51 protein-coding genes and 2 pseudogenes (1 of these 53 only partly in view) are annotated in these 57,671 nt (G+C 59.6%); 24 read left to right on the top strand and 29 right to left on the bottom strand.

The genetic code is table 11. The features are described from left to right. Positions 1–246: 246 nt before the first annotated feature. The gene (locus VCA57_RS01785; RefSeq protein WP_411183247.1) at positions 247–1,581 is read left to right on the top strand and encodes an imelysin family protein; all 1,335 of its coding nucleotides are present in this window, start codon (positions 247–249) and stop codon (positions 1,579–1,581) included. Positions 1,582–1,654: 73 nt separating this feature from the next. On the opposite strand, the gene VCA57_RS01790 is transcribed toward VCA57_RS01785, so the two are convergent. Genes VCA57_RS01790 through VCA57_RS01800 form a run of 3 tightly spaced genes read right to left on the bottom strand, consistent with a single transcriptional unit; the run spans position 1,655 to position 4,265 of the window. Next, positions 1,655–2,494, bottom strand: coding sequence for a PAS domain-containing protein (locus tag VCA57_RS01790; protein ID WP_411183248.1), 840 nt, complete (start codon positions 2,492–2,494; stop codon positions 1,655–1,657). Continuing rightward, positions 2,491–3,156, bottom strand: coding sequence for a two-component system response regulator NarL (gene narL, locus VCA57_RS01795; RefSeq protein ID WP_411183249.1), 666 nt, complete (start codon positions 3,154–3,156; stop codon positions 2,491–2,493). The genes VCA57_RS01790 and narL overlap by 4 nt, the downstream gene beginning before the upstream one ends. Next, entirely contained in the window at positions 3,153–4,265 is a 1,113-nt protein-coding gene (locus tag VCA57_RS01800; RefSeq protein WP_411183250.1) for a sensor histidine kinase, read from the bottom strand. The genes narL and VCA57_RS01800 overlap by 4 nt, the downstream gene beginning before the upstream one ends. A 287-nt stretch (positions 4,266–4,552) precedes the next feature. On the opposite strand from VCA57_RS01800, the gene VCA57_RS01805 reads away from it, so the two are divergent. The 11 genes and pseudogenes from VCA57_RS01805 to VCA57_RS01855 all read left to right on the top strand — a co-directional run bounded on the left by VCA57_RS01805 (position 4,553) and on the right by VCA57_RS01855 (position 18,174). Then, positions 4,553–5,920: an NAD(P)-binding domain-containing protein gene (locus VCA57_RS01805; RefSeq protein WP_411183251.1), complete on the top strand. Its 1,368-nt coding sequence runs from the start codon at positions 4,553–4,555 to the stop codon at positions 5,918–5,920. 27 nt (positions 5,921–5,947) lie between these two features. Beyond that, positions 5,948–8,293 carry a DUF1989 domain-containing protein gene (locus VCA57_RS01810; protein ID WP_411183252.1) on the top strand — a complete coding sequence of 782 codons (2,346 nt, stop codon included), beginning with the start codon at positions 5,948–5,950 and terminating at the stop codon, positions 8,291–8,293. A gap of 469 nt (positions 8,294–8,762) precedes the next feature. Continuing rightward, positions 8,763–9,095 (top strand): annotated as a pseudogene (locus VCA57_RS01815) (PAS domain-containing protein); the annotation flags it as partial. Then, a pseudogene (locus tag VCA57_RS01820) lies at positions 9,075–9,338 on the top strand (methyl-accepting chemotaxis protein); the annotation flags it as partial. The pseudogenes VCA57_RS01815 and VCA57_RS01820, both read left to right, overlap by 21 nt. A 246-nt stretch (positions 9,339–9,584) precedes the next feature. Next, the gene (locus tag VCA57_RS01825) at positions 9,585–10,952 is read left to right on the top strand and encodes an ammonium transporter (RefSeq protein ID WP_411183253.1); all 1,368 of its coding nucleotides are present in this window, start codon (positions 9,585–9,587) and stop codon (positions 10,950–10,952) included. A 57-nt stretch (positions 10,953–11,009) separates the two neighbouring features. Then, on the top strand, positions 11,010–11,180 hold the full coding sequence (locus VCA57_RS01830; protein WP_411183255.1) for a hypothetical protein: 171 nt from the start codon (positions 11,010–11,012) through the stop codon (positions 11,178–11,180). 63 nt (positions 11,181–11,243) lie between these two features. Beyond that, the gene (locus VCA57_RS01835; protein ID WP_411183256.1) at positions 11,244–11,903 is read left to right on the top strand and encodes a B3/4 domain-containing protein; all 660 of its coding nucleotides are present in this window, start codon (positions 11,244–11,246) and stop codon (positions 11,901–11,903) included. A gap of 32 nt (positions 11,904–11,935) precedes the next feature. Continuing rightward, positions 11,936–12,136 (top strand): hypothetical protein, encoded by a 201-nt coding sequence (locus tag VCA57_RS01840; protein WP_411183257.1) that lies wholly within the window; start codon positions 11,936–11,938, stop codon positions 12,134–12,136. Then, on the top strand, positions 12,133–13,572 hold the full coding sequence (locus tag VCA57_RS01845) for an ethanolamine ammonia-lyase reactivating factor EutA (protein ID WP_411183258.1): 1,440 nt from the start codon (positions 12,133–12,135) through the stop codon (positions 13,570–13,572). The genes VCA57_RS01840 and VCA57_RS01845 overlap by 4 nt, the downstream gene beginning before the upstream one ends. 12 nt (positions 13,573–13,584) lie before the next feature. Further along, complete coding sequence (gene eutB, locus VCA57_RS01850; protein ID WP_411183259.1) at positions 13,585–15,795, top strand: ethanolamine ammonia-lyase subunit EutB; 2,211 nt, start codon at positions 13,585–13,587, stop codon at positions 15,793–15,795. Positions 15,796–16,518: 723 nt separating this feature from the next. After that, entirely contained in the window at positions 16,519–18,174 is a 1,656-nt protein-coding gene (locus tag VCA57_RS01855; RefSeq protein WP_411183260.1) for a methyl-accepting chemotaxis protein, read from the top strand. 46 nt (positions 18,175–18,220) lie between these two features. Here the strand turns inward: VCA57_RS01855 and VCA57_RS01860 are convergent, their stop codons facing one another. From VCA57_RS01860 to VCA57_RS01885, 6 genes are all read right to left on the bottom strand, one after another. Continuing rightward, entirely contained in the window at positions 18,221–18,907 is a 687-nt protein-coding gene (locus tag VCA57_RS01860) for a type 1 glutamine amidotransferase (protein WP_411183262.1), read from the bottom strand. 10 nt (positions 18,908–18,917) lie between these two features. Then, positions 18,918–19,259, bottom strand: coding sequence for a DMT family transporter (locus VCA57_RS01865; protein WP_411183263.1), 342 nt, complete (start codon positions 19,257–19,259; stop codon positions 18,918–18,920). 88 nt (positions 19,260–19,347) lie between these two features. Further along, positions 19,348–20,478 (bottom strand): aminomethyltransferase family protein, encoded by a 1,131-nt coding sequence (locus VCA57_RS01870; protein ID WP_411183264.1) that lies wholly within the window; start codon positions 20,476–20,478, stop codon positions 19,348–19,350. Between the two features lie 56 nt (positions 20,479–20,534). Further along, complete coding sequence (locus VCA57_RS01875) at positions 20,535–21,563, bottom strand: heme-dependent oxidative N-demethylase family protein (RefSeq protein ID WP_411183266.1); 1,029 nt, start codon at positions 21,561–21,563, stop codon at positions 20,535–20,537. 88 nt (positions 21,564–21,651) lie between these two features. Continuing rightward, positions 21,652–22,611: a PDR/VanB family oxidoreductase gene (locus tag VCA57_RS01880; protein ID WP_411183267.1), complete on the bottom strand. Its 960-nt coding sequence runs from the start codon at positions 22,609–22,611 to the stop codon at positions 21,652–21,654. Beyond that, entirely contained in the window at positions 22,608–23,150 is a 543-nt protein-coding gene (locus VCA57_RS01885) for a dimethylamine monooxygenase subunit DmmA family protein (protein WP_411183268.1), read from the bottom strand. Before VCA57_RS01885 ends, VCA57_RS01880 begins: the two co-directional genes overlap by 4 nt. Before the next feature lie 435 nt (positions 23,151–23,585). Here VCA57_RS01885 and VCA57_RS01890 point away from each other — a divergent pair, with 435 nt between their 5' ends. Next, a complete protein-coding gene (locus VCA57_RS01890) occupies positions 23,586–24,782 on the top strand; it encodes a GGDEF domain-containing protein (protein WP_411183269.1) in 1,197 nt (398 codons plus the stop codon). Here the strand turns inward: VCA57_RS01890 and VCA57_RS01895 are convergent. The 11 genes from VCA57_RS01895 to VCA57_RS01945 form a co-directional block, all read right to left on the bottom strand. Further along, on the bottom strand, positions 24,775–26,262 hold the full coding sequence (locus VCA57_RS01895) for an aldehyde dehydrogenase family protein (RefSeq protein ID WP_411183270.1): 1,488 nt from the start codon (positions 26,260–26,262) through the stop codon (positions 24,775–24,777). The two genes, VCA57_RS01890 and VCA57_RS01895, sit on opposite strands and share 8 nt — an antisense overlap. A gap of 48 nt (positions 26,263–26,310) precedes the next feature. Then, complete coding sequence (locus VCA57_RS01900) at positions 26,311–27,258, bottom strand: NTP transferase domain-containing protein (protein ID WP_411183271.1); 948 nt, start codon at positions 27,256–27,258, stop codon at positions 26,311–26,313. 11 nt (positions 27,259–27,269) lie between these two features. Next, positions 27,270–28,772, bottom strand: coding sequence for an aldehyde dehydrogenase family protein (locus VCA57_RS01905; protein ID WP_411183272.1), 1,503 nt, complete (start codon positions 28,770–28,772; stop codon positions 27,270–27,272). 18 nt (positions 28,773–28,790) lie between these two features. Next, entirely contained in the window at positions 28,791–29,843 is a 1,053-nt protein-coding gene (locus VCA57_RS01910; RefSeq protein ID WP_411183273.1) for an aminoglycoside phosphotransferase family protein, read from the bottom strand. Positions 29,844–29,847: 4 nt separating this feature from the next. Then, entirely contained in the window at positions 29,848–30,192 is a 345-nt protein-coding gene (locus tag VCA57_RS01915; protein WP_411183274.1) for a cupin domain-containing protein, read from the bottom strand. Between the two features lie 63 nt (positions 30,193–30,255). Beyond that, on the bottom strand, positions 30,256–30,621 hold the full coding sequence (locus tag VCA57_RS01920) for a cupin domain-containing protein (RefSeq protein ID WP_411183275.1): 366 nt from the start codon (positions 30,619–30,621) through the stop codon (positions 30,256–30,258). Then, a complete protein-coding gene (locus tag VCA57_RS01925; RefSeq protein WP_411183276.1) occupies positions 30,614–31,900 on the bottom strand; it encodes a nucleotide disphospho-sugar-binding domain-containing protein in 1,287 nt (428 codons plus the stop codon). Before VCA57_RS01925 ends, VCA57_RS01920 begins: the two co-directional genes overlap by 8 nt. 31 nt (positions 31,901–31,931) lie before the next feature. Next, positions 31,932–33,014 (bottom strand): ABC transporter ATP-binding protein, encoded by a 1,083-nt coding sequence (locus VCA57_RS01930; protein ID WP_411183277.1) that lies wholly within the window; start codon positions 33,012–33,014, stop codon positions 31,932–31,934. Then, positions 33,004–33,813 (bottom strand): ABC transporter permease, encoded by an 810-nt coding sequence (locus tag VCA57_RS01935; RefSeq protein WP_411183278.1) that lies wholly within the window; start codon positions 33,811–33,813, stop codon positions 33,004–33,006. The genes VCA57_RS01930 and VCA57_RS01935 overlap by 11 nt, the downstream gene beginning before the upstream one ends. Beyond that, the gene (locus VCA57_RS01940) at positions 33,806–34,669 is read right to left on the bottom strand and encodes an ABC transporter permease (protein WP_411183279.1); all 864 of its coding nucleotides are present in this window, start codon (positions 34,667–34,669) and stop codon (positions 33,806–33,808) included. The genes VCA57_RS01935 and VCA57_RS01940 overlap by 8 nt, the downstream gene beginning before the upstream one ends. Before the next feature lie 91 nt (positions 34,670–34,760). Beyond that, the gene (locus tag VCA57_RS01945; RefSeq protein WP_411183280.1) at positions 34,761–35,813 is read right to left on the bottom strand and encodes a spermidine/putrescine ABC transporter substrate-binding protein; all 1,053 of its coding nucleotides are present in this window, start codon (positions 35,811–35,813) and stop codon (positions 34,761–34,763) included. A 182-nt stretch (positions 35,814–35,995) separates the two neighbouring features. On the opposite strand from VCA57_RS01945, the gene VCA57_RS01950 reads away from it, so the two are divergent. The 4 genes from VCA57_RS01950 (at position 35,996) to VCA57_RS01965 (ending at position 40,224) form a co-directional block, all read left to right on the top strand. Further along, positions 35,996–36,925, top strand: coding sequence for an FCD domain-containing protein (locus VCA57_RS01950; RefSeq protein ID WP_411183281.1), 930 nt, complete (start codon positions 35,996–35,998; stop codon positions 36,923–36,925). 220 nt (positions 36,926–37,145) lie between these two features. Then, entirely contained in the window at positions 37,146–38,429 is a 1,284-nt protein-coding gene (locus tag VCA57_RS01955; protein ID WP_411183282.1) for a nucleotide disphospho-sugar-binding domain-containing protein, read from the top strand. Between the two features lie 26 nt (positions 38,430–38,455). Next, positions 38,456–39,850, top strand: coding sequence for an NAD(P)/FAD-dependent oxidoreductase (locus tag VCA57_RS01960; protein WP_411183283.1), 1,395 nt, complete (start codon positions 38,456–38,458; stop codon positions 39,848–39,850). Positions 39,851–39,870: 20 nt separating this feature from the next. Beyond that, positions 39,871–40,224 carry a cupin domain-containing protein gene (locus VCA57_RS01965; protein ID WP_411183284.1) on the top strand — a complete coding sequence of 118 codons (354 nt, stop codon included), beginning with the start codon at positions 39,871–39,873 and terminating at the stop codon, positions 40,222–40,224. 211 nt (positions 40,225–40,435) lie between these two features. On the opposite strand, the gene VCA57_RS01970 is transcribed toward VCA57_RS01965, so the two are convergent. The 7 genes from VCA57_RS01970 to glnT all read right to left on the bottom strand — a co-directional run bounded on the left by VCA57_RS01970 (position 40,436) and on the right by glnT (position 48,989). After that, a complete protein-coding gene (locus tag VCA57_RS01970; protein WP_411183285.1) occupies positions 40,436–42,199 on the bottom strand; it encodes an EAL domain-containing protein in 1,764 nt (587 codons plus the stop codon). Further along, a complete protein-coding gene (locus tag VCA57_RS01975; RefSeq protein ID WP_411183286.1) occupies positions 42,177–42,611 on the bottom strand; it encodes a response regulator in 435 nt (144 codons plus the stop codon). Before VCA57_RS01975 ends, VCA57_RS01970 begins: the two co-directional genes overlap by 23 nt. Positions 42,612–42,613: 2 nt before the next feature. Then, the gene (locus tag VCA57_RS01980; RefSeq protein WP_411183287.1) at positions 42,614–44,083 is read right to left on the bottom strand and encodes a sensor histidine kinase; all 1,470 of its coding nucleotides are present in this window, start codon (positions 44,081–44,083) and stop codon (positions 42,614–42,616) included. Positions 44,084–44,524: 441 nt separating this feature from the next. Next, a complete protein-coding gene (locus VCA57_RS01985; protein WP_411183288.1) occupies positions 44,525–45,847 on the bottom strand; it encodes an FMN-binding glutamate synthase family protein in 1,323 nt (440 codons plus the stop codon). Between the two features lie 78 nt (positions 45,848–45,925). Next, positions 45,926–46,609 carry a protein glxC gene (locus tag VCA57_RS01990; RefSeq protein WP_411183289.1) on the bottom strand — a complete coding sequence of 228 codons (684 nt, stop codon included), beginning with the start codon at positions 46,607–46,609 and terminating at the stop codon, positions 45,926–45,928. Between the two features lie 67 nt (positions 46,610–46,676). Next, entirely contained in the window at positions 46,677–47,579 is a 903-nt protein-coding gene (locus tag VCA57_RS01995) for a class II glutamine amidotransferase (RefSeq protein WP_411183290.1), read from the bottom strand. A gap of 75 nt (positions 47,580–47,654) precedes the next feature. Continuing rightward, the gene (gene glnT / locus VCA57_RS02000) at positions 47,655–48,989 is read right to left on the bottom strand and encodes a type III glutamate--ammonia ligase (RefSeq protein ID WP_411183291.1); all 1,335 of its coding nucleotides are present in this window, start codon (positions 48,987–48,989) and stop codon (positions 47,655–47,657) included. Between the two features lie 232 nt (positions 48,990–49,221). Here glnT and VCA57_RS02005 point away from each other — a divergent pair, with 232 nt between their 5' ends. The 3 genes from VCA57_RS02005 (at position 49,222) to VCA57_RS02015 (ending at position 51,418) form a co-directional block, all read left to right on the top strand. Beyond that, complete coding sequence (locus VCA57_RS02005; protein WP_411183292.1) at positions 49,222–49,821, top strand: helix-turn-helix domain-containing protein; 600 nt, start codon at positions 49,222–49,224, stop codon at positions 49,819–49,821. A gap of 347 nt (positions 49,822–50,168) precedes the next feature. Continuing rightward, positions 50,169–50,918, top strand: a complete 750-nt coding sequence (locus VCA57_RS02010; RefSeq protein WP_411183293.1) for a substrate-binding periplasmic protein — start codon at positions 50,169–50,171, stop codon at positions 50,916–50,918. Positions 50,919–51,091: 173 nt separating this feature from the next. Then, a complete protein-coding gene (locus tag VCA57_RS02015) occupies positions 51,092–51,418 on the top strand; it encodes a hypothetical protein (protein ID WP_411183294.1) in 327 nt (108 codons plus the stop codon). Between the two features lie 189 nt (positions 51,419–51,607). Here the strand turns inward: VCA57_RS02015 and VCA57_RS02020 are convergent, their stop codons facing one another. After that, on the bottom strand, positions 51,608–52,831 hold the full coding sequence (locus VCA57_RS02020) for an MFS transporter (RefSeq protein ID WP_411183295.1): 1,224 nt from the start codon (positions 52,829–52,831) through the stop codon (positions 51,608–51,610). Between the two features lie 153 nt (positions 52,832–52,984). On the opposite strand from VCA57_RS02020, the gene VCA57_RS02025 reads away from it, so the two are divergent. Next, positions 52,985–53,752, top strand: a complete 768-nt coding sequence (locus VCA57_RS02025; RefSeq protein ID WP_411183296.1) for an AraC family transcriptional regulator — start codon at positions 52,985–52,987, stop codon at positions 53,750–53,752. A 28-nt stretch (positions 53,753–53,780) separates the two neighbouring features. On the opposite strand, the gene VCA57_RS02030 is transcribed toward VCA57_RS02025, so the two are convergent. After that, entirely contained in the window at positions 53,781–54,554 is a 774-nt protein-coding gene (locus tag VCA57_RS02030; RefSeq protein WP_411183297.1) for an IclR family transcriptional regulator, read from the bottom strand. Between the two features lie 96 nt (positions 54,555–54,650). Between VCA57_RS02030 and VCA57_RS02035 the strand changes: the two genes are divergently transcribed. The 3 genes from VCA57_RS02035 to folD all read left to right on the top strand — a co-directional run. Further along, the gene (locus tag VCA57_RS02035; RefSeq protein WP_411183298.1) at positions 54,651–55,946 is read left to right on the top strand and encodes an NAD(P)/FAD-dependent oxidoreductase; all 1,296 of its coding nucleotides are present in this window, start codon (positions 54,651–54,653) and stop codon (positions 55,944–55,946) included. 391 nt (positions 55,947–56,337) lie between these two features. Next, positions 56,338–57,204 carry a formyltetrahydrofolate deformylase gene (purU, locus tag VCA57_RS02040; protein WP_411183299.1) on the top strand — a complete coding sequence of 289 codons (867 nt, stop codon included), beginning with the start codon at positions 56,338–56,340 and terminating at the stop codon, positions 57,202–57,204. After that, a protein-coding gene (gene folD / locus VCA57_RS02045) for a bifunctional methylenetetrahydrofolate dehydrogenase/methenyltetrahydrofolate cyclohydrolase FolD (RefSeq protein WP_411183300.1) crosses the window boundary here: on the top strand, positions 57,201–57,671 show its 5' portion. The gene runs 414 nt beyond the window's last position; 471 of the gene's 885 nt are visible here — the first part of the coding sequence; it begins with the start codon at positions 57,201–57,203; its stop codon lies off the right edge, out of view. The genes purU and folD overlap by 4 nt, the downstream gene beginning before the upstream one ends.

Below are 57,671 nucleotides of genomic sequence, written 5' to 3' on the forward strand. Positions count from 1 at the left end.
ATCCGCTGCCAGGTCTCTGCCATCGGATTCTTATGCCCTTCCAAACAGTGCTCGAATAGTGTTGCGCGCACGCAGCATTCCGGCCTCTAACCGCCTATTAATTACCCCTAGAGCGGCGCGCTGAGTGCAGCTTTTATGAAAAAAATGCAACGACCCTTTGCGCAAAATGCAAATCTTTCGCATTATGCTTTGGTTTTTGCATCCACTTGCGCGGATGCCTACTCTCCACTTGCAAAGGATCTCGTCATGCTCCGTATGCCCCTGGCCTCAGCCAGCTTGCTCGCCATCGCCATTTCTCTCGCCGGTTGTGGCGAAGACAAAGCACCTGCCAACCAAGCCGCAGCACCAGCCGCTAGCAGCACCAGCGCTCCAGCAGCCACCAGCCAAGTCGATGAGTCTGCTAGCAAGGCCGTAGTCAGCCACTACGCCGATATGGCCCTGGCGGTATTCAGCGACGCTGCAAGCACCGGCAAAGACCTGCAAAAAGCTGTCGACGCCTTGCTCGCCAAGCCGAATGCCGACACCCTGCAAGCCGCCCGTGAAGCCTGGCTGGCTGCCCGTGTGCCCTACATGCAAAGTGAAGTGTTCCGTTTCGGCAACGCCGTGGTCGATGATTGGGAAGGCCAGCTTAACGCCTGGCCGCTGGATGAAGGCCTGATCGATTACGTTGCCAAGGACTACCAGCACGCGCTGGGCAACCCAGGCGCTAGCGCCAACATCATCGCCAACACTGAAATCCAGGTCGGCGAAGATAAGCTCGACGTAACTGAAATCACTCCGGATCTGCTCGCCAGTCTGAATGAACTGGGCGGTTCCGAAGCCAACGTTGCCACTGGCTACCACGCCATCGAATTCCTGCTCTGGGGCCAAGACCTCAACGGCACCAACCCAGGTGCAGGCGAGCGCCCGGCTACCGACTACGTAGTTGGTGATGGCGCCACAGGCGGCCACAACGAGCGTCGCCGCGCCTTCCTCAAGGCCGCTACCGACCTACTGGTCCGCGACCTCGACGCAATGGTCGTAGAGTGGCAAGCCGGAAAAGCCGACAACTACCGCGCCAAGCTGGAAGCCGACTCGGCTGAAAACGGCCTGCGCAAAATGCTCTTCGGCATGGGCAGCCTGTCCCTAGGCGAATTGGCTGGCGAGCGCATGAAGGTCGCGCTGGAAGCCAACTCCACCGAAGACGAGCACGACTGCTTCAGCGACAACACACACAACTCGCACTTCTACAACGGCAAAGGTATTCGTAACGTTTACTTGGGCGAATACAAGCGAGTCGACGGCACCACCATGACTGGCCCAAGCCTGTCGTCGCTGGTGGCCAAGGCTGACCCAGCCGCCGACAACACCCTGAAAGCCGACCTGCAAGACACCGAAGCCAAGCTGCAGGCACTGGTCGACAGTGCCGAGAAGGACAACGTGCACTTCGACCAACTGATCGCAGCGGATAACACCGAAGGTCAGCAAATCGTGCGTAATGCCATCGCTGCACTGGTCAAGCAGACCGGCGCAATCGAGCAGGCTGCCGGCAAGCTGGGCATCAGCGATCTGAATCCAGATACCGCTGATCACGAGTTCTAAGTCGCAATAGCAGCATCCAGCGGTGTGCCTGCCGGCACACCGCTTCCCCTCCAGCAAACCACGCCTACACGCCTTAACGCCCTACCTGGCGCGAAAACGGCAGCAACTCCTCCAGCACGCTGTCTACGCTCGGCTCGCTGCGATCAATCACCACCCCCTCTAAGCCCAATACGCCACCCTGGTCGGAGTAGATTCCCCGCCCACGCTCGGTGACCTGTTTCTCGCTGCCATCGGCACACAGCAGGCAGTAGTCGAAGGCGAACGGTCGTGCATCACGCAAACCTTGCTGCACGCTACGCCAGACTCGCTCACGATCGCGCGGGTGAATCAGCTCATTGAAGGTCAGGCTGCGGCTGTCGATAAATTGCTCAGGTAAGAACCCGGTCAACGCCAGACTGCCGGCACTGACGTATTCCATGCTCCAGTGGCGGTTGTTACGGCAGCGATACACCATCAACGGCAAACCATCGAGCAAGTTGCTCAAACTACGGTGATGCGCCTGCAATTGCTGATGCTGGGAAATTTCCGCGCTGACATCGGCCAGGCTCGCGACAAAGCCACCAACACGCAGGCCCAGACGCACCTCGACCCAGCGCAACTCACCGCTCAGGCTCAAATAACGCAGGCGGCCGACCCAAGCGGCTTGTCCCTCACGTACGCTCTGCATGCCCTGCTGCCAACGCAGCCGATCCTCGATATGCAAAAACTCACGGTGATCGTGGCGCAAACAGTCGCGTGCCAGGTAGCCAGTCAACTGCTCCCAGCCCCGGTTGGCCCGGCACATCACGCCGCCGTTATCCAGATAGATAAGCGCCAGCGGCAAACAGTCAAAATCCTCGGCGGAGGATTTACCGCCCGGCCAGGCAGCGAGTAGCGATTGCCAACCGTCATGCCAACGCGTTATCAGGCTCATCGCACTTCTCCACGGGTATCAGGCAGGCCGCCACGATGTGCCCAGGCCGCCAGCTCAAGGCGCGAGCGCAGTCCGAGCTTGCTCAGCAGATGTTTAACGTAGATTTTCACCGTGCCATCGCTGATGCCTAATTGGCGGGCGATCAACTTGTTGCTGAAGCCTTCAGTGATCAGCGCCAGCGTCTGCTGCTCGCGCTCGGTCAGCTCGACCCGCGCGCTCGTTGCCGAGGCCTCGCGCTCACGCAGGCTACTGGCAAGCAAGTCAGACAATGCCGGATCAAGACGCGCCTGGCCGTTAGCGCAGGCACTCACCGCAACCAGCAAGTCTTCCGGCTCGCTGTCTTTGAGCAAGTAACCATCGGCGCCAGCGCGCAACGCCGCGAGCAAATCATCCCGGGCGGCCGAGGCTGTCAGCACCATCACCCGACAATCCGGCTGCGATTGTTTTAGCGCCGTGAGGGTAGCCAGACCATCCATCCCCGGCATATGCAGATCAAGTAGCACGATATCAGGGCTCAGTTGCCGTAGCCGCTCAACGCCTTCGCTACCGCTGGACACACTGCCGACCACGCGGAACTCGCCACAGGACTCAAACAACTCGGCCAGGCCACGGCGCAGCAATGGATGGTCGTCGATAAGCAACAAGCTGAACGGCGCGCTCATGCTTGCCGCCACTGCAAATACACGCGGGTGCCACCCTCAGGGCACGCCTCAATGGCCAGTTCAGCGCCGATGGCAGCGGCTCGTTCACGCATGATGCGCAGGCCGAAATGGCCGCTATCCGGCAACTGCTGCGGCAAGCCAACACCATTGTCACGCACCTCGACCTCCACGCCCCGCTCCATCTGCAGCAGACGAACCCAAACCTGCCGAGCATGAGAATGCCGCACCACATTGGCCAGCGCCTCACGAACGATCTGCAGCACTTGCAGCTCGCCTTCGGCCGGTAGGCAGTTGGCGGGAAGCCGATTGTCCAGGCTGAAGACGCAACTGCTGCAGCGCGAAAACTCCGCAACAGAGGCCTCTAGCGCCTCACGCAAGGTGCGTCCGTCCATGGTCAGGCGTGCACTGCTGATCAGCTCACGCACCTGCCGATGCATCACCCGCAAGCTATCGCGCAGGTCATCCAACATTGGCCCTGCCGTGGCGTGTAAATGCGGATCGGCATACACCGCCTGTAAACGGCTGGCGCGGATTTGTAGGTAGCTGAGTTGCTGGGCCACGGAGTCGTGCAGCTCACGCGCCAGCATGCCGCGCTCCGCACTGAGCTCACAGCGGCGCAGGTGACGGTCCTCGGCAAACGCCTGGAGCACCTCGCGCAGTGTTCGGCTGATCTCACGTAGGCGCTCGCGCTGCCACGCCGCAGGCATCTGCGGAAAATCCACCAGCAGCAACGCCGGCCGCCCTTCCTCTACCTGCAGCCCGGCAATCGCGCGAAAGCGCCCCTGCTCTAGGCAGCGCCGACAAAGCTGCGTGCCGCCTGGCACCGGCAACTCGCCAGCGTGCATCGGGCAAGCGGCGTCAGCATTGCTACGCAGGCATTGCAAGCGCCGCCACCCTGGCGCACTGGGCAACGGCAGCAACAGGCAGAGGCCATCGGCCTGCATGGCGTATCTCAAGCACGGCAACAGCTCCACCAGCGGCGTATCACTGCCCGCTTGCTGCAACAGACGCAACGGCAGCTCAAACAGCGCCTGCTGATATGCCGGTAAACCCGGCTCAGCTCGGGCGTGCCGCTCGACCGGCAATAGACGCAATAGCGACTGGAACATCCTGCCTCCAGGAAGGCGGTAGCTGTGCGTGGAGCAGAGCAAGTTCTATGCCCTCAGCGGCGCGCCACAGAAAGCACCATAGATAAATATTTTTTCTCAACAGGAAATAAGTTAGTGCACCAGCACGACGCTTGAACGCCCTCTCAAGGAGCAGCAGAAATGCGTCGTATACCCCCAAAGAGGTATCACCTCAGGACGAATTGCAGTGGTTTGATAAAGCCGTATGGTAATTCCCACAAGGAAATTTTAATTCTCAAAAATAATTTAACCCCAGCAATGGAGCCCCTATGACCACTCGAATTGCCATTATTGGTGCCGGCCCTTGCGGCCTGGCTCAGCTACGCGCCTTCCAGTCTGCCGCCGCCATGGGCGCGGACATTCCAGAACTGGTCTGCTACGAGAAGCAGAGCGATTGGGGCGGCATGTGGAACTACACCTGGCGCACCGGCCTGGATGAACATGGCGAGCCAGTACACGGCAGCATGTACCGCTACCTGTGGTCGAACGGACCGAAGGAGTGCCTGGAGTTCGCCGACTACACCTTCGACGAACACTTCGGCCGGCCAATGGGCTCCTACCCGCCGCGCGAAGTGCTCTGGGACTACATCAAAGGCCGCGTCGAGAAAGCCGGCGTCCGCCAATACATCCAGTTCAACACCAGCGTGCGCGGCGTCACCTTTGATGCGTCCAGCGGCACGTTCAGCGTCACAGTGCACAACTATGACCAAGACCTGACCAGCACTGCAGAATTCGACTACGTGGTGGTCGCCAGTGGGCATTTCTCTACGCCCAACGTGCCTTACTTCAATGGCTTTGAAAGCTTTGCCGGCCGCGTACTACACGCGCATGACTTTCGCGATGCGCTGGAATTCAAAGGCAAGGATGTCTTGATCGTCGGTGCTAGCTACTCCGCCGAGGACATCGGTTCGCAGTGCTACAAGTACGGCGCACGCTCCATCACCAGTTGCTACCGCAGCGCGCCAATGGGCTACAAATGGCCGGAAAACTGGGAAGAAAAACCGCTGCTAAGCCACGTTAAAGGCAGCACCGCCTACTTCGCGGATGGCACCTGCAAACACATCGACGCCATCGTTCTGTGCACCGGTTACAAACACCACTTCCCCTTCCTGACGGAAGACCTGCGGCTGAAGACCGACAACCGCCTGTGGCCGCTGAATCTCTACAAAGGCGTGTTTTGGGAAAACAATCCCAAGCTGATCTACCTCGGCATGCAGGACCAGTGGTACAGCTTCAACATGTTCGATGCCCAGGCCTGGTATGCCCGTGACATCATGCTCGGGCGTATTGCCTTACCCGACCACGCCGCCATGCATGCCGAAAACCTGGCCTGGCGCGAGGAAGAACTGACCCTGAAAAACGCCCAGGAAATGTTCGAGTTCCAAGGCAAGTACATCCAGTCACTGATCGACGCCACCGACTACCCAAACTTCGACATTGCTGCCGTGAACCAAACCTTCCTCGACTGGAAGCACGACAAATACGACGACATCATGGGTTACCGCAACAAGAGCCACCGCTCCTTGATGACCGGCACCCTAGCCACCGCGCACCACACGCCCTGGCTGGAAGCACTGGACGACTCGCTCGCGACTTACCTGGCCGATACCCCAGCAGCATTGAAAACAGCCCGCTAATACGCCCCAGCCTTGCGGAGTAAAACCATGCATCAACCTGTGATTTCCAGGCCACTGGAGCCCGCCCTGTTTGCTCGCACACCCGGCCTGGAACGTCACCGCGTTGCCCCTGGCGGGCTAACCATAGTTGCCCTGCAGCCAGGCGACCGGCTGCAGGTTATCGACATTGAGGGCGATCAAACTGCTGAGCTGCTGGCCTTCAGCGAAGATGGCCGCGAGGCGCTGAGTGCGCTCGGCCTGCGCAGCAGTGGCGCGGCACACTTTATTGCCCAGTTGCTGCATAACGGCAGTCAGGAGTCGGCCCACATCAGCACAGGTCTGAGCAAGCGCAAGGTTGATTGCAAGAGCCTGCCGAACGCTGCACAGCTCTGGCCTAGCGCGACACCGGCCGGCTATAGCTGCAGCTTAAGCAGCATGGACAACCTGCTGGTGATCGTCGCTGCGCCAGGCCTGCATAGCCCCGTGGACTGCCAGCAGCGCGCCAGCGAACTGCGCCTATTGATCCACCGCGCCAACCCCAGCAGCCTGCTGATCCCAAGCCTGCCGACACCACTCGGTGAATTGCTCGACGAGTTCACCATCAGCCCCGGCAGTGCCCGCGACTACCAGGTCGCAGCCGGTCAGTACATCCAAGTGATTGATGTCGCCGGGCGGCAATGCTCCGATTTCGTCGCATTCGATCGTCGCAGCCTCGATGCTGGCCGGGAAATCGACCTGGACCCCACCGTGACCCGCACCCTCAACGGCAACGCCTACCCTGGCCCCGGGCTGTTCAGCAAATTCTTCGACCGCCATATGCAGCCCATGCTCGAAGTGGTGCGCGACACCGTTGGCCGTCACGACACCTTCGCCCTGGCCTGTACCGCGCGCTACTACGAAACCCATGGCTACTTCGGCCACGCCAACTGCAGCGACAACATCAGCCGCGCCCTGGCAAAACACGGCGTTAGCGCTCGCCCCGGCTGGCCGGCGATCAACTTCTTCTTCAACACCGGCGTCGATGCACAGCAGCAGCTTACGCTGGATGAGCCCTGGTCGCGGCCCGGTGACTACGTATTGCTGCGCGCCATGAGCGACCTGACCTGCGCCAGCAGTTCCTGCCCGGACGACATCGACCCGGCCAATGGCTGGCAGCCCACCGACATCCACATCCGCCTGTACAGCGCAAAGGAGCGTTTCAGTATCGCCATGGCCAATCGCAAAACACCCGACGCGGACCCTGTGCTCACCCATAAAAGCGGCTTTCATCCGGGCACCAGCGCCCTCACTCGCCAGTTCATCGATTATCGCGGCTGGTGGACCCCAACCCATTTCGACGGCTACGGCGTCGCTGCGGAATACCACGCCTGCCGTGAGCGGGTGGCGGTGATGGACCTCTCGGCCTTGCGCAAATTCGAGGTACTGGGCCCCGATGCCGAAGCGCTGCTCAATTACTGCCTGACCCGCGACGTGCGCAAGCTAGCGGTAGGCCAAGTGGTCTACAGCGCGATGTGCTTTGAGCACGGCGGCATGCTCGACGACGGCACCCTGCTACGCCTCGGCCCAGACGCCTTCCGCTGGATTTGCGGCGAGGATTACAGCGCCATCTGGCTGCGTGAACAGGCAGAAAAGCTAGGCATGAAAGTCTGGATCAAATCGGCCTCCGAGCAGATTCACAACATCGCCGTACAAGGGCCACTGAGTCGCCAACTACTCAAGCAGATGATTTGGACACCCGGCACCCAGCCAGCACTCGAAGACCTCGGCTGGTTTCGCTTTCTGGTCGGCCGCCTGGATGACTACAACGGCCCACCCGTGATGGTCTCGCGCACCGGCTATACCGGCGAACTGGGCTATGAAATCTGGTGCCACCCCAGCGACGCCATGCGCGTCTGGCAACGCCTCTGGCAATTGGGCGAGCCGCTAGGCTTGGCCCCGCTTGGCCTGCACGCGCTGGACATGCTGCGCATCGAAGCCGGGCTGATCTTCGCCGGTTACGAGTTCAGCGATCAGACCGACCCCTACGAAGCCGGCATCGGTTTTTGTGTGCCACTGAAGAGCAAACAGGACGATTTCATTGGCCGCGATGCCCTACTGCGGCGCAACGCCAACCCGCAACACAAGCTGGTCGGTCTGGAACTTGAAGGTAACGAAACCGCCGCCCACGGCGACTGCGTGCACCTGGGTCGCGCGCAGGTTGGGGTGATTACCAGCGCCACACGTTCAGCGGTTCTCGGTAAGAACATCGCCCTGTGCCGGCTGGACATTGCTTATTGCGAGCCAGGCACCCAGCTGGAAATCGGCAAACTGGACGGCCAACAAAAACGTATTAGAGCAGTGGTCAGTGCCGGCACCGTGGCTTACGACCCGGAAAAAACTCGGGTTCGCAGTTGATCAGGCAAACATGGAGAGGGAATTGCTTGGCACAGCTTAAGTATCGCCAACACTACCCATGGAGGATCGGCCGATGTGGTTCAACAATACAACCAGGAACCTGGCCAGCGAACTCAGCCAGTGGATTGATCGGTTACTCGCCGAGCAACCACTGAGCGAGCCGCACCCGCACCTCAAGCGCCAACCGCAGCTGCTCGGCAGCCTCAAGCAGTTGCAGCATGATTGGGCCCAGCTCCAGCACATCCGCCAGCATGCCGAGCAGCTGCCACCGCCCCCCTGCAGCGCCGCCGAATATGCCGCGTTACAACAACGCCTAACGCTCGCCGAGCAGCAATGCGTGCGACTTGAGGGTGAGCTGCAAAGCAACCAGCAACAGTTCACTGCAATGATCGCCGAACGCGCGCAATGGGAAGAAGAGCGGCAAGTCTGGGAGCTGACCAAGCGCACCCTGACCGAAGGCTCCTGGGCGATGAACGTTGTCGACGGCAACCCTGACCACCCGCAGAACCTGATCCGCTGGTCCGATCAATTCCGCGAGCTGATTGGCTATAGCCGTGCCGAATTCCCAGACGGCTGGGACAGCTACTTCAAGATCACCAACGCCGACGACCTCAAGCACGTGATGCAGGCGTTCAACGCCTCAATGGTCGATGCCAACGGTGATGGTTTCTACGCCGTGGAATACCGCATGCAGCACAAAACCCGTGGCGAAACCTGGTATCGCGAACGCGGTCGCTGCCTGCGCGATGCGCGTGGCCGGCTCACCTACATCACCGGAGCGGTGCGCGAGATCAGCGATGAGAAGGCCGCCGCCAGCATGCGCGAACGCGAGCAGGCGAACATCCAGGCCACTTACGGGCAAATCGCCCAAGTCGCCACGGTGATCAAGGGCATCGCCGAGCAAACCAACCTGCTGGCACTTAACGCCGCCATTGAAGCCGCGCGCGCCGGTGAACAGGGTCGTGGCTTCGCCGTGGTCGCTGATGAAGTGCGCAACCTCGCCAAACGCACGCAGGAGTCCGTCGGGCAGATCCAGACCATGCTCCAGCAGCGCACTGAGACGACCCAATAACAGGCACTTGCAAGACAAATTGAACAGAAACGGGGCAGTTTTCCATTAGCAAATATTACCCAGCCCCGTAAGCCGCGCAGATTGGCCAAACAGCAAGATGGCACAAGCTTTGCTATTCACTACATGAACTTTTTATAACCATAGATAAACACGAAATTTCTAGTTCACCGTTTCGCCCTGCCACGAAAACTGATCTCAAAATCACAAAGAGGATTCTGTATGGAACAGGCAACTCCTAGTCTGGAAGAGCTATACAAGCTCATTCAGATGTCCGACACGATCAATATGGAAATCTTCTATTGGTGGTGTATTGCACTGATGATAGTGATCCACGCGGGCTTCTTGTCCTACGAAATTGGTGCATCGCGCCTGAAAAACGCGCTGACTGCCGGGGTCAAGAACATCCTGGCGTTTGCCTTTATCGTGCCGACGTTCTTCTTCTTCGGCTGGTGGATCTACAACGGCTTCTCCGGCGGCATCATTCCGGACTTTAGCGGTGCCGCAGCAAGCCTGCCGTGGGCCAGCAGCATGGGGCCGAACATCACCGACAACGCCACAGGCATCTTCTGGGCGGCGTTCGCGCTGTTTGCCGCGACGACGGCGTCGATTATGTCCGGCGCGCTGATTGAGCGGACTCGCATGAGCGCCTTTATCATTCTCGCCATCATCCTCGGCTCCGGCGTGTGGATTCTGGGCGCGGCATGGAGCTGGCACCCAGCCGGCTGGCTGACCACCGAGTGGGGCTTCCACGACGTTGGCGCAGCAGGTTGCGTACACACCATTGCCGGCTTCTTCACCCTTGGCGTAGTCATGAACGTTGGCGCACGTATCGGTCGCTTCAATGCCGATGGCAGCGCCAATGAAATCGTCGGCCACAGCATGCCCATGAGCGTGATCGGCCTGATGCTGGTCATCGTCGGCTTCTTCGGCTTCCTCGGCGGCTGCATCATCTATAACGCCGGCGGCCAGTGGACCAATATCTACGGCCAACCAACCACCCTTTCGGCGTTCGCCTTCAACACCCTGATGGGCTTTGCTGGCGGCCTGATCGGCGCCTACCTGACCACCCGTGAACCGTTCTGGATGATGTCCGGCGGCCTGATCGGGATCATCTCCGTAGCGCCTGGCCTGGACGTTTACTACCCACCGTTCGCTTACGTGATCGGTATGGGCGTAGCAGCAGCCGCACCACTGGTGCAGAAGTTGCTGGTCAAACGCGGGCTGGATGATGCGGTGGGGGCCTTTGCCGTACACGGCTTTGGCGGCTTCGCTGGTCTGGTTATCAGCGGCATCTTTATCTCCGGTTACCCGAACGTCATGGAAGGCGCACCACCGGTGAACTTCCTCGGCCAAGCCGGCGGCGCAATCGTTCTGGCAGCGCTGGGCTTCTTCCCTGGCTACCTGATCTCGCTGCTGATGAAGAAAATGGGCGTACTGCGTGTACCGGCACATGCCGAAGAGCGCGGTCTGGATTTGGTAGAAGTCCCAGCCAAAGCCTACCCAGAGTGGGCCATCACTGGCGCCACCACCACTGTTACCAGTGTGCCACCAACCGCTGCGCCAATTGGCGAAGCAAAACCAGCCTGAAACTGAGCCACGTCACGCGGCGGCCCTGCCCCGCGTGACCTACCAAGGAGCAATACCATGAGTAGTCCGATTTCTAGCTGGGAAGGTGCCAGCGCCGTGTTCACTTACGCCGACAAGCCAATGGTGATGGGCTTCATCCTCGTGGTGGCAGTCGCCCTGACCGTGTTTGCCATCTACGCCACCGTGCGCCACGAGCAACACAGCTATAACAGTCCCATGACCAAGTAGCCACGACACAACCGAGGCCTGGCCGGCACCGTAACGGTGTCGGTCAAGCTGACAGGCCACCCTATGCTAAATCCTGTATTTCTCCTCGAAACCCCCGCAAGCCTCGGCCTCAGTGCCTATGCGTTCACCCTTCACGATCTCGCCAACTACGATTACAGCGCCCTGCTCAAGCAACGTTTGAAAGCGCTGCGCGAAGACCTTGATAGCCAACGCAAACACTTCAGCCGGCAAGGTTTCGAGGAATTACGCCTGCGCATTGGCCGTTCGGCGAAACGCTTTCCTGCTTCGCCACAAGCCTTGGCCGAGCAATACCAACGCACGGGCCAACTGCCGGTTATTTCGCCCGTGGTGGACTTGTACAACCACTGGTCGCTACACAGCGGTTTGTCCATCGGTGCGCATGACCTGACCACGTTGCGCCTGCCTGTAAGCCTGGCCATCTGCCAGGGCGGCGAAGTTTTCCAGGGCCTCGGCAGCGAACACCGCACCGCGTTACCCGCCGGCGAATATGTCTACCTTGATGGCGCCGGCCAGGTGCTGTGCCGCATGGAATACCGCCAGTGCGCGGCCAGCGTGCTGCAGCCGCATACCCGCGCGGCGTTGTTTATTGTCCAGGGCCACGCGCATACCGACCCGGATGAGCTACGCCGGGTCGCCGAAGGACTGAAAGCCGATTTGAAGCATTACTGCTGCGGCCCCCGGCAGACCAGCAAAGTCGCCTGAACTCTGCCCAACGCGTACGCAAGGGGGTTGCTATGTCGTGGTTCTCTCCCAAGCCAGCGCCAGCGCCAGAGTGGCAGCAGGCAACCGACCGGGTGGAAAACAGCCTGACGGAAATTTCCGCACGCAGTGGCGAGCAGCTCACCTACCTCGGCCATACTCGTGGTTTCCTCGTCGACAGCAACTGGCAATTCGCGCCAGGCATCCACACTGCAGCGAGCCTGACAGCGCTGTGACCAGCGCAGCCGCCAGCAACGCCGCTGCGCAACAGGTGCGCCTGCTTGGCCTGGATTTCGGTTCCACCACCAGCAGCATCATGCTGGTTGAAGCACGCTTGGGCGGGCACAGTGTCAGCGGGCGTATGGGCTTTGCCGAACCGCGCGTGATCTACCGCTCCGAACCGGTGTTCACTCCCTTTGACGGCGACGGCCTGGACGAAACGCGCCTGACCGAGTTGCTCGATAGCTGGCTGCACGCTTGCGACCTGGATAAGCAAGCGCCTTTCGCCGGTGCCGCACTGGTCACGGGCCTGGCCGCCCGGCAAGCCAATGTCGCCGCGCTTACCCGCCTGATCAGCCAGCGCATCGGCGACAGCCTGATAGCCACCGCCGATGACCCAGGCCTGGAGTCCTGGCTGGCCTTTATGGGTAACTGCGGGCTACTCAGCCGCGCTCATCCCGGTCAGCCGATTCTCAACCTGGATATCGGCGGCGGCACCACCAACCCGGCCATCGGACTGGACGGCAACGTACTGGCCTGCGGCTGTCATTTTATCGGTGCCCGGCACTGGCGCTTCGTCCCAGGCAGTTACCAACTGCTCGGCTGCAGTGAGTACGGCCAGGCCCTGCTCACGCACCTCGGTATCACCTGTCGCGCGGGCGCTAGCCTCACCAACGATGAGGTACAACGCCTAGTGGCCTGGCAAGTCAGCGCACTGGAAGCACTGGTAAGCGCTGACAATGGATTTTTCAGCAGCGCCATTGGCCGCCTGCATGAGCAGTTGCCGCTGCACCTGCCGGCGTTAGCAACGCCCCCTGCGATCACCTTTTCTGGTGGCGTCGGCGAGCTGATTTACCGCCATTTGGAAGATGCATCCTGGCCACCGACCACCGCCTATGGCGATCTCGGCATCGATTTGGCCCGCGCCATTCTCGCCTCTGCGCTGCTGGCTGGCGGCCCGCGCCTGCTGCCGGAAACCCGTGGCCGCGCCACCGTACACGGCCTGACCCTGCACAGCTGCGAGGTGTCCGGCACCAGCCTGTACCTGCCTGAACCCGAGCGCCTGCCGCTGCGCGATGTGCCCATCGTCGCCCGTTTGCCGCTAGACGCCGACTACCCAAGCCTGCTGCGTGCGCTAACGCTGGCGCGCTACCGGCCGCAAGGTGCCTGCCTGCAATTGCTCGGTGCCAACGCGCAGCTGGCAACCCTGCGCAACCTCGCTCAGCGCCTGCGTGAAGCCCTGTTGCACAGTGAACTGCCCAGCAGCCAACCGCTGGTGCTGCTGCTTGAAGCCAACGTCGGAAAAACCCTCGGACAATACGTCAGTGACTGGGGGCGTATGGCGCAATGCCTGCTGGTGATCGACGAAATTGCGCCGCGCCCAGCTCAATTCATCCATATCGGCCGCGCGCACCAGCAGATGGTGCCGGTGTCATTTTTTGGTCTTGAATAACCGGAGTCGTCCATGTCAGTCCTCGTGCCACTGGATCAGATCATACTGCCCGCGCCACAGCCAGAGCAGACCTACAGCACCGAGATGCTGCAACGTCATTTCAGCTTTCGGGGCCTCAAACAACTGCTGGGTGCCGCCGACATCAGCAAAGCAGGTGAACGCATGGCCGGCCTCGCGGCGGTCGATGAGGTGGAGCGCGAGGCTGCCCGGGCGATTCTCTCTGAGCTGAGCCTGCAACACCTGCACGATCACCCGCTGACCGACAGCACCGGCCAGATAGATAGCGTGATGCGGGTCAATTACCAGATCGACCGCAGCGTATTTAGCGAGATCGCTCACCTCAGCCTGGGCGAGTTGAAAGACCGCCTGCTGGCGGCCAAAGGCGCGGAAATCCGCCGCATCGGCACCGCCCTGACCGGGGTGATGGCCGCTGGCCTGGCCAAGTTGTGCGACGTGCACGAACTGGTGCTACTGGCCAAACGCCTGAAAAACGGTGCTGCCGCTCGCGCCCGCACCCAGGTTGGGCTGCCCGGTACGTTGTCCTCGCGGCTACAACCCAACCACCCCACCGACAACCTCTCAGGCATCAGCCTGCTGGTGTACACCGGTTTATCCCTGGGCGCAGGCGATGCGCTGATCGGCCTCAACCCGGCTATCGATACGGTGGACAACATCGCCGCCACCTTGCATCACCTGGACAAACTGCGCCGCGAAACCGGAGCGCCCACTCAGGTTTGCGTGCTCTCGCATATCAAAACGCAACTGGCCTGCCTGGAACGTGGGGCACCGGTAGAGATCATGTTCCAGAGCCTGGCCGGCACTGAACGCACCCTCACCGACGAATTCGATGTCACCGTCGAACTGCTCGACCACGCCTACGCCACTATGGCCGTGCATGGCCCACTGGCCGGTAGCGCCGAGAACGTCATGTACTTTGAAACCGGCCAAGGCAGCGAGCTGACCTACGGCAAACACGAAGGCATCGACATGGCCACCACCGAGGCGCTGTGCTACGGCCTGGCGCGGCGCTACTCACCCTTTATGGTGAATAACGTCACCGGCTTTATCGGCCCGGAAACCCACCTCGACAACTTCGAGATGATTTACTCCTGCCTGCAAGACCACTTTATGGGCAAGCTGCTCGGCCTGCCCATGGGCATGGCGCCCTGCTTCACCTTGCACTCCCAGGTCACTGCCGAAGGTCAGCAAATGGCTACGGAATTGCTGGCAGCCGCCGGGGCCAACTTCTTTATGGATGTTTACCTGGGCAACGACCGCATGCTCGCCTACTTCGACACCAGCGGCCACGACGACCAGACCCTGCGCGAAGTGCACGACCTCAAGCCGGCACCGGAGTACCTGCAATGGGCGCTGCAACGCGGCATCTTTGTTGAGGATGAAGAGGGGCTGTTACAGCGCGGGCCGAACTGGGGCAAGCCGGAGCAGTTCTGCCACTCCGAGCTGGACTACCAGCGCCTGCTGGAATCAGTACCTGCCGCCTATGGTTTCGACAACGCGGGCCCGCGCCCAACCAACCATGTGGCCCGCACTCTGCGCGGCAACCAGGCCGTGGCGCGCCAGGCCATCTATGCCGACCTGCGGGCGGACGAGCTGGGCTTCGCCAGCAATGGCCTGCCCGCACCACGGCGGCTTAACACCCAAGCGCAAAACCGCGACGAACACCTGAGTAACCCCGAACTCGGCACCCGCCTGGCCGCTAGTGCACTGACCAGCCTGAGTGCCGAGCACACTGACGTGCAGGTGGTGATCTCCGACGGCCTGAGCGCCGAAGCCGTGCACCACAACATGACTGACTTACTGCCGGTACTGTTTGACGGTCTGGCCAGCCGCGCGCTGAGCGTTGGCCAAACCATCATCGCCCCCTACGGCCGGGTAAAACTTGCCGAAGCCATCGGTGAGGCCGTGCAGACGCGCCTGGTGATCATGCTGATCGGCGAACGCCCCGGTGGTGACGCCCTGGCCTCGCGCAGCCTGTCCGCCTACCTGGCCTATCGCCTGGATGCACCAAGCCAGGCGGAGGCTGCGCGGTTTTCCGGCAACCCGCAGATCAGCTGGGAGTACAGCGTTATCTCCAATATCTACAGCGCCGGCCTGCCGCCCCTGGAAGCCGGCAGCGTGATCGCCGAAAAGGCACTGCAGATCCTAGCCCACGGCGCGGCCGGCAATCGCCTCGAACACCTGCTCAAGCAACGCGCAGCCTGAAACACGCCAGCACAGCACCTGCTCGAGATGCATTCCGACACCTTCGAGTTGCCGGACGAGGCTGCCTGCTGATAGAGGACACTCAGGTGAGGCACCAGGCGTTTCGCATCGGCGCATCCCCCTATGCTTTTCAGTGCCATTTCGAGAGCACGCCAGCCATTGTCGACATATGGAATCGTCGAGAACTCATCAGCAATCCGGCACGCGACCAAGACGATGTATTAAGGCGTATCCAGCAAGCACAAGCTGACTTCAGTACTTACCTGCCTGCTCAGTCGCACTTTGCCGAAACAGTCATGCAGCGCTGGCTAAACCTGATCAGTGGAGGGCTGGTGACTCAATAAAACTTAACCGCCGACAAACCGTTTAAGCACAGATGAGGCCGTCGACAGCACTTGTGCCGGCCTCGAAAACAGGCATGGACGTAAGCATATTGAGAAGAAATGCACCGAGCGTTGCAATGCCGTGCTTGAAGTGCGAATGCTTACCACTGGCAAACCTGTACCATTCTTGTACGTATAGAGCCAAACTTTAGTTGCTTTACCGAGAAAACTCCTAGCACACAGAATAACCCCCTAGATATTGCGTTTAAATACTGTACATTTTGTACAAACATTAACGCCCCTCCCTCCAGCGCAGGATGCCGTTCAGGGTCTATAAATGAAGATAGCCGTGGCAGTGTCTCTATCCGCCGCGCCGTCCCCTTAGCGCACCAGGTGTCTTATGCAGTCAAACACCCCTCGTTTATCTACCCGTACAACCCTCTATGCGGGCTATGCCGCCCTAGTCGCACTTATGCTTGTGATCGCGGTTGTAGCGCTAAAGAACATGGCCAGCAGCAACCAGGACTTTGTTGATTACGTCAACGGCGTGGATACACGCACCCGCCTTGCCAATAAGCTGAGCAATGCCGCCAAGGACCGAGCCATCGCGCTGCGTAACATGGCTCTGAATAGCGATACCGCGGCCCGGCAGCAACAACGCGCCGCCATTGCCGCCGATGAAAAGACCGTGGCCAGCAGCCTTACCGCGCTACGCCAGGCGGTAGCCACACATAACGATATAACGCCCAAAGCGCGTGAAATGTTCGCCCGTATCGAACAAGTGGAAGAGCGTTACAGCCCGGTGGCGCAAAGCATTGCCGAGCACCTGTTCAACGGTGAGGACGAGCAGGCCTTGCGTATGGTCAGTGAGCAGTGCACGCCACTGCTGAAGGAACTGACGCAGGTCATTGATGAATACCTGAACTACAGCAACCAAAGAGCTGACCAACTGGTGGTCGAAGATAACGCGCATTATCAAGGGCAGCTCAAAATGCTGCTTTCGATCACCGCGTTAGCATTTGTGCTGGCTATCGTGCTCGGCCACCTGATCAGCCGCAACCTGTTGCGTGCGCTGGGCAGCGAGCCGACAGATCTCAACCAGCTCGCCCAACGTGTCGCTGAAGGCGACTTGCGAGCCAGCGCGAATACCAGCGCAGCACTGCCAAATAGTGTGATGGCCGCCTTGCAACGTATGCAGCAGAACCTGCGCGACATGACCCGTGGCATCGAGGTTTCTTCGCAGACCGTCGCGCAATCCAGCCAAGAGCTGAGCCAGTCGAGCCTACGCAACTCAGAAAACGTGGCCCACGCCCAGCGTGAGGTTGAGCAAATCGTTACTGCCGTGCATGAGATGGCGGCTACCGTACAAGAAGTCGCACGTAATGCCGAATCCGCGGCAGGAGCCGCCAGTGAGGCAGACAGCGCAGCCTTGTACAGCCAGCAAAAGGCCAAGGATGCCGTCAAGCTGATCGGCGAACTGGCCGAGGTAATCGGCCAATCCAACGTCGCCATGGGCCGCTTGAAGGATGAAAGCAACAACATCGGCAGCGTGCTCGATGTGATCAAGGCGGTGGCCGACCAAACCAACCTGCTCGCCCTCAACGCAGCCATTGAAGCTGCCCGCGCAGGTGATGCCGGTCGTGGTTTCGCCGTGGTCGCCGACGAAGTGCGTAATCTGGCACGGCGCACCCAACAAGCGACGTCGGAGATCGAGGGGCTGATCGCCGGCCTGCAAAAGATCGCCGATGAAACCTCGCAATATATGCAGCGCTGCGAGCGCTCCAGTGCGCAGTCGGTTTCTGGTGTTACCGAGGCAGGTGACGCGGTAAGCCGAATCGTCAGCATGATCGAACGAATCAGTGGCATGAACCAGCAGATCGCTGCGGCCTCCGAAGAGCAGAGCGCCGTTGCCGAGCAGATCAGTCAGGGCGTCGTTACCGTGCGCGACAGTTCCGAGCAGTCCGCTGCCGCCTTCCGCAGCGCCCAGCAGGAAAGCGAAAGCCTGGCACGCACCAGCGTCGCCTTGCGCGATAACATCTCACGCTTTCAGCTTTGAGCCATCCCCAGCCGGTTGGGTTATGTCGCACGACTAACCCAACCGTTTAGCCGACCAGGTAATCCAGCAGCCGAGCAATCAACAGATTGCCTGGCACGTAGGCCGCTGCCGAAGCAGCAAGCTGCTCCGGCGTTTGCACCCAGGTGCCGGGGCGCAATTCATCGGCACATTGATCCAGCAGGTCCGCCACAATCTGCGGAGTCATTTCTGGGTGGCACTGCAGGCCGATCACCCGCCGACCGAGCTGGAAGGCCTGATGCCGGCACGCCTCACTAGACGCTAACAAGGTTGCACCCTCTGGTAGCGCGAAGGTTTCACCATGCCAGTGCAGCAGTTCGATGCGCTCAGGGAACAGAAAACACGCCTCATCGACGGCATCCGCACGCCAGACCGGGAACCAGCCGATTTCCGCCACTTCATTGGGGTACACCTGCGCCGCCAACGCGCTGGCAATCAGTTGTGCGCCGAGGCAAACCCCGAGTACCGCCACCTCACTGGCAATGGCGGCACGCAGAAAAGCCTTTTCCGCCACCAACCAGGGCAAGGTAGCCTCGTCATTGACGCTCATCGGCCCGCCCATCGCGACGACCAGGTCAAAGCCATCCACCTCGGGGAGTTGCGCGTCGGCTTCGTAGAAACGTGTATAGGACAACTGTGCGCCGCGTTGCTGAAACCACTCGGCCATACTGCCGATGTCTTCAAACGGCACGTGTTGTAGAACGTGAACGCGCATGCATTACCCCTCAAATACTCTGTTCCGGGCTTGCCAGTTTCAACCCGACAATGCCGCCAACAATCATCACCAGGCACAGGCTACGCAGCAAACCGAGGTGCTCGCCCATAAATAGCATGGCGTACAACACCGTACCGACAGTGCCTATACCGACCCACACCGCATAGGCCAGGCCAAGCGGCAACACTTTTACCGACAGGCTCAGCAGGTAGATGCTCAGTAACATAAAAACCCCGCAATAGAGACTCGGCCACAAACGACTAAAGCCCTCAGTGCGCGGAATGATCGAGGCATAGAGCACCTCGCACACACCCGCCAGGAGCAGAAAACTCCATCCATTCATCCAGGCCATTGAATCCTCTCTGCCCTATACATTGGGTGGACACATCCCTGTGCCCATGTTCCCTGCCCCAGGAACGCGTTGTGGCGCTGCCAACCAATTAACCTTTGGCAGTGCGTTTTTTCTTCTCAGGATCATCAAACGGCAAGGTGTGGGAAATAGCCTTGACCGCCAGACTGCCCTTGACCTCCAGCGGCACACCTTGCTCGGCGTAAGGCACCTCAAGCCGAGCGATGGCCATGGATTTGCCGGTCAACCGCGAGTACACCGCACAGGTAATCACGCCGACCTGCTTGCCATCGGCCCACAGGGTATCGCCACCTTCGGCAGCCTTGTCGCCCTCAAGCAGCACGCCGAAAATTTTGAAACGCTCCTTACCCATAAGCCGACGGTGCTCGGTAGCCCCACGGAAATCGCTTTTGGTCGGCGAGACAGTGAAGTCCAGACCCAACTCCCACAGCGTGTCGCCGGCCGGCTGGTCGGCAAAGGGGTACATCTCAGAGTTGTCGTAAGGGAAGAACAGCAGGTAGCTTTCCACCCGCAGCCAGTCCAAAGCGGTGAAGGCGCAAGGGATGATGCCCATGGCCTTGCCCTTGTCCAGAATGGTGTCCCAGATAAACGGTGCATCGGCGGCTTTGCAGAAAATCTCGTAGCCGCGTTCGCCGGTGTAACCGGTGCGCGAAATCATCACTGGCCGGTCAAACAACTTGGTCTGCAGATGATGGAAGTACGGCAGATCACGAATACCCGGCACATGCTCGGCGAGAAAGGCCACTGCGCGCGGACCTTGCAGCGACAAATCGTGGAGGTCGTCGTCAAACAACACGGCCACCTGACGCCCCTGGGCCGAGCGCACCAGCGACTCATAGCCCGTGCCGGAACCGTGTACCACCATGAAGGCGTTAGGGCCGGTGCGGTAGATCACGCAATCATCAATAAACTTGCCGGCCTCGTTGAGCATCGTCGCGTACACCGACTTGCCCGGGTAAACCTTGGAGATGTCGCGGCTGGTGGCGTATTCCAACAAGCTCTCGGCGTGCGGGCCGACGTAATGGACCTTCTTTAACCCCGATACATCCATCAAGCCGGCGCGGGTACGAATCGCTTCGTGCTCGTCGGCGAGGTCGCTGGCATAGGTCCAGGCCGTGCCCATACCGCTCCAGTCTTCGAGGTTGGAACCCAGTGCGCGATGACGCTCGGCAAGGGCGGAAATGCGCCAGGAATTGGCCATGGTGAGACTCCTCAGTTATTCGGTTAGGCCTGCTCGCAGGCGCTGGAAGTTGCGGGTCAGGCCGCACTGGCCTGAGGGTCGAATTGGCTCAGCCAGTCGACCGCGGTTTGCCGATAGCGAGTCAGGCCTTTGTAATCCGCGAGGGCGTCTGGCAGGTCACGCAACACGCGGTGCAAGCGACAGGCCCAGGCCGGGTTAGTGGCCAGCTCTTCAAGACTGATCAGGTAGGTACGAATGCCGAACATCAGCGCATTGCTGCGCGGCAGGCGCGGCATAAACTGCAATTCGACCCGCAAATGGACCAGGCGCGCGACGTTCTCGGGCGTGACTTCGCTACGCTCGTGGCCCCACTCGTGAAAGGTTTCTGCGGAGGTGTCCAGGCGCGGGTTGATGGTCATGGTCCAGTTCAAGCGGCGCACCGGATGATCAACCTGAATGTTCAGCAGGTACTTCAGCGCACGCTCGAACACCCCGAGCTTATGGGCAACACCCGGCACCGGCGCGTGCCACTGCTGGAAGCTCATGCCGGCGTCGAATTTGATCGACCAATCCGCCGGGCAGGTAACCATGCCGGCATCCATAAACAGGTCATTGTCACGCTGGTCGAGTAAGGCGAAATCACCCTGCGCCTGACGCGTGATGTACTCCAATGGCTCGCACGGCAAGGTTGAGGCATCGCCGAAGATAAAGCCCTGCTCGATGCCCAGCGGACGATTGATCCAGGTCCACTGATTGCCATCGCGGCTGAGGCTGAAGAACTCCGGGTAGTCGGCCGACAGATGTTCCATGAGCATTTCCAAGGTATCCCAGGCGGCCTGCGCCATATGCGGCATCACCAGGCAGCGGTCCGGGTCCTTCTCCAGCACACAAGCGCGCTCGGCCATCTCGGAAATGTAGTGCTCGTCGATATCAAACCAATGCTGGTAAATCGAGCCCGGCTCACGTGGCGTAGCCGGTTCGATGTTCACCGAGTACATGTAGCTATCTTCGGCAAACGGAAAAGGAAAACGGGCGATAGCCTGGGGGCTATTGCTGAAGGTGAAATCGTCCCGATAGGTTTCCTGGGCTTTGAGTACCACGGTCATGGGAAACACACTCCTGACAGCTGAATAGGCGGCAAGGCCCTTGTGAAGCAGGCCTTGCGACGTAATGGATCGGTGAACCTCAGCGGCCTTATAGATCGAGTTGCAGCGAGCTGGCGCAACCGCCACGGGAAACACAGGGCATCAAGGTGTCCGTGCGCTGCGCAGCGTTCAGGTAATGGTCGCGGTGCTCTACTTCGCCACTCAGGTAACGCGTGGCGCACTGGCCGCAAACACCACCCCGACACAGGTTCGGCACCTCCACGCCAGCACTTTCAAGGGCTTCAAGCAGGCTGTAATCGCCCGGCACCTCAATGCGTTGGCCGCTGCTGGCCAGTTCAACGGTAAAAGGCAGGCCTGGCTCGGGTGAGGCAAAGGCTTCCCAATGCAGACGCCCCGCCGACCAGCCCAGCGCTTGCGCCTGATCTTTCAGGTCATCCAATAAGCGTTGCGGCCCACAGACATACAAATGGCTGCCGAGTGGCTGAGTTGCCAACAGTCCGGCGCAGTCCAGACGCTCTCCCGCAGCAGCGTCATAAGCGTGTAAACGGCTGCCCAGACGCTCGCGCAACTCAGGCAGGAACACGTCGGTCAGGCCACGGCGAAATGCATAGTGCAACTCGAATGAAGCCCCTCGTGCCTCCAGCTCGGCGATGTAGGCCATAAATGGCGTGATGCCAATGCCGCCGGCCACCAGCACATGGTGGTGAGCCAGCGAGTGCAGCGGGAACAGGTTGCTTGGCACACCGATCTGTAAGCGCTGGCCAACCACAACCTGCTCATGCATATAGCGTGAGCCGCCACGGGAGTCGTCCTGCAAACGCACGGCAATCCGGTAGCGCGGCGCTTCGCCAGGCTGGCGAACCGCCGGTTCGCCGAGCAATGAGTAGGCGTTGCGTAGCGTGCGCCCTGGCAGCGGCAACACCACCTGCACATGGCTGCCAGAAGAGAATGCCGGCAGCCGCCCCTCACGCGCCTCAAAGGTAAATTCCCGTACCACCGGGGTTAGCTGGCGCACGGCGGTAACTTCGACCTCCATCATCGCGCTCATGGACGTGCCTCCGCGTAGGGCTGATCAGGATTGAGGCACACCCCCATATAAGCGCCCAGGCGCTGGGAAAAGTGCTCGCGCACTAACAACCTCACGCCACAGTGACTGCAGGTGCACTCGCCCTCATCGGCAATGTCCTGAAAGCCGCTGCAATGCACGCAGTACATGCGCCGGCGCGTGCCCTGCTTAAACAGTTCGATCTCATCCACCAGCAGGCCGGCCTGATGCGCCGTGCGCTGGGCTTGCCAGAGAAAGCTCTCGTCACCCACCGCATACAAGCGTGTGCCCGCTGGTGCCTGACTCAGCAACACCTGCAAGCGCAGGCAAAGTGCCTCGCTGTGCACGAGCTGCTCATGCTCGACACCTGCGAGCAATTCGCCGCTCAAGCTCAGCAATACGGTCGATACGGGGTGATCAAGCAACATGGTGGCGCTGGCCGCGTCCTGCGCCACCACGAAGCGCATGCTGACCGGGCTAACACTGGCCTCTCTGGCATAGCAAGGAGTGCTAAATAGAGGAGCAGCAGTAGATTCAGTCATCAGAAACCCTCGCGATTGAGTGCAAAACGGCAATCAGTAAGCAAACCTGAAAATTCTTACAGGGAACTTTTTGTTCCCTTTAGGAAAGCATGGAGTGTGCCACCTTCGGCAGCCCACGAATTACCGGGTCTCTAAGCGCGCCGCACATATTCAGCTAGCGAGAACTGCACAAACACAGGGCAACACGCGCCAGCGCAGCGCATGCAGGGAAATTCTGAAAACTGCTTTTCATCGGTGAAAGGGTTTGCCAGCGATTCGCGGATAACGCGTACTGAGACTCAAGCGCGCTAATAATCACGCCGCAATGCAGGCATAATCGCGCAGCCTTGCCAGCCAAGCCTGGAAAAGGCCGATTAAGCACCTGAGCAAGGCTGCCGATAACGCAATACCGGCCTTTTGCCACCTGGCAATAGCCATCAAAGGATACCGGCTTAAATGACCACTCCCGTATTCGACATAGCGTCAGCGCAACCCTATGGCCGGCGTATTCCTGCGCACTTACAAGGCCACTTCAAACACTATGTAGTCGAGCATCACGGTGGTTTTTTGCTGGCGATCAACTTTATCGCCATGATTGCCTATGACCTGTACGTATTCGCCGACGCTCTGCTGATCCCCGATATGGCGCTGGAGTCACTGCTGCTGCGTGGCGGTTTAAGCCTGCTCGGCTTGCTCAACATTTACCTGGTGTTCCACCACAGCCGTAACCTACTGCTGATGGACCTGCTGATGCCCATACACGACATCATCTCGACCATCGCCTGGTTCGAGCTGCTCAAGCGCAGCACCTCACCGGATGTCGACACCTTCCTCTACGCGGCTGTGGTGTTCATCATTCTGGCCAATCTTGGCGCGCGCTACTCGTTTCGCGGCATCCTGCTCTGCTCGCTGACTATTTCAGCGATCATCGTTTACAACGTTTCGCTACTAAACGACGGCCAGAGCAAACCGGTGCTGGTATTCGCCATTGCCTACCTGCCGGTGTTGCTGTTCAGCCTGTTTATCAGCTGGACCAACATCAACGGCGTGCGCCTGGCGTTTCTTAATGATCTGGAGAAAGAACGCCAGCGTGATGAGCTGGCCGGGCTGAACCAGCGCCTGGAAGAATTGGCCAGCACCGATGCGCTGACTAATGTGGGTAACCGCCGCGCCTTCGACCTCAGCCTGGAAAATCACTGGAGCCAGATGGGCCTGAACGGCCGAGCTTTTTCGCTAATGCTGGTGGATATCGACTACTTCAAGCCCTACAACGACCACTACGGTCACCTTGTCGGCGACCGCTGCCTGCGCGAGGTTGCCAACACTATGAGCAGCAGCCTACGCAATGGCCAAGGGCAGATATTCCGCTACGGCGGTGAAGAGTTCGTGATCCTCCTGCAAATCGATAGTCAGGAAGAGTTAGGCGTCCTCGCAGAGCGCCTACGCGAAGAAATCGCCGCCCTGAATATCGAGCACCTGCACCGCCCAGATGCTCTCAACTACCTGACGATCAGCCTCGGTGTGGCAATGTCCAGCGCACCCGGAATGCAACAGGCGCACGACTTGCTCGCACGCTGCGACACGTTGCTTTACCAGGCCAAACAGCAAGGGCGTAACCGCGTCTGCCTGGAGCAGGTTAGCGAAACTACTTGATGTACCAGCCCCAGGGCTGCTCGCTATCGTAGCGAGTCATCTGCTTCACCTCGCGGTAGCTGTCAAAACCCCACTGCCCCAGCTCACGGCCAATACCGCTCTGCTTGTACCCCCCCCAAGGGGCTTCGGTGAAGGTTGGCTGCGAGCAATTGATCCAGACGATGCCCGCGCGCAGACCACGCGCCACCCGTTCGGCACGCTCGATATCAGCGGACATCACCGCGGCAGCCAGACCGAACTCTGAGTCGTTGGCCAAGCGCAGGGCTTCCTCTTCGCCACCGAAGGCGCGTAGACAGACCACCGGCCCGAAGATTTCCTCACGCCAGATGGCACTATCCGTGGGCACATCGGCAAAGATCGCCGGCGTCAGGTAATAGCCAACAGGCTGATCACTCGGCCGCTCGCCGCCATGCACCAAGCGCGCACCACTGGCGCGCCCAGCCTCGATAGCCGCGAGCACCTTGTCGTACTGGCCACGGCTGACCAACGGGCCGAGCAACACGCCCTCTTGCAGGCCGCTACCAATGCGCAGCTTGCCAGTCTCGGCAATCAACCGCTCAAGCAGCGCTGGGTATAACTCGCGTTGCACCAGAACCCGTGAAGTGGCCGAGCAAACCTGGCCCTGGTTCCAGAAAATGCCGAACATGATCCACTCCACCGCTGCCGCAATATCGCTGTCGGCAAACACGATAAAGGGCGATTTGCCACCCAGCTCCAGGCTCAGATTCTTGATCTCGCGCGAGGCCGCCTGCATGATTCGCCGCCCGGTTGGCACGCTGCCAGTGAAGGCCAGTTTGTCCACCAACGGGTGTTCCGCCAGGGGCGCGCCGGCATCCGGGCCGAGGCCGGTAACCAGGTTGAAAACCCCGGCTGGCACACCGGCCTCATGCACGATGGCCGCCAGTTGCAAGGCGCTCAGCGAGGTCAGCTCGGACGGTTTGAGAACGATGCAACAGCCCGCCGCCAGAGCCGGCGCCACCTTCCAGGCGGCCATCAATAGCGGGAAATTCCAGGGAATGATCGCCCCCACCACACCCACCGGCTCACGCTCAACCCAGGAGCTGAAGCGCTCATCAGCCAGGGCGATGGTCTGCCGTGGTGCACTGTCCGTCGCCTCGGCCAGGCCGGCGTAATAATCGAAACAGCCGGCAGCATCCGCGATGTCCCACTGCGCCTCTGGCAGCGGTTTACCGTTGTCACGCACTTCCAGTTCAGCCAATTGTTCAGCATGGCTGCGAATACCCTCGGCAATGCGCCGCAACACCACGGCACGCTGGCTACCGCTCAAGCGCGGCCATTGGCCGTGGTCAAAGGCACGCCGCGCCGCCTGCACCGCCAGGTCAATGTCTTCAGCGCTGGCAGCCGGCACCTCAGCCAGCAGCGACTCGTCACTGGGGTCAAGCGTGGTGAAGTGCTGCCCGTTTACCGGGGCGAGCCACTGGCCGTCGATATACAGATGCTTGTGCTGGATAGGAATCATGGCGTGCTCTCGAAACGTCATCAAAATAGATAAAAAGCAAGCCAGCGATCAGGCCGGCTCGTTCTCGACATGGGTGTATTCGAGTCGACTGAAGGCTGCAATTCGTGCGCCACCGGCAACGCTGACACCAGGACCGAAGACCACGCACGGCTCGATGCTGACGTCCGTCGCCAGTTCGGTGTCGGCACTGAAGAACACCGTATCCGCTGCCGCCAACGTCACCCCTGCGCGCATCGCTTGCTGCCGACAGCGCCGCTGGAAAACCTGCTCGGCGGCATGCAACTGCTCGCGATCGTTGACCCCTAGGATCTCCTCTTCGGCGACCTCGACCACCACCACTGATAACCCGGCATCGTTGGCCAGCATCACCGCATCGGTCAGGTAAAACTCGCCTTGGGCATTGCTGTTACCGATGCGCTCCAGCAGCCATAGACACTGATCAGCGCGAAAGCCCATCACACCGCCGTTGCACAGGTTGATCGCCAACTCTTGCGGGCTGGCATCCTTGGCCTCGCGAATCGCCCGCAAGCGCCCTTCCTCCACCAGCAAGCGGCCATAGGGGCCGGGCTGCTCCGTGGTGAAACCGGCCACCGCCACTGCCGCGCCATCGACCAGGGTTTGCCGCAGGCGTGCCAGGGTCTGTTCGCTAAGCAGCGGCGTGTCGCCGAACAGCACCAGCACGCAGCCCTCGGTATGCGCTTGCAGCGCTGGACGCGCCGCCAACAGCGCATGCGCAGTACCCAGCCGCTGACGCTGAACAAAGCACTGCGCATGCGGCGCGAGCTGTTGCACGTAATCAGCCAGCACCGGACTATCCGGCCCAATCACCACGGCCAGGCGCTCGACGCCCGCGCGCTCAACCGTGGCCAGCACATGGCCAAGCAACGGCCGGTTGCCAACCGGGTGCATGACCTTGGGCAGGCTGGAGCGCATCCGTGTGCCCTGCCCGGCCGCGAGGACCACCGCCAACGTGGGAAACAGCGCTTGCTCGCTCATTTTCGCCCTCCTCAGGCGCGGTAGAACTGGTCATCAGCGTAGGGATACCACCAGGACTGGATCTCCGGCTTGTGGTCGATGATCACCATCTTCGAGCGGCGGAAGGCATCCAGCCCCTGGCGGCCTAGCTCGCGCCCCATACCGGACATCTTCCAGCCACCGAACGGCAGCGCGTCGTTGTCAATTAGCGGGTTATTCACCCAGACCATCCCAGACTCCAGACGGTCAGCAGCCTCCATGGCCTCTTCCAGACTTGTGGAGAACAGCGAGGCACCCAGGCCGAAGGGCGAATCATTGGCCAGACGCACGGCTTCGTCGAAATCGGCAACCCGGCAAATGGCCGCCACCGGGCCGAAGCACTCCTCGTGGAAGATCGCCATCTCGGCGTTGACGCCAGTGAGAATAGTGGGCTCATAAAACCAGCCGGTCGGCTGTTGCGGCGGAATACGTCCGCCGCAGACCAAGGTTGCGCCCTTGGCCAGAGCATCCTCAACCAGGCGCACCACTTTATCGCGCGCCGCTTGACTGACCAGCGGACCAATCTCGCTGTGTTCCAGGCCATGGCCAATACGCAACTGGCGAGTACGCTCAGCGAAGCGCGTAACAAACGCGTCATGCACCTCGTCGACAACAAAGAAGCGCTCGGCCGACGTGCAGATTTGCCCAGTCAGGTGAAACGCCGCCGTGACTGCACCGGCAGCGGCAACTTCCAGCGGGGCGTATTTTGAAATAATCATGGGATCGCTGCCGCCGGCCTCAATCACCGCCGGTTTCATCCGCTCGGCGCAGGCCACAGCCACCGCCTTGCCCGCCGCCACGCTACCGGTGAACGCCACCGCATGGGTGCGCTCGGACTGCACCAAAAGTTGTGCGGTTTGCGCATCGCCCGGCACGCAGGCGACCAAGCCCTCGGGCAATACACGGAAGTGCTGCATGAATTTCAAGGTGCACAGGCTGGTGCTCTCCGCCGGTTTGATGATGCAGGCGTTGCCCGCTGCCAGCGAGGCAGCCACGGTCCAGCACATCAGCAGCAGCGGGAAGTTGAACGGCATGATGTGTACGCTGACGCCATAGGGCTCATAACGCACATGCTGGAAAGAACCCAGCTGGGTAGTACCGGCGACCTTGCCCGCTTCGTCGCGGGCCATTTCCGCGTAGTAACGAAAGATCGGCGCGCAGTTGGCCAGCTCGCCCATGGCCTCAGGGAAAGGCTTGCCCATTTCCAGGGTCATCAACCGCGCCACTTCGCGGTTACATGCCTCGTCGCTTTCAATCGCATTGGCCAGGCGGTGCAACAGCGCCGCGCGGCTCTTCGCATCGACCTGACGCCAGCGCTTCTGCGCAGCATTGGTTGCGTCGATGGCCGCCTGCACATCAGCAGCCTCGCACAGGCCGATGCTGCCAACTTGCTGCAGGCTCGCCGGGTCGACGATGCCGCGCAGGCGCTTGGTCAGCGGTGCCTGGTAATCGGGGTTAATAAAGCGCAGTGGCGTGTCACAAGCGAAGCTATTCATGGGTCATTCCTAGGGCAGTCAAAGAGTGGCCGCGCGTAATGCGGCGAGCGCATCTGGCGCTGGGCCGGCGCGCCAGCCGGTAAAGCGTTGATCGAGAAAATCCCGGAGCGGGTGCAGTGCCGGTGCATCGAGGGCACGCTGAAACAGCCGTTCGACACGCGGCAGGTGGTCGAGGTAGCCGAGCTTGCCGTCGCGTTGCGCCAAGCGCACAAAGATCCCCAGCACCTTGGCGTGGCGCTGCGCGGCGAGCACCGCGTAATCGGCCAGCAGGCGCTCGGCGCAAAGCTCCTGGCGCTGCGCCAGGTAGCGTTGCAGCAAATGCTGCTGCAGCGCTTCGGGTACATCGCGGCGGGCATCCTGCAAGAGCGACATCAGGTCGTAGGCAGCGGCGCCGTGCAAAGCGTCCTGGAAATCCAACAAACCACAGGCAGCCACGCCTAGGCGATCATCCAGCAGCATCAGGTTGTCGACGTGGTAGTCGCGCAGTACCACCACCTCGCGCCGCTCGGCCACCTCGGCGCAGAGTCCGGCAAACAGCGCCAGGTACTCGCTGCGCACATCCGCTGGGCACGCCTCGCCGCTAAGCAGCGACAAGTACCAATCACAAAAAAGCGCAAACTCGCTCGCCAGGTGCGCCGTGTCGTAAGCCGGTAACACTGCGCCCAGCCCCTGCGGAGCGCGGTGCAATTCGGCCAGGCAATCCACCGCCAGCTCATACAGCGGCTGCTCGACATGCCCTGCGGCCAGCAGCCGGGTGTACGTGTTGTGACCGAAGTCTTCGATCAGCGCCAGGCCCACCTCCTCGTCCGCTGCCAACACTTTTGGCGCGGACAACCCGACCTGTTGCAACAGCTCAGCCACACGCAGGTAGGGTGCCAACGGCTCGGCGACGGGTGGCGAATCCATCAGCAGCAGCCCGGCGTTAGTCAGGCGAAAGTAACGCCGCGCTGAGGCATCCGCCGCTAACGCCTGCAACGGCGTATCGGCCTGTCCCTGGCGGGCGAGGAAATCCCGCCGCTGCTGTTCACGAGCAGTTGCTGGGGCGATTGGGGTATGCAAGACCTGGCTCATATCATCACCGAATCATGTAGACCTTTTTCACCGTCTCGTGGACGGTGCAAACGCCTTTCCAATCCTTGGGGAAGAAGGCGGCGGTGTCCGGGGTTATCTCGATCACCTCACCGGATTCATGCACATAAGTGCAGCGGCCTTCGAGGAAGTGGCAGAACTCATCGCTGGTCACGTGGCAGAACCACTTGCCCGGCGTGCAGTGCCAAATGCCGCACTCAGACTCGCCATTCGGGCCTTTGTGCAGCACCACGCCGCAGATATGCGACTCACCTTCGAGCATGGTTGGGATGATGCCCCAGTCCTTGAGTTCGGTGACTTCCAGGGGACGGTGGATTACGGGAGTTGTCATGCTTGTGTACTCACTTTGTGCAAATAGCGCCGCCCCTTTATGGCCGCGGCAAAATACGCCGGATCAGACCAGCATGTAGGTATTGCGCAGGGTCTCGACGACCTCGCATTCGCCGGTCCAGCCGGCGGGGAACAGCACCAGGGTGTCCGCCGCGACCTCAATCACCTCGCCATTGTCACGGCGATAGATCGCCTGGCCGGAAAGGAAGTGGCACAGCTCGTCACGTGGGATGGACAGTTTCCAGGTGCCCGGGGTGCACACCCACAGGCCGACCTCAGGCATGTTGTTCGGGCCCTTGAACAGCAAGCGGCCGCTGGAGTGCGATTGCCCCTTGAGGGCGTCAGATTGGTAGCCCCAGTCGACCAAGTCGGCGTAGTCACGCGCGCCGACGATGCGCGGCGCGCTGGATTGCAGGATGGCTTCAGGCATTTTTGAGGATTCCGTCGAGGATATTGGCCGCGTCTTGCGGGCCTTTGCGCGAGGTCATGTACTCGCTGGTGCGTTTCAAACGTGCCTTCATGGCTTCGTCGCCGACACACAGCGCGAGTTTCTCGGCCAGCTCGGCGTGCTCCCAATTGCTGCGGTGCATACGGAAGCCGTGACCACTCTCTTCGGCGCGCATCGCGTTGTCATGGCCGTCCCAGACGTAGGGCATGACGATGGCCGGCTTACCGAAGTACAGACACTCGGTGAAGCTGTTGTTGCCACCGTGGTGGATCACCGCGTCAACCTGGGCGATCACCGATGGCTGGGGATACCAGTTAGAGATGATCACGTTGTCCGGTAGGTCGGGGTATTCCTCTAAATGCTCACCGACGTTAAACAGCGCGCGGTACGGCAGCTCGCCGACGCTGGCGATCAGGCGCTTGAGCAGGCCAACGTCGCCCGAGCCGAGGCTGCCGAAACTGACATAGAGCAGCGGCTTGTCGTTGTTGGCACGGAACTCGGGGATCTCGTAGGGTTTGTCCTGACGCACGCAGCCCTGCAAGTAGTGGAAGCGGCGACTCGGCAACGGGTAGCGGCGCTCGAACTTGACCGGGTCGGGGTAGAGCAGCAGATTCATCCACGGCGACTCCTCGAAGAAGGTGCCCAGCGGATAGGGGCGCTCGCCGCACTCGTTGAGGAAGTGGTTGAAATCGTCGTGGATCGGCGTGATGACTTCCTCGAACTTCGCGCGGAAGCGTGCATGGCCGGCTTTGTCAGCCACACTCATGCCGGACAAATAAGGCGGGATATCCGGGTCTTCAACCTCGTTCTCCGAGCAGGAGATGATTCGCACCCAGGGCTTGCCGTACTGCTTGATAGCCGGAAAAAGGATGACGTTGTCGACGCAGATCAGGTCCGGTTTGATCTGCTCGAGAATTGCCGGCAGCTCTTTCTGCGCCCACTTACTGGTATCAACAATGGCCGCCCAGCATTCCTTGACGTAGTTATCGAGCTGATCAATGGGTGCCTTGCTGAAGTTAGGAATATGACCGTTGATGAAGTCAGTCCAATAACGTGCCATTTCCTCAGCCGGCATCGGCTCGGACATGTTCACGTAGTACTCCTCAAAGCCGTAGGCGGAATAGACCCCGGTCATACCCGGATCGGTCAGAAATACTGCTTTATGCCCCAACGCCTCACAGGCCTGAGCAATACCCACGGAATTAAGTGCCGGACCGTAGGCGGCCTCGGGGAAGAAGGCGATGATTTTGCGTTCACTCATGATCTGGACTCCCAATGCTCTTTTTCTTGGTTCAGCAGGACAGGACGCGGGCATGCTGGGCGTTCCAGCCCAAACGAATCGGCATGCCGTTGGTGAAGGTGGTGAACTCGCGCTCCGAGGACGGCACACGCACAATCAGCGGCTTGGCCGACAGTGCAGTACGCACGTGCAGGTTGGTATCGAGGCCGTGGTAGGCCACCTCCACCACCAGCCCCTCGACCACGTTGTCGCAATGGCCGATCTCGCCGCCGAGCACCTTCAGGCGCTCCGGACGCAGGGTCAGGGCGATATCGCCGGGTGGTGCATCGAGCACGCTATCGATGCTCAGGCGCTGACCGCCCGCCTCGATCTGATTACCGCCGACACGCCGTCCTTCAATCAGGTTGCTGACACCGATGAAGTCAGCGACGAAGCGGTTGTCGGGCCGTTCATACAGGTCGTTAGGGCTGCCGCACTGGCTGACCTGACCATCTTTGAGCACGGCCATGCGATCGGCCATGACCAGCGCCTCTTCCTGATCGTGGGTCACCACGATGAAGGTAATGCCGCTCTCGTGCTGCAGACGCTTGAGTTCGAGCTGCATTTTTTCGCGCAGCTTTTTATCCAGCGCACCGAGCGGCTCATCGAGTAGCAGCACCCGTGGGCGCTTGATCAGCGCACGCGCCAGGGCCACACGCTGGCGCTGGCCGCCGGAAAGCTGGTCCGGGCGCCGCTTGGCAAAATCACCCAGTTGCGCGGTTTCCAGCATCGCGTCGACGCGCTGAGCGATCTCGTCCTTGGGCAGACGCTCCATTTCCAGACCGTAGGCAATGTTGCCGGCCACTGTCATGTTGGGAAACAACGCGTAGGACTGGAACATTAGGTTCAGCGGACGCTTGTTCGCCGGGATCGGCGAAATATCGCGACCGTCCAGGTAGATCTGCCCCGAGGTCGGCGTCTCAAAACCTGCAAGCATGCGCAGCAACGTACTCTTGCCGCAGCCGGACGGCCCGAGCAGGGCGAAGAACTCGTTCTCGCGAATACTCAGCGACACTTGGTTTACGGCGACCAGACCTTCGCCATAGCTCTTGCTGATCTTATCCAAGACCAGCACCGCCTTTTTCTCAGTCTTCATGCGTGGTTTGCACCTTGTTAAGCCGCTGGGAGGCGAACAGCGCGGTGAAGCTGACTAGCATCACCAGAGTTGCCAGGGCGTTGATCTCGGGGGTGACACCGAAGCGGATCATCGAGTAGATCTGCATCGGCAAGGTGGTCGAGGCGCTGCCCGAACCTGAGTTGAAGAAGGCGATGATGAATTCGTCCACCGACAGGGTGAACGCCAACAGAGCACCTGCCAGCACACCGGGAAAAATCGCCGGTAACAGCACCCGCCGCAGCGTGGTCGGCCAGTTCGCACCAAGGTCGATGGACGCTTCGAGCACCGAATAGTCGAAGTGCTTGAGCCGAGTACGCACCACCGCACAGACGAAGGCGATGTTGAACACCACATGGCTGAGGATGATCGAGTGCAGCCCCAGGCTCATCTTCAGCAGGTTAAAGAAGCTCAACAGGGCGATGGCCAGGACGATGTCAGGAATGATCATCGGCGCCATCAGCAAGGTGTCAGCGAGGTTGCCCGAGTTTTTGCCGCCGCGAGAGTGGGCACGCAGCTCCACGCCCAGCGCCAGCAACGTACCGAGCACACAGGCCAATAAAGTGGAAACCACCGCCACCAGCAGGGTATTCAACGCCGCATGCTGGATCGCCTGGTTGGCGAACAACGCGCCATACCATTTCAGCGAGACACCGCCCCAGGCAGTGGGCAAACCACTGTCGTTGAACGACAAGGTGATCAGCACCAGGATCGGTACATAAAGGAAGGCATATACCAGCCACAAGTGGCTGCCAAGCAACAGGCCAGCAGGATTACGCATGGCTGGCCCCCTGCGCACGGCGCGCCAATATCGCCTGAATAAACAGCAACAGCAGCATGATGGCGATCAGGATGAAGCTCAGTGCCGAACCGAATGGCCAATCGCGGGCGGTGAGGAATTGCGAATAAATCAGGTTGCCGACCATCAGCACCTGCTTGCCACCCAGCAGATCCGCAGTGATGAAGTTGCCGATACTGAGGACGAAGACGAACACTGAACCTGCGGCAATCCCCGGCACGCTGAGCGGCAGAATGACCCGGCGAAAGGTGGTCCAGCCAGAACCGCCGAGATCGTAGGAGGCCTCCCAAAGCTCGCCGTTGATCCGCGACAGCGAGGAGAAAATCGCCAGAATCACGAAGGGAATGTAGTTGTACACCAGCCCCAAGATCACCGCAGACTCGGTGTAGAGGATATTCATCAGATCGCTGGGCAACCCCAGCGAATCCATCAAGCCGGCAATCAGTCCCTTGCGGTTGAGCAGGACGATCCAGGCATAGGTGCGGATCAGATAGTTGCTCCAGAACGGCAGCATCACCAGAAACAGATACACCGCCTGGCTACGCCGTGGCGCGCGGGCAATGGCATAGGCTGCCGGGTAACCGATCAGGACGGCGAACAGGGTCGCCAGCCCGGCAATCTTCGCCGAGCGCAGGAGAATATCCAGGTACAGCGGGTCGAGCGCACGCTGATAGTTCTCCCAGGTAAAGACATAATCGATGCCGCCATAGGCACCGCGCTCCATAAAGCTGTAAACCAGCACCAGCAGGCACGGCAGCAGCAGAAACAAGGCCAGCCAGCCCGTCGCGGGCAGCAACAGCCAGGCCGACAAACGTTTGTCAGCGTGCAAGACACTCATGCGTGATTCCCCCAACCCCAAGCCAATGGGGTGGTATCGAACGTGGTAGGGGAAAGGGCGCGGCAGATACCGCCCCTTCCGAGCCGGCGCGTTACTGCGCGGCCATGATCTCGGTCACGGCGCGGGTGTAGGCCTTCTGCGTAGCGCCGCCGACATCACGCAACTGCTGCTGCAGAAACAGGTCGGCCGGTGCGATGCCAAGGTTCGGGTACTGGGCGTACAGCGCTTCGCTCAGCCCCTCCATGGCCGCCTGATTGGGCACCTTGTAGAGGATATTTTCGGCGACCCAGGCGTGGTTTTCCTTTTCCAGCATGAAGTTGACGAACTTGTAGGCTGCATCGAGGTTCTTGGAGTTTTTCAACACCACCATGGTGTCAACCCAAAGGTCGGAGCCTTCCTTGGGCACCACAAACTTGATGCTGGCGTTAGCCTGGGTGCCGTAGTTGCACCAGCCGTCCCAGGCGTGAGCCATCAGCGCTTCGCCGGAAACCAGTTTGGAGTAGAAGGTGGTGTCATCAAAGGAGAGCAACTGCTTCTTGGTCTGGATGAGCTGGTCGCGCACGGCCTGGATGTGCGCCGGGTCAGTCTCATTTACGCTCCAGCCATTGGCCAGGAAACCGGCACCCAGCAGCCAGCGATCGGTGGCCAGCATGGTTACCTTGCCCTTGAGCTCGGCGGATGGCTTGAGCAGGTCATTCCAGCTTGTGGGTTCAGGGCTGACCTTGTCCGAGCGGTAGCAGATCCCGGTAGTACCCCAGGTATAGGGCACGGAGAAGTGGTTACCTTCGTCATAGGCCAGCCGCTTGGCTTCCGGATAAAGGTTCTTCAGGTTTGGCACTTTGCTCGCATCAATATCGGCGAGCAGGCCTTGCTGATGCAGAATTTCGGCGAAGGGCGAAGAAACGAAGAGCACGTCATAACCATCACCGCCAGAGGCCATGACCTTACCCATGATTTCTTCGTTGGTAGCGTGCAGCGACTTGTCAGCATCAATGCCGGTCGCCTTTTGAAACTTTTCCAGCGCATCTGGGGCCATGTAGCCATCCCAGATGGATATGACCATGTCCTTGGCACTGGCAAATGGCGTAACCAGAGCGGCGGACAGGGAAAGACTGGCAAGCAACAGCGTTCTGCTTCTTTTCATGGAGGCGCACCTAACGATGGATTGTTGTTGTGTCGAAGGCAGCTAAAAAGTAAAGCAATGCATATGTCTTTTTTTTCAAATAAAAACCATAGATCAACCCGAGTCAACCATTTTCTGATTTCTTGTTGAGGAGTCATCGCTGTGGCATAAGGTGAGCCACCACCAATACGGGACCTTCAGGCTTGAGCACGCCCATAGAAAAGAAACCACGCACCAACCACTTGGAGCTGGCGCGACGAATCATCGAGTTCACCCAGGAAAGCGGCATGGCGACCGGCGATGCGCTGCCAGAACTGCAGCTCGCCCGAACCTTCCAGGTGTCCCGCACCCTGATTCGCGCCGGCCTCAATGTCCTCGCAGAACAAGGCCTGGCCGAACACCAGGCCGGGCGCGGCTACGCCTTGCTCGCCGACCCAAACAACCAGGAACTTAGCCACGCCCTGCCCCAGGGTGAAGAAGAGGAGCTTGCCGCCTCAATACTGCGCGACCGCATGGCCGGACGGCTAAGCAACAGCATTAGCGCCAGCGAAATCATGCGCCGTTACAGCATCAGCCGCTCAGCCGCGCAGAAGGCGCTAAGCCAGCTTTGCGAAGACCTGGTACTGGAACGCGGCCCTGGCCAGTCCTGGCTGTTTCGCCCACTGCTAAACAACCTCACGGCGCTAGAGGAAAGCCTGCACTACCGCATCATGCTGGAACCGGAAGCGCTACTGGCCCCAGGCTTTGAGGCCGACCGCTCACGCTTGTCACTGCTACGCAGCAGCACCGAGAGCCTGCTCGCCTGCGCCATCGAAGCATTCGATATTGAACAGTTTCGCGAACTGGACATCGGCTTCCACGAGCTGATAGCCAGCAGCTGTGGCAACCGCTTTATCGGTGACGCCCTACTCCACCATCAACGCCTGCGCCGCCTCCCCAACCTGCTGCCAATGGTCAGCGTGCATCGCCTGCAAGAGTCACTACGCGAGCATTTGCGAATCATCGAACAGATCGAACGCGGGCAACTGGAAATCGCCGCAGACCTGCTACGCCTGCACTTACGCCTATCCGCCGCGCAACGCCCGCAAACCGCCAATCGCGGCATCCCACAAGGTCTCAACCAGCGCCGATAAGCCCTGCACGCACCACACCTTGCAACATTGCTGCGGGCAGCAGACACGCTCACGACCGCAGCACAGCACTACAATCCCCGCCAATGCAGCGACCTGAAGCTCACTCAGCGCGCTGCACTTCACGCCCCAACAAAAATACCTGTACTTTTTAATAAAAAAATACATCATATAGAAAAATACAGGCCGGAAACCGGATATCCGGCCATGGAAGTGACTCGCTATGCCTAAAGAAAAACTTATCGCCCTATTCCCTGAAGCCAGCTTCGGTGCCGCGCTGAACTGTATAGGCATCGCCCAGGCGCTGCGTGAGCAAGGTGCTCGCCCGGTGTTCATTTGCCATGAGCATTTCCAGGGGCTATTTGATGAATACGGTTTTGCCGAGTACCCAATCCTGGTGGACAGCCCACTGTCGGCCGAAGAGCATCAGCACTACTGGGAGCGCTTTATCACGCGCAACATTCCCTACTTCGACCAACCGCCCCTAGAGCAAATAGAAAGCTACGTAGAGCCTGCCTGGGAGGCAATCATCGATACCGCCATCGAGGCGGAAAAACCCTTGCAACAACTGCTCGCGCGGCTCAAACCAGATGCCATCGTGCTCGATAACGTGGTGATGTTCCCGGCCATTGCCAAGGCCGGCTGCCCCTGGGTGCGGGTAATTTCCTGTGCCGAGACCGAACTGCCTGACGCCAAGGTGCCGCCTTACCTGTCCGGCGCTAGCGCCAGCGACCCCGAAGCCTGCCAGCGCTACTGGCAACGCTACGTCAAGGCCGTGGCACCGGCTCACGAACGCTTCTCGCGCTTTCTCGAAAGCCAGGGCCATAAACCCTGCGCGCCCGGTCTGTTCCTTGAGGAATCACCCTGGCTCAATTTGCTGCTTTCGCCTGCCCCGGTACGTTACCAGCGCCAGGTCCCGCTGGATCCGCAGCGCTTCGTCTACCTCGACGGCTGCGTCAGACGCGAAGCGCCCTATGTGGTGCCGGACTTCCCGCGCAATAACCACACACCACTGGTCTACCTCAGTTTCGGCAGCCTCGGTGCCGCCGACGTTGCCATGATGAAGCGCATGATTGAAGTCGCTGCCCACCTGCCCTACCGCTTCCTGATCAACGTCGGAGCCTACCGCGAGCAGTACGACGCGGTGCCGGACAACGTCTATCTGGACAGCTGGTTCCCACAGCCAGCCGTCCTGCGCGAATGCCAACTGTTCATCCACCACGGCGGCAATAACAGTTTCTGCGAAGCCCTTTACTACGGTTTGCCATCGCTGATCATCCCCTACTGCTGGGACGGCCATGACAACGCCCGCCGCGCCGAGGAAACCGGCGTCGGCCGCTACTTACCGCGCTTTGAAGATCCACTCGTCGCACTGCCCGAAGCCTTAAGCCAATTACTCGACGACCAGGCCATGCGCACGCGCCTGCAACAGGCCAGCGCGGCCATGCAATCGTCACGGGGCACCGAGGTGGCCGCACGCGCCATCCTCGCCCTGCCCCGTTCCTGAAACAACACCTCCTGGAGCCGACCGCCATGCCGTCTGCCGCACTCGCCAGCCTCGCCCACACCCTACCTCAGCCTTATTGGCTGGATAGCCACACCAAGGCCGAGGACTTCACCCGTTATGTTGGCGAGACAAGCTGCGACTTGGTGATCATTGGCGGCGGCTTCACTGGGCTGTGGACCGCACTGCTGGCACGCCAGCGTCACCCCGAGCAGCGCATCATTCTGCTCGAAGCACAGGCCTGCGGTGGCGCAGCCAGCGGGCGCAACGGTGGCTTCTGCGCACCGAGTATCTCCCACGGCGTATCCAATGCACTCAAGCGCTGGCCGCAGGAAGCCGAAACCCTGATCCGCCTCGGCCGGGAAAACCTCGACGAACTGCAACACGACATCGACCGATTCGGTTTACAGGTTGAGTTCGAGCGTCAGGGCAAGCTCAGTGTCGCCACAGAACCCTGGCAAGTTGCGGGGCTGCGCAGTCTGGAACAGAAATACCGGCGCTTTGGCATCGCCTGCCAATACCTGGAAGGCGACGCCCTCAAGGAGCGGCTCGACTCCCCCCTCTATGTTGCCGGCCTGTTCGAGGACAATTACGCCCTGCTCAACCCAGCGAAGATGGCTCACGAACTGCGGCGCGCCTGCCTGGCCCAAGGCATTGAAATATACGAACACAGCCCGGTCGAAGCCCTGCAGCCGCATGCTGACCACGTGGCGCTACAGACCGCCTATGGCCGCATCAAAAGCCAACGTGTGGCTCTGGCGACCAATATCTTCAGTGACCTGCTGCCACACTTGAAGTCGACGGTTATCCCAATCTACGACTACGCATTGACCACCGAACCATTGAGCCAAGAGCAACTGCGCAGCATCGGCTGGACCGGCCGCTACGGTATCGCCGACTCCGGCAACCAGTTCCACTACCTGCGCAAGACCGCCGACAACCGCATTCTTTGGGGCGGCTATGACGCTGTTTACCCCTTCGCCAGCCGCCTTGACGAAGGCCTGACCCAGCGCCCGGAGACCTTCGTGCGCTTGGCCGAACAGTTTCAGCAAACCTTCCCACAACTGGCCAACGTCAACTTCAGCCACGCCTGGGGCGGCATCATCGACTCCTCCGCACGCACCACGATGTTCACCGGCAGCCAGGCGGATGGCCGCATCGCCTACGCGCTGGGTTTCACTGGCCAAGGTGTGTCAGCCAGCCGCTTCGCGGGCAGCGTTCTGCTCGACCTGTTGGCGGGTGCAAAAACCGAACGCAGTAGCTTACGCATGCTCACTCGCACGCCTGTGTCCTTCCCGCCTGAGCCGCTGCGTTACCTCGCCGTGAGCCTGGCACAACGCGGCCTGGCCCAAGAGGACCGGACCGGCAAACGCAACCTGCTTCTGAAGACATTCGACGCCTTTGGCGTCGGCTTCGATTCCTGAACCGCGACGAGATACCCAGCATGACCCAGCACGTCATCAACTTCGCCAATCCACAGCTACAAGCCATCGAACGGGAAATCGCCGACCCGGCTATCGTTGATGCCCCTTACCAGAGCCAAACCTGGAGACACTTCGCCAGCCCCGAGCGCGGCCTGACTGCCGGCATCTGGCAAGCCGGCGTACACAAAGAGCGCTGCGTATGCGATTACGACGAGCTGTGCCACATCATCGAAGGCCAGGTACGCCTGACAGACGAAGCCGGCAGCAGCCAGGAGTTCGGCCCCGGCAGCACCTTCGTAGTGGCCGCCGGCTTCAAAGGCACTTGGGAAAACCTTACGCCAGTGCGCAAGATCTACATGATTGCGGGAGCCTAAGCGCCAACCTTTGAGCGACCACTAAAAGACAAGTCACTGGAGTGGCTTGTTACTCATGGCGCGGACTTAGAAAGCTGCAACTGACGCACAAGCTGAATCACCGGTAAAAACCTGACAGCCCCGTGCGCTGGCCACACAAGTTAGAGGGTGGGGCAATAGACGGGTCCAGCCTGTCAGGCAACCAGAGCCCAAAACGACAAAAGACGCTCGGCTATTTACGCAACAAAGCCTTGTTGTCATTCCAAGCGGTCAGCCATTCAGCAACGAGTTTGCCCAACATCGGACGCGCAATCCCATAGCCCTGGCCTTTATGGCACCCGAGCGCCAGCAGCTTGGCGGCATCATCAAGGTTCTCTATACCTTCAGCTACAGCAGCAATAGCAAAACCATTGGCCAGTTGGGCGATGGAACGAACAATCACACTGTCACGCGAACCTTCTTTAAGTTCGGCCGTAAATGCCATATCCACTTTGATTTCTGAAACATCCAACTGGCGCAGGTATTTAAACGAGGTAAACCCTGCACCGAAATCGTCAATGGATATACGCACGCCGGCACCGATTAGTTCGTCCAGGGTTTTCTTCGCCCTTTCAACGTTGGACATAAGTGCCGTTTCGGTCAGTTCTAGCGTGAGTAGATGTGTCGGCAGCCCACGAACTTCCAGCTCGCGCAGCACGCACTGCGCCAAGGTTGTGTCATCAAGCATGCGCGCAGAGATATTCACAGAAACGGTAAGCATTAGGCCCTGCGAGCACCAGAGCAGGGCTTGGTCTAGCACCGCACCTAGAACCCAATACGTCAACGGCCGGATTAGCGGGGAGCGCTCGGCCAAAGGGATAAATACCCCAGGAGGTACAATCTCTCCCTCCGGGGTTCGCCAACGCACAAGCGCCTCGAAGCCATCAACAGCGTAAGTGCTCAGATCCATGATCGGTTGGTATTCAACAAACAGCTCTTGGCGTTCAATAGCCAGCCGCAGACGATCACTTTCCGGTGCCGGAAGTTGGCGCATGGAGTCCATACCTTCGGCGTATATAAGACACAGGTTGGCGCTGTTTTTGGCCGCATACATCGCCCAATCAGCCTTGAGCAGCAGCGTCTGTAAGCAGTCGCCTTGTGAGGGATACAGCGCAATGCCGATTGAGGACTCAATAATGACTAGGTGTTCGCCAATAGAGATAGGCTTGCGCACGGCCTCAGTGATTTTTTCGGCAACATGTAAAGCCACCTCAGGGGGCGAAGCCTCTGATAGTACGATCGCAAATTCATCGCCACCAAAGCGTGCAACCGTATCAGCTCCCCGCAGAATCGCTTGAATGCGCTCCCCCACCGTCGCCAGTACCATATCTCCGGCCCAATGACCGAAGCTATCGTTCACATTTTTAAACAGATCAAGGTCAATCTGCATGATGGCGAACGTTTGGCCTCTGCGCGATGCGGACTGCAACGTTTGCTCGGCCCGATCAAAAAACAGTGCACGGTTTGGCAGCCCAGTTAACGTGTCGTAAAAACTTAGGTATTCAAGCCGCTCTCGCTCGGTTTTTAACTCACGCTCCAGACGAAGGCGCTGCTGGCTATTGATCAGAATGCTATCTATCAGACCAACCTGTAACTGCATCTTGGAGATAAAGTCATACGCGCCACTCTGCATGGTTTGCACGACCAGACGCTCATTGTCGCTGCCGGTGATAATAATGACCGGGACATAGGATCGCGAACTGTCCTTGATCTCATGCAACAGTTCAGTGCCGGTACTACCGCCGATGTGGTAATCCAAAAAAATACAGTCAAAATCATTCGCGGCCAGAAGAGCCCGCGCATCCCCCAGCGTCGCAGATTCCGTCACCGTACACGCGACACAACTCTTTGCTAAGACACGGCAAATACGCTCGCGGTCGACATCATCATCATCAACTACCAACAAGCGCATCGCTGTTTTTTCTGCAGCGGCATCAAGCGAGTGTAATGGCGGCATCATAGGACTTCAGCAGATTGGCAAGATTGGAAAGTTGGCTGCCCAAGGCGGTTTTCACCATGTAGCCGGCAATACAACTGTGATAAGCCCTTGTGCGGTCTTGATCAGCATCAGAAGTTGTCAGCACAAATACGACTGTGGAACGAAGTATGGGGTCGGCCCGCAGGGCTTCGAGAAACTCAAAACCGTCCATAACGGGCATATTAAGGTCCAGCAATACGATGGTGGCCTTAGGCAACACCCCGTGCGGGCCAATACCGCGCAGCGCATCTAAGCCTTCGGCCCCATTGGCAGCCGTATAAAGCGGGTAATCGAGGCCATTCTTTCTTAAGTTGCGCATCGCTGCTTCAGCGGCAACATCATCATCTTCAATTAATAGAATTGAGAATCCATTTTTATGTCTCTGCGGCACAGTTAGTCTCCTTGTTTACCAGGCTGAGTATTGGGCCAGCTCACACGGAATGTGGCTCCACGCAGCCCAGTCTTAGACTCAACAGTAATCCAGCCGCCGTGCGCTTCCGTTAAACGCTTGGAGACGGCCAAACCTACCCCGGAACCTTGTCGTTCACTCGACGACGCAGTCTGAAATAACTTGAAGATACGTTGTTGCGCATGCTCAGGAATGCCAGGGCCGTCATCACCAACCGAAAATTCAATAAACTTTCCTTTGTCACACACGCCGACAGTCAACATCCCCTCATTGCGATCATGATGCTTCACCGCGTTAGCTATCAGGTTGCGCAGCACCGTATCAATAGGCGTACGTGCCGCATGCATGATCAAAGGTTCAATATTTAATTTGACGTCAAAACCTGCCGGTAAAGGCTGCAGCTCAAATATCCGTGCAACTAGATCTCGTACATCAATGCGTGAAATTTCCGCATCTGCCGAGCCCGCACGAGCATATTTCAATAAATCAGCAATCAAATATTCGAGCCGCTCTACGCGCAGTTGTGCACGCTCAATATTTTTCACCGCCTTCTCGTTGGGAGTCTCTTGAATATCCTCTTTGATCCACTCCAGCAGATCGGCAATGCCGCGTAGAGGCGAGCGTAGGTCATGCGAGGCAACATAAACAAACTGCTCAAGCCCCTCGTTGGCACTCAGCAGCTTGAGCTCAACTTTTTTACGCTCGGTGATATCAACAATAGTGGCCATGACCTGTCGACCATCGAACAAATCAATCGGGTTCAGACCAATCTCAACTGGAAACTCAGTCCCATCAAAACGGGCAGCATAAAGGTCGCGCCCTGCGCCCATGGCTCTGCTGGTGGGATTGGTGAAAAAACTCCTCACTTTCTCTGGGTGTCCAAAGCGCATTCGCGCGGGCAGCAATACTTCAATTGGCTGTCCGATAAGGTCATGGCGCGAATACCCAAACAGGCTTTCAATTTTGTAATTGACCAACGTGATACGGGCATTCTCATCGACCATCACAATGCCCGTGGGAGAAGCCTCCACAACAGCATTGAACTGATCACGGCTACGTGCAATTTGCTTCTCGGCAGTCTTTCGCTCAGTGATATCAACAATGGTGGCGAGCACATGCGGGCCATCCTCAGTGTCCACCGGGGTCAGGCCAATCTCTACCGGGAATTCTTCGCCATCCCTACGGGTCGCATACAAGTCTCGCCCGGCCCCCATAGAACGCACAGAGGGATTATTGAAAAAAGCGCGAACTTTGCCGGGATGGGTTGCACGGACGGACTGGGGTAATAACAACTCAATCGGTTGCCCTAGAAGTTCTGCTTCCGCATAGCCAAACAGCCCAAGCAAGTGTCGATTCACCAGCACAATGGTGCCATGCGGATCAACCATAACGATGCCCGTAGGCGCGGCGTCCACAACAAGCCGGAAATGATCGTTGGATGCAGAAAGGGGCATGGGGGTTCCTGTTAGCGAGGTATCAATGCCCGTAGTGACTTGCCACAACAAAGGCCGCCGAGAGGGATCAGACTTTCGAAGAACTCATACAGTCACTGAAAATGTGAGTCACTTCACAAAATCTCGCAATCTCCTGAGACACTAAACATCCTCAAATGGATTTACAACCATACAAAAAACAAGGGTAAAAGTCGGCATCTGTGCTGAACGAGATCTTTAGAGTGCATAAAAATGTAGGCCCTGAAAAAGCTGCCTAATATTGGTAAACGATCTAACCCGCCGGCCAGATTTAATAAATGAAATGACCTTCTCCAGCTGCAACCTCCCCCACCCGAGTCGCGTGCTCAACGGTAGGCCGACCTAGAAGGTCGTTGCCAAACCCCGAGCACAAAAAAGGGCCGCAACGTCAAGCGTTGCGGCCCTTTTTTACCCGCGAGCAGCCTAGTACTGCTGTCCTGGCACCCAGTTGGTGCCGGCCAATGGCACACGGGCCATGGCGGCGGCTTCGACGGTGAGGGCGACCAGGTCCTCAGGGTCAAGGTTGTGTAGGTGGGATTTACCGCAGGCGCGGGCCATGGTTTGCGCTTCTAGCACCAGCACGCGCAGGTAATTGGCCAAACGCCGGCCACCGGCGACGGGGTCGAGGCGCTTGGCCAGTTCCGGGTCTTGGGTGGTGATGCCGGCAGGGTCGCGGCCGTTCTGCCAGTCGTCGTAGAAGCCAGCGGCAGAGCCGATTTTTTTCAGTTCTTCATCCAGGCTCGGATGATTGTCGCCCAGGGCGATCAGCGCGGCGGTGCCAATGGCCACGGCGTCAGCGCCCATGGCCATGGCCTTGGCGACGTCAGCACCGGTGCGAATACCACCGGAGACAATCAGCTGCACCTTACGGTGCATGTCCATCTCCTGCAGGGCCTGCACCGCTTGCGGGATGGCCGAGAGAATCGGGATGCCGACGTGCTCGATAAACACTTCCTGGGTGGCTGCCGTGCCGCCTTGCATTCCATCGAGGACGATCACGTCGGCACCGGCCTTCACCGCCAGTTTGACGTCGTAGTACGGACGGCTGGCACCGATTTTCACGTAGATGGGTTTTTCCCAGTCGGTGATTTCGCGCAGCTCGGCAATCTTGATCGCCAGGTCGTCCGGGCCAGTCCAGTCGGGATGGCGGCAGGCACTGCGCTGGTCGACGCCAATCGGCAGCGTACGCATACCGGCAACCCGCTCGGTCACTTTCATGCCCAACAGCATGCCGCCGCCGCCGGGTTTGGCGCCCTGGCCGAGAACGATCTCGATGGCATCGGCCTTGCGCAGATCGTCCGGGTTCATGCCGTAGCGTGATGGCAGGTACTGGTACACCAAATGCTGCGACTGACCGCGCTCTTCCGGGGTCATACCGCCATCGCCGGTAGTGGTGCTAGTACCGGCAATGGTCGCGCCACGGCCGAGAGCTTCCTTGGCCTGGGCGGACAACGCACCGAAGCTCATACCGGCAATGGTCACCGGGATCTTCAGGTGGATCGGTTTTTTCGCGAAGCGGTTACCGAGGATCACGTCAGTGCCGCACTTCTCGCGATAGCCCTCCAGCGGGTAGCGCGACATGGAGGCGCCGAGCAGCAGCAGGTCGTCGAAGTGCGGCACTTTGCGTTTAGTACCACCGCCACGAATGTCGTAGATGCCGGTTTCGGCGGCACGCTGGATTTCCTGAATGGTCAGACGGTCGAAGGTGGCGGACTCGCGCAGCACCGGAGGGTATTCGTTACTCATAAAAAGGCTCCTTTGAACGGGGTCGGTGGACGCGGCGGCACACGCTTGGCCTGACCGCCTCCACAACAAAATGCGCAATCAGTACGCCGAGGCGTTGTCGACCTCGAAGTTGTAGAGTTCGCGGGCCGAGCCATAGCGTTTGAAGCTGGCTGGGTCTTCGTTGAAGCCGGCACGATTAAGCAGCTCTTTCAGCTCTTCCAGGTGCTCGGCACGCATCTCTTTGGCGATGCAGTCAGAGCCCAGCGACTTGACCGTGCCTTTGACGTAAATCCGCGTTTCATAGAGCGAATCACCCAGCGCATCGCCAGCGTCACCGCACACCACCAAACGCCCGGCCTGGCCCATAAAGCAGCTCATGTGGCCGATATTGCCGCCCACCACAATGTCGATGCCCTTCATGGAAATCCCGCAACGCGCGCCCGCATCACCCTCAATAACCAGCAGGCCGCCATGCGCGGTAGCACCGGCCGCCTGCGAGGCGCTGCCTGTGACGCGTACCACGCCCGACATCATATTTTCCGCCACGCCTACGCCGACGTTGCCATGTACGGTGATGCAGGCCTTCTGATTCATGCCCGCGCAGTAGTAACCGGCATGCCCCTCAACATCGATGCTCAAAGCCTCGTTCAAGCCAACGGCGAGGTTGTGCTTACCGCCGCTGTTGGTCACCCGCCACTCGCGCTCCTCAAGCTGTTTAGCCTGGTCATGCAGCGCCTGGTTGAGATCGCGCACGGTGGCACTGGAAAGGTCGATGGTCTTCATTAATTCGTCTCCAAAAGTCAGTCAGCCAGAGGATCGCCGCGACCTTACGCAGCGGCTCCAAGTGGGCTCAAGCGCTGCGTTCCCAGATGTACATGGTGGCCGGCTCTGGCTCCCATACCTTGGCTTTATCAATGCCTGGCAGACCGGCAAGGGCCTGGTATTCCGAAGCCATGGCCACGTAGTCGTCCGTCTCCGCAAGGATCGCCGGCTTGCAGGCGATTGGGTCACGGATCACCGCAAAGCCATCACGCGTACCAATGGCGAAGGTGAAGAAGCCGTCGAGGTCTTCCAGCGAATGATCCAGGGCTTGTTTCAGCGAGTCGCCTTCACGCAAGCGCCAGGTCAGATAACCAGCCGCCACTTCGGTGTCGTTGTCGGTCTCGAACTCAATGCCGTGGCGACGCAGTTCCTGACGCAGGCGGAAGTGATTGGACAGCGAGCCGTTGTGCACCAGGCACAGGTCCTGGCCGGTGGAGAACGGGTGACTGCCTTCCATGGTTACCGCGCTTTCCGTGGCCATGCGGGTGTGACCGATGATGTGGCTACCCTTCATCTTGGCCAGCGAAAACCGCTCGGAAATATCCTTGGGCAGGCCCATGCCTTTGAGAATTTCAATGCTTTGGCCGACGCTCATTACCCGTACAGCCGGTGCCAGTTCGGCTAGCGCAGCGCGGATTGCGCCCTCTTCAGCGTTGGTTTTAAGCACCGCGGCGCTGGCGTTTTGAAACCAATCCAGAGAGCAACCTAGACGCCCTTCCAGCGCGCCCATCAGCGCCTTGAAGTCATAGCCGGCGTCAGTGCTCTGCAGCGTCAGCTTGATCCAACCATCCTTGACCTCATCACCATAAATGGCGAAGCCGGCACTGTCCGGGCCACGGTCAGTCATGGCCAGCAGCATCGGTTCAAACAAGGCCCCGAGCTGCGACTCCAGCGCCGAGTTCTTCAAATACAGCCCTACGATTCCACACATAAACGTATCCTCATTGCCGCCCCTCTGGAGCGCTGTCAATGGCTGATGCAATTGCCCAACGCAGTGGGCAATCGGCTAGAAAAATTCGGTGTAACGCTCGATTTCCCAGTCGGAAACGTGGCGGCTGTACTCGACCCATTCCATGCGCTTGAGCTTGACGAACTCGCCGACGACTTCCTGGCCCAGTACCTCGCGGAACAATGGGTCGGCGTCGAGCGCGTCGCAGGCTTCCTTGAGCGATTGCGGCAGGGTCTCGATGCCGCGTGCGGCGATCTCTTCCAGGCTCAGGCTGTAGAGGTTTTCGTTGCAGGCCGCGCCCGCGTCGAGCTGACGGTCGATGCCGTCAAGGCCGGCGGCGATGATCGCGGCACTGACCAGGTAGGGGTTGCAACCGGCGTCCGGCAGGCGGAACTCGATACGCCCATAAGGGATGCGCAACATCGCCGAACGGTTGTTGTCGCCGTAAGCGATAAAGGCCGGAGCCCAGGTTGCCCCGGACAGCGAGCGACCAACCACCAAGCGTTTGTATGAGTTCACCGTGGGCGCAGCGAAGGCGCACAGCGCTGGGCCGTGGGCCAGCAGGCCGGCGAGGAAGTGATAGGCCATTTTCGACAAGCCCATACCGCTGGGGTCGCTGGCGTCATGGAACAGGTTTTTGTTGGTGGCGCTGGCGATGGACAGGTGGAAGTGCATGCCATTGCCGGCCCGGCGCGGGTCAGGCTTGGGCATAAACGAGCAGATCATGCCAAGGTCGTTGGCAATCTCGCCGGCCGCCATGCGGAAGAAGGTAAAGCGGTCCGCCGACTCCAACGCATCGCTGTAGGTGTAATTGATCTCGAACTGGCCGCAGGCATCTTCATGATCGATCTGATAGATATCGAACCCGACCGGCTGCAGCGACTCAGTGAGCTTTTCCAAAAAAGCCCGCGAACGCGACAGGCCTTTGTAGTCGTAGCAAGGTTTTTCCAGCTTGTCGCTGCCGTCCACCGCACACAACTTGCCCTCGGCATCACGGCGAAACAGGCTGAACTCTGGCTCCAAACCGGTATTCAAGGTCCAGCCACGATCAGCCAGGCGCTGCACCTGTTGTTGCAGCACATGACGTGTGTCGTAGGGATGCGGCTGGCCATTGACGTGGCCAACGCAGACCACCCGGCCATAACCCGGCTGCCAAGGCACCGGCATCAGCGTGGACAGATCTCCACGCGCCATAAAGTCAGGGCCATGGGGTTCCATGCCCATTCCCCAAATGGCGAACCCGGCAAACCCGGCGCCCTCTTCGGCCACCGTATGCAGACCGGACACCGGCACCGACTTGGTTTTGGCAGCACCGTGGATATCAACAAACTGGGCCAGCACGTACTTGATGCCATGCTGGTCGATAATTTTCTGGGTCTCACTGGGCAACATGGGTTTTGACCTCCGGTTGTGCCGCCATTTATTCCGCTCAGGAATTTTAATTTCCCCAAAAGAAATGCAAGCAGCTTGCCAACCTTGTCGCCCCCGCTGAAAGGCCCGGGATTCTTCTATCTTCTCGGGAAAGATGCTTTCATAGGAGGAAAGTCCAGTAGCGGAATGCACTGAAGAAAGGCGTCACGCACATTACTGGTGCGAATTTTTTATTCTCAATATGCAGGCACGCATGACTACATCCAAGGAAAACTCCCCCCGCCTCAAACTTGAGCAGTACCTGGGCATGCAAATCCGCCGACAGCGGCAGGCGCAGGAACTGAAAATCGCTGACGTCGCGCGCATCGCTGGCATCAGTCAGGGCATGCTCAGCAAGATCGAGAACGCCCAGGTTTCCACTAGCCTCGACACCCTCAGCCGCCTGTGCGATGTGCTTGGCATGCCAATGTCCAAGTTGTTCAGCCAATATGATCAGCAGGGCAGCGGTGCCTTGCTGGTGCCAGAAGGCGAAGGCCTGGAAGTGGTGCGCCGTGGCACCGACAAAGGCCACACCTATCGCCTGCTCAACCACACACGTGGGCCGAAGAAAAGCTTCGAGGCCTATATGGTGAGCATGGACGACGCCAGTGAGGAGTTCCCGACCTTCTCCCACCCGGGCACCGAGTTCCTCCACCTGCTCGAAGGCGAACTGGTTTATCGCCACGGCAACCAGCTCTACCCAATGCGCGCCGGCGACAGCCTGACCTTCGACGGCGAAGTACCGCACGGCCCGGAAAAACTGGTGCAAGTGCCGATCAGGCTGTTATCGATCATGAACTATGGTGCCGGCTGAGCTGTGCTGTTCAGAGCGCGCCGATCAATTTGTCGCGAAGCGCCAAATGCCGTTAGCACTTAGCAAGTGCGAACGACGCCATCAGTACCGCTCGCGGCAAATAAAGAAATAGATCCAGTCGGCATCCCCAGGCATGTGGCTTGCTGACTCAGCATGAGGAAATCCCGCGCGACGTATTCGCTCAGACATCAAGGCACTATGGTTACCCCTGAGCACGGCGTTATCCGTCAACGCCGCTACGGCACGGCACCAAACGCGAGATGCGTGACAAGGTCTATGCTTACTTTGCTCGTTGAATCAGCTACACCCTCGAAAACCGCAAACGCCCAGCCCACCAGGCAGAACACGTGAAACATTCGACAATTACTACAGCGCTGCTCTGCCTGCTGTTCGGCACTGTTGTCAGGGCCGAGCAGTATCAAATCGTGACCGAAGAATGGGCACCGTATAACTATCAAGAGAACAGTCAGCTCACGGGCATGACCACAGACATTGTCCGGGCCATCATGGCGCAGACCGGGGATAATTTTGAGATCGTGCTGCTACCCAGCATGCGCGCCACCTATGTAATGCAGACGCGACCTAAGACCATCATGTACTCCATGTTCCGCACCGCAGAGCGTGAACCGTTATACAAATGGGTCGGACCGGTTGTGGAAGAGTCTATCCACCCTTATCAGTTGGCCAACGCAGCGCTGCGGATAACATCCCTGGAGCAACTGCTGCACGCGCCGAAAATCACCACGCGACATGCCGGCCTGGTGCCCGACATGCTGCAGTCACTGGGTTTCAAAAACCTCGATAAAAGCGCAACCAAAAGCCAGCAGCTCTATCGCATGCTGCTGGCCGGACGCACTGATGTCATCATCGGCGACACTGATGCGGGGGTGGCTTACTACAGCCGTCGGTTACACATCGCACCCGGGGCACTGCGGCAAGTACCTCTCGAAGTCTATCGCTCATCGCTGTACATCGCCTTCAGCCGCGACTCTGAAGACCAACTGGTAGCAGCCTGGGCCAAGGCTCTTGAGCAACTGCGCCAATCCGGTGAACTGCAACGCATCCAGCACCGCTATGAGCGACCCAACGCGCAATAAAAGCACCAGCGCGCATAGCTGCAGCCATCGTCAAATACCTCTCGCGTTAACAACGCAACACCTGCGCCGCAAACAGATCATCTGCCTGATCGTGCCTGCGTTTATGCCAAATCCGCTCGTGTGCTAGACGAACCGTGTAGAATCCCGCGCCCGAAAATTCAGGAGAAAACACGTTGGCAATTCACTACTCCACGGCCCAGGAAAATATTGCATGCGGACGCGTAGGTGCGAACCTGAGCAGCACTCAGGATGCGACTCAGGTGTCATGCAAACTCTGCCTTCGCACTGTTGAGAAAGGGACTGCAGAGCCGGTACGTAAGACGCCTACCCTGGCTGAACTGCGCGCTGCAGCAAAAGCCGCGAAGGCGGCCCTGGCAACAGCTGAAATAAAACAACCAACCCCCACCCTGTCCCCTCGCGCCGCGTGGCAACAACGCCTGGGGCAACTGCCAGGTAAAAACCGCCTCCCTCGCGGCGTGACGAAGCAGGCGTTTATCTAAGCGCTGCTGACAGCAAATGCTGCTCATGGCCGCGACTAAACCGCCAATGGCTGAGCGGCGTTTGGCGTGCCCACTGCAACAGTGGCATTAGCCACTTACCGCGATGCACTAACACCCGCCCTTAGTGGCCAGCACTGCCTGGCCGGCTAAGGGCTGACGGTTATCGCTGCCGTCATCACCCCTAGCGCATTAAACCCCTTTGGTCGACGGCAATAACACGGTCAGCACGCCTAACAACGGCAGGAACGAGCACAGGAAGAACACATACTCGATGCCATGGATATCCGCCAGGTAGCCGAGAAACGCCGCACCAATGCCGCCAAAACCAAACATCAAGCCGAAGAACACCCCGGCGATCATGCCGACATTGCCCGGCACCAGCTCCTGGGCGAACACCACGATGGCAGAGAAGGCCGAGGCGAGGATAAAGCCGATGACCATGCTCAGCACGCCGGTCCAGAACAGGTCCACATGGGGTAAGGCGAGGGTGAAAGGCGCTACCCCTAGAATGGAAAACCAGATCACTTTTTTCCGGCCGATCTTGTCGCCAATCGGCCCGCCAAAAAAGGTCCCCGCCGCAACGGCCCCCAGAAACAAAAACAGATACAGCTGCGAGGTCGCGACCGGCAGGTGGAACTTCTCAATCAAGTAGAAAGTGAAGTAGCTGGTGAAACTGGACATGTAGATGTATTTGGAAAACACCAAAGTCGCCAGCACCACTAAAGCGGCCGTTACCCGGCGCTTCGACAACCCGTGAGTGGCGACACCGCCCTGCTTGAGCTTGAACAGATTGAGGTGGTTGCGATACCAGCGGCTCAGGCCGTAAAGCACGAAGATGGCAAATGTCGCGAACAGCCCGAACCAGGCAACCTGGCCCTGGCCGTAAGGAATCACGATGGCCGCCGCCAACAGTGGGCCAAAGGCACTGCCAGCGTTACCGCCAACCTGAAAGGTCGATTGCGCCAGGCCAAAACGGCCCCCCGAGGCCAGACGGGCGATGCGCGAGGTCTCTGGATGGAAGGTCGATGAGCCAATCCCCACCAGCGCCGAGGCCAGCAGAATCGCCGGGAAGCTCCCGACAAAAGCCAGCATCAAAATGCCAATCAGCGTGCACAGCGAACCCAACGGCAGCAGCCAAGGCTTGGGATGGCGGTCGGTGTAGTAACCCACCCACGGCTGGAGCAGCGAGGCCGTCAGCTGGAAGGTCAGAGTAATCAGGCCGACCTGGGCGAAGGTCAGGCCGTAATTAGCCTTGAGCATCGGATAAATTGACGGCAGCACAGCCTGGATCAGGTCGTTGATCAGGTGCGCCAACGCGCAGGCACCAATCACGCGCATCACCAAGGGGCTGGCTTGATTGGCTATCGACGGCGACGCTGAAGTCGAGGGCGAAGCAGTGGTACTGAGGGACATGTTCGATCTTCCAGACAGAAATCGTGAGCGACAGACGCGACTCCAGCAGAACGCGCTGCTGGAATTCAGCGTTCGCGGCTATCCTAAGTTTTCGTGAAACTGCCTGTCTCGCGAAATTCGGGCAACAACCATCGCAAAAAGGGCGAAAGCAACATGCAGCTAAGTGAATCGTTAACGGCGATCAATAACGGCAACTGGCTGGTCAGTGGTAAAGCGGCGGACTATCCCGAAAACCACAGCGTTGAGCCCCACTGCCATAACAAGCATCAGTTGATCTACGCCATTCAAGGCGTGATGGTGGTCAACGCGGCGTTCAGCCAATGGACCGTTCCGCCCAGCCGTGGCATCTGGATGCCCAGTGGCCAGGTTCACGCCGTGCGTTGTGTCGGCCCGGTACAAATGCGCAGCGTGTACGTGCGCCCAGACGTTGAACTGGAGCTACCCAGCGAGCCCAAAGCCGTGAGTATTTCTCCGCTGCTTAGCGAGCTGATCAAAGCCTGCGTGGCAATCAGCGAACCCTATGCCGAGAACTCCCGCGAAGCCAGAGTGATGAACCTGATTCTGGACGAGCTGAAGATCCTCCCGGCCTTGCCGTTGCACCTGCCGCAGCCCGCCGACCCACGCATCCACGCCATCTGCAGCACCTTACAGCAAGACCCGGGCGACGGCTCAACCCTGGCCGACTGGAGCGCGCGCCTGCACCTCGACGAAAAAACCATCCAACGCCTGTTCCAAAATGGCACCGGCATGACCTTCGGCCAGTGGCGTCAGCAAGCCCGCCTGTTGCTGGCACTGGAGCGCATCGCCGTCGGAGAGAAGATCATCGATGTGGCCGGGCAATTGGGCTACGAAAGCCCCAGTGCATTTAGCACCATGTTTAAGAAGCAGTTCGGGATGACCCCCAGTCAATTTTTTAAGTAAGACGGCCGCCCTGAAGCAAACACCGCGATCACCATGCCGCCAACTTACCCGCCAAGCGCTGCGCCGCGTCCTGCATGGCTTTGGCCAAGGCCTGACGCCTGGCCTCGGTCATCCGTGGTCGGGCCAGCGCACAACTGAGTGCCCCCAGCGGGTGCCCAGCACCATCAAGGATCGGCACAGCCAGGCCGGTGTAGCCCGGCAAACGTTTATCCACCAAGCCGCTGGCGAAACCGAGCCGACGCACACTATTGAGGCTGGCGGCGATCTGCTCGCTATCAAGGCCGTAGTCCAGCCGCAGGGTGGCCGCGTTATGCGCAAGAATCTCGTTGCGCTCAGCGCGCCCCAGCCAAGCCAAGAGCACCTGCGACGCCTGACCGAGGCCCATTGGTATACGCCCACCGACCGCGCCGCTGTAACTCTGCACCGGCAACTCACCGGCCAGCATGTCCAGGCACAGCACCTGATAGCCGTCGGCAACCAGCAGAAAGAAGCTGTCACCAAACTGCTGGGCCAAGCGCAACAACACCGGCCGGGCGTGTTCGCGCAGGGCACTGGCATTGCCAGCTTGTGCGCCCAGGGCGAACAGCTCATAGCCCAGCACATAGCGCCCGCGCTGCACCGCCGAGCGCACGAAGCCTTGCTCACGCAAGTACTGCAGCAGGCGATAGGCCGTTGGCGGCGAACAGTCGCAGGCCTGGCACAGCTCAGCCGGTGACGCCCCGTCACGGCCTGCCGCCGCCACCTGCCGCAACAGCTGGAATGCGCGATCAAGGCTTTGGGTACCGCGTCGGGCATCAGTCATTTCTCACCTGTTAATAAAAAGTCACCGCTGACGCTGATGCAAATTGCGCACCTTGTTGCTCACGGCATGCTCACAGCGACCGCCAAGGAGCACGCCATGTACCCACACATCGAACCGTTCAATAGCCATCAGCCGCTACCGTCCAGCAGCGAAGTCACCATCATCGGCGGCGGCATCATCGGCGTCAGTACAGCGTACTGGCTGGCCTCGCGCGGCATTCCAGTAACCCTGATAGAAAAAGGCGAGATTGGCGCGGAGCAGTCATCACGTAACTGGGGCTGGTGCCGCAGCATGGGCCGCGACGTGGCAGAAATCCCCCTGGCGCTGGCCAGCCTGCGCCTGTGGGATAGCTGGCAAAACAAAATCGGCGAGGACCTGGGCTTTCAGCGCAGCGGCGTGATCTATGCCTGCGAAACGCCCAAGCAGTTGCAGCAACAGCAGGATTGGCTGGCCAGCGCCAGCACCTATGGAGCCCAAGCACGCTTGCTGGATAAGCCAGAGTTGCAGCGCATGCTGCCGCAGAGTTCAGCCTGCGAATGGGCCGGAGCGCTGTATAGCCCCGGTGATGGCCGCGCCGAACCGCAGCGGGCCAGCGCGATAATTGCCAGGGCGGCGCAACGTTTGGGCGCGACCATCGTCACCGGCTGCGCTGTGCGCGGGCTGGATATTGAGGCCGGACAGGTGCGCGGCCTGTACACCGAGCGCGGCTTGCTGCGCAGTTCGCAGGTGGTTCTGGCCGGCGGAGCATGGTCGACGCTGCTCTGCGCCAACCTCGGTTTGCGTCTGCCGCAATTAAAGGTTGTCGCCTCGGTGCTGCGGACCGCGCCCATGCCCGGCGGCCCGGAGCTGGCGGTCGGCGCCAGCCGCTACGCGTTTCGCAAACGTCAGGATGGCGGCTACAGCATCGCCCAGCGCAACGGCAACCTGGCACCGATCACCCCGGACAGTTTTCGCTACCTGCGCGACTTCCTCCCGGCGCTGAGCAAGCAATTTAGTGAAGTACGCCTGCGCCTGGACCAACGCTTTATCGACGAACTGCGCCAGCCACGGCATTGGCCAATGGACAGTGCCAGCCCCTTCGAGCACTGCCGCGTGCTGGACCCGCAGCCCTCAACGGCGATTCTGGCCGAAGCCCAAGCGGCGCTGATCAAGGCCTTCCCGTTCTTCCGCGATATGCGTATCGAGCAGAGCTGGGCCGGGGTTATGGACGTAACCCCGGACGCCATCCCGGTCATTGGCCCGGTCGAGTCGCTACCTGGCCTGTACCTTTCCACGGGCTATTCCGGCCACGGTTTCGGTATCGCGCCCGGTGCCGGACATCTGCTGGCGGACCTGATCGACGGCAGCCAACCACTGGTCGACCCTAGCCCGTTTGCCTACTCGCGGCTGTAAATAGCAGTAGCACGGTGAACCCTGCGCATTAGCCCGATATGCGCAGCACCAAGCGATTCGCGGCAATCCAACAGCAAATCGCCGGCGTATTGGCAGTGCCCACCACCGCCTATTCGTAAGCACTTCGCGCTTGCGTCTCGCGGCCCTCTCGCGGGCTGCTGCCTGGACGCTACCTAGACAAAACTCAGTGCCCAGCCTGGCCATATGACCACTCGTCATAACTTTCCCCACGAGATAAAAAAATTCCTATCAGGCATGGACACGTCACACCTATTCACTTATAAAATTCACCACCACGAAAAATAGATTCGTCAGGGTAATTTTTATTCACAGACGAACAACTCATTTATCCATGAAGAAATTCTGCCGCCGCACCAGCAGAGGACTCGATATGCAACACGCCAAGCACCAGTACGTGATCAAGATCAGTTGCCCCGCCACCTCCGGTATCGTCGCCGCCGTAACGTCCTTTCTCGCCGATCAAGGTTGCTATATCAGCGAGATGTCGCAGTTCGATGATGAAAGCAGCGGCACCTTCTTTATGCGTGCAGTCTTTCGCTTCAACGCCGGTATCGCCGACGACCTCACGCCGATCAAGGATGGTTTTGTTGACGTCGCCAAAGACTTCGCCATGACCTGGGAGCTGTACGACACCGATGTGCCAGTTCGCGTGCTGCTGATGGTGAGCAAGTACGACCACTGCCTGTCCGACCTGCTCTATCGCCACCAGAAGGGCGAGTTGCAGATGCAGATCACCGCCATCGTCTCCAACCACCTCGACCTGCGACCGATGGCCGAGCGTGAAGGCATTCGCTTTATCTACCTGCCGGTGACCAAGGACAGCAAAGCCCAGCAGGAAGCCGAGTTGCTGAAGATCGTCGACGATACGCAAACCGAGCTGGTGGTGCTGGCGCGCTACATGCAGATTCTCTCCGACGATCTGTGCAAGCAGTTGTCTGGCCGCGCGATCAACATTCACCACTCGTTCCTGCCGGGCTTCAAGGGTGCTAAGCCCTATCACCAAGCCTTTGACCGTGGCGTGAAGCTGATCGGTGCCACCGCTCACTACGTCACCAGCGACCTCGACGAAGGCCCGATCATCGAGCAGGAAGTGCAGCGTGTAGACCACAACTACACCCCGGAAGCTCTGGTTGCCGTAGGCCGTGACACCGAAACCGTGGCCCTGTCCAAGGCGGTCAAATACCACCTGGAGCACCGCGTATTCCTCAACCACGACAAGACGGTGATCTTCCGATGAGCGCCACGCTGATCGACGGCAAAGCGATCGCCGCCGAGGTGCTGGCCGAGGTGGCGGCGGATGTCGACTACCTCAAGGCCCAGGGCATTGAACCGGCGCTGGCCGTGGTGCTGGTCGGCGAAGATCCAGCCAGCCATGTTTACGTGCGCAATAAAGTGCTGCGCGCTGGCGAAGTAGGGATTCGCTCGTTGGAATACCGGCTCTCCGTCGAGGCCAGCGCTGAAGAAGTTCTCGAAGTGATTAGCACACTGAATGACGACCCGACGGTGAATGGCATTCTGGTGCAACTACCGCTGCCGGCGCACATCGACGAAAACCGCATTCTGCAAGCCATCGACCCGGCCAAGGATGTCGACGGCTTCCACAGCGAGAACGTTGGCGGCCTCAGCCAAGGCCGTGCGGTGCTGACGCCCTGCACCCCGGCAGGTTGCATGCGCCTGCTGCGCAACACCATCGACGATTTGCGC

Origin of the sequence: Pseudomonas sp. (genome assembly GCF_046581935.1) — a bacterium.
GTDB lineage: Bacteria > Pseudomonadota > Gammaproteobacteria > Pseudomonadales > Pseudomonadaceae > Aquipseudomonas.

Coding starts and splice junctions, on each gene's coding strand:
- VCA57_RS01840 (WP_411183257.1), top strand. CDS start 11,936: ATGTCGTGGTTCTCTCCCAAGCCAGCGCCAGCGCCAGAGTGGCAGCAG.
- VCA57_RS01990 (WP_411183289.1), bottom strand. CDS start 46,609: ATGAAGACCATCGACCTTTCCAGTGCCACCGTGCGCGATCTCAACCAG.
- VCA57_RS01910 (WP_411183273.1), bottom strand. CDS start 29,843: ATGAGCCAGGTCTTGCATACCCCAATCGCCCCAGCAACTGCTCGTGAA.
- VCA57_RS01900 (WP_411183271.1), bottom strand. CDS start 27,258: ATGAGCGAGCAAGCGCTGTTTCCCACGTTGGCGGTGGTCCTCGCGGCC.
- VCA57_RS02020 (WP_411183295.1), bottom strand. CDS start 52,831: ATGTCCCTCAGTACCACTGCTTCGCCCTCGACTTCAGCGTCGCCGTCG.
- VCA57_RS01935 (WP_411183278.1), bottom strand. CDS start 33,813: ATGCGTAATCCTGCTGGCCTGTTGCTTGGCAGCCACTTGTGGCTGGTA.
- VCA57_RS01885 (WP_411183268.1), bottom strand. CDS start 23,150: ATGACTGAATCTACTGCTGCTCCTCTATTTAGCACTCCTTGCTATGCC.
- glnT (WP_411183291.1), bottom strand. CDS start 48,989: ATGTTGCCCAGTGAGACCCAGAAAATTATCGACCAGCATGGCATCAAG.
- VCA57_RS01945 (WP_411183280.1), bottom strand. CDS start 35,813: ATGAAAAGAAGCAGAACGCTGTTGCTTGCCAGTCTTTCCCTGTCCGCC.
- VCA57_RS01860 (WP_411183262.1), bottom strand. CDS start 18,907: ATGCGCGTTCACGTTCTACAACACGTGCCGTTTGAAGACATCGGCAGT.
- purU (WP_411183299.1), top strand. CDS start 56,338: ATGCAACACGCCAAGCACCAGTACGTGATCAAGATCAGTTGCCCCGCC.
- VCA57_RS01980 (WP_411183287.1), bottom strand. CDS start 44,083: ATGCCCCTTTCTGCATCCAACGATCATTTCCGGCTTGTTGTGGACGCC.
- VCA57_RS01985 (WP_411183288.1), bottom strand. CDS start 45,847: ATGAGTAACGAATACCCTCCGGTGCTGCGCGAGTCCGCCACCTTCGAC.
- VCA57_RS01955 (WP_411183282.1), top strand. CDS start 37,146: ATGCCTAAAGAAAAACTTATCGCCCTATTCCCTGAAGCCAGCTTCGGT.
- VCA57_RS01855 (WP_411183260.1), top strand. CDS start 16,519: ATGCAGTCAAACACCCCTCGTTTATCTACCCGTACAACCCTCTATGCG.
- VCA57_RS01835 (WP_411183256.1), top strand. CDS start 11,244: ATGCTAAATCCTGTATTTCTCCTCGAAACCCCCGCAAGCCTCGGCCTC.
- VCA57_RS01905 (WP_411183272.1), bottom strand. CDS start 28,772: ATGAATAGCTTCGCTTGTGACACGCCACTGCGCTTTATTAACCCCGAT.
- VCA57_RS01890 (WP_411183269.1), top strand. CDS start 23,586: ATGACCACTCCCGTATTCGACATAGCGTCAGCGCAACCCTATGGCCGG.
- VCA57_RS01895 (WP_411183270.1), bottom strand. CDS start 26,262: ATGATTCCTATCCAGCACAAGCATCTGTATATCGACGGCCAGTGGCTC.
- VCA57_RS01880 (WP_411183267.1), bottom strand. CDS start 22,611: ATGAGCGCGATGATGGAGGTCGAAGTTACCGCCGTGCGCCAGCTAACC.
- VCA57_RS01915 (WP_411183274.1), bottom strand. CDS start 30,192: ATGACAACTCCCGTAATCCACCGTCCCCTGGAAGTCACCGAACTCAAG.
- VCA57_RS01970 (WP_411183285.1), bottom strand. CDS start 42,199: ATGCCGCCATTACACTCGCTTGATGCCGCTGCAGAAAAAACAGCGATG.
- VCA57_RS01800 (WP_411183250.1), bottom strand. CDS start 4,265: ATGTTCCAGTCGCTATTGCGTCTATTGCCGGTCGAGCGGCACGCCCGA.
- VCA57_RS01790 (WP_411183248.1), bottom strand. CDS start 2,494: ATGAGCCTGATAACGCGTTGGCATGACGGTTGGCAATCGCTACTCGCT.
- eutB (WP_411183259.1), top strand. CDS start 13,585: ATGTCAGTCCTCGTGCCACTGGATCAGATCATACTGCCCGCGCCACAG.
- narL (WP_411183249.1), bottom strand. CDS start 3,156: ATGAGCGCGCCGTTCAGCTTGTTGCTTATCGACGACCATCCATTGCTG.
- VCA57_RS01925 (WP_411183276.1), bottom strand. CDS start 31,900: ATGAGTGAACGCAAAATCATCGCCTTCTTCCCCGAGGCCGCCTACGGT.
- VCA57_RS01830 (WP_411183255.1), top strand. CDS start 11,010: ATGAGTAGTCCGATTTCTAGCTGGGAAGGTGCCAGCGCCGTGTTCACT.
- VCA57_RS01870 (WP_411183264.1), bottom strand. CDS start 20,478: ATGGCCAATTCCTGGCGCATTTCCGCCCTTGCCGAGCGTCATCGCGCA.
- VCA57_RS01920 (WP_411183275.1), bottom strand. CDS start 30,621: ATGCCTGAAGCCATCCTGCAATCCAGCGCGCCGCGCATCGTCGGCGCG.
- VCA57_RS01875 (WP_411183266.1), bottom strand. CDS start 21,563: ATGACCGTGGTACTCAAAGCCCAGGAAACCTATCGGGACGATTTCACC.
- VCA57_RS02025 (WP_411183296.1), top strand. CDS start 52,985: ATGCAGCTAAGTGAATCGTTAACGGCGATCAATAACGGCAACTGGCTG.
- VCA57_RS01825 (WP_411183253.1), top strand. CDS start 9,585: ATGGAACAGGCAACTCCTAGTCTGGAAGAGCTATACAAGCTCATTCAG.
- VCA57_RS01940 (WP_411183279.1), bottom strand. CDS start 34,669: ATGAGTGTCTTGCACGCTGACAAACGTTTGTCGGCCTGGCTGTTGCTG.
- VCA57_RS01865 (WP_411183263.1), bottom strand. CDS start 19,259: ATGGCCTGGATGAATGGATGGAGTTTTCTGCTCCTGGCGGGTGTGTGC.
- VCA57_RS01965 (WP_411183284.1), top strand. CDS start 39,871: ATGACCCAGCACGTCATCAACTTCGCCAATCCACAGCTACAAGCCATC.
- VCA57_RS01995 (WP_411183290.1), bottom strand. CDS start 47,579: ATGTGTGGAATCGTAGGGCTGTATTTGAAGAACTCGGCGCTGGAGTCG.
- VCA57_RS01930 (WP_411183277.1), bottom strand. CDS start 33,014: ATGAAGACTGAGAAAAAGGCGGTGCTGGTCTTGGATAAGATCAGCAAG.
- VCA57_RS02005 (WP_411183292.1), top strand. CDS start 49,222: ATGACTACATCCAAGGAAAACTCCCCCCGCCTCAAACTTGAGCAGTAC.
- VCA57_RS01805 (WP_411183251.1), top strand. CDS start 4,553: ATGACCACTCGAATTGCCATTATTGGTGCCGGCCCTTGCGGCCTGGCT.
- VCA57_RS01960 (WP_411183283.1), top strand. CDS start 38,456: ATGCCGTCTGCCGCACTCGCCAGCCTCGCCCACACCCTACCTCAGCCT.
- VCA57_RS02030 (WP_411183297.1), bottom strand. CDS start 54,554: ATGACTGATGCCCGACGCGGTACCCAAAGCCTTGATCGCGCATTCCAG.
- VCA57_RS01785 (WP_411183247.1), top strand. CDS start 247: ATGCTCCGTATGCCCCTGGCCTCAGCCAGCTTGCTCGCCATCGCCATT.
- VCA57_RS01810 (WP_411183252.1), top strand. CDS start 5,948: ATGCATCAACCTGTGATTTCCAGGCCACTGGAGCCCGCCCTGTTTGCT.
- VCA57_RS02035 (WP_411183298.1), top strand. CDS start 54,651: ATGTACCCACACATCGAACCGTTCAATAGCCATCAGCCGCTACCGTCC.